Genomic DNA, 57671 nt, shown 5'->3' on the forward strand with positions numbered 1-57671 from the left:
GCTGGCCACGGCCGATCCGGCCGCGCAGCTGGTGCAACTGACTGATCCCGAACCGGTCGGCGTCCATCACCAGCATCACGGTGGCGTTGGGGACGTCGACGCCCACCTCGATGACGGTGGTGCACACCAGCACATCGACATCACCGGCCCGGAAGGCCGCCATGGCGGCGTCCTTCTCCTCGGCGGACAGCCGCCCGTGCATCAGGCCCAGCCGCAGGTTCGCCAACTCCCCGGAGCGCAGCCGGGCGTACAGACCCTCGGCGGTCTCCGGCGCCTTGGCGTTCTGCTCATCGCCCGGATCGTCGCTCTCGTCGATGCGCGGCGCCACCACGTAGGCCTGACGGCCGGCGGCGACCTCCTCGGCTATCCGCTGCCAGGCCCGGCCGAGCCACGCGGGCTTGTCCTTGACGAAGATGACGTTGCTGGTGATCGGCTGGCGCCCACGCGGAAGTTCGCGCAGCGTCGAGGTTTCCAGATCCCCGTACACGGTGAGCGCGACGGTACGCGGTATCGGCGTGGCGGTCATCACCAGCAGGTGCGGCGTCACACCGGGACGGGCCTTGGCGCGCAGCTGATCTCGCTGCTCGACACCGAAGCGGTGTTGCTCGTCGACCACCACCATGCCCAGGTTGTCGAATTCCACCGCGTCCTGCAGCAGGGCGTGGGTGCCCACGACGATGCCGACCTCACCGCCGGCGATCTCGGCGCGGATCTGCTTTTTCTGCGCGGCGGTCATCGAACCGGTCAGCAGCGCCAGCCGGGTGCCGTTATCGGCGCCACCCAGCTGCCCGGCCATCGCCAACGGGCCGAGCACATCGCGGATCGATCGGAGATGTTGCGCGGCAAGCACTTCCGTCGGCGCCAGCAGCGCACACTGATATCCGGCGTCCACCATCTGCAGCATCGCCAGCACCGAGACGATCGTCTTGCCCGAACCCACCTCGCCCTGCAGCAGCCGGTTCAACGGCCGGCTCGCCGCGAGCCCCTCGGACAGCACGCCGAGCACCTCGCGCTGCCCCGCGGTCAACTCGAAGGGCAAGCGCCCCAACAGTTGTGTGACCAAGCCGTCCGGGCGCCGCGGCGCCGGCGGTCCCGACTCCGACAGTTCACCGTGGCGGCGGGCCACCAACGCCCACTGCAGACCGACGGCTTCGTCGAAGGTCAGGCGCTCGCGGGCCCGCTGCCGCCGCGGCTCGCTCTCGGCGAGATGGATGTCGCGCAATGCCTGGTCCTCGGAGATCAGGCCGAATTTCGCGCGCAACTCCTCGGGCAGCGGATCCGGCACCGGGTCGAGCACGTCGAGCACCTGGCGCACGCACGAAAAGATGTCCCAGCTCTGCAATTTCGTGCTGGCGGGATAGATCGGGAAGAAATGGCGTTCGTAGGCGTCCAGCAATTCTTCGCCGCTGGTGGCGCCCGAGGCGTTGGCGATGTTCTTCAGCGACCGCGTCCCGCGGTTGCGTCCGTCCGGCGAGTCGACGATGAGGAACGCCGGGTGCGTCAGCTGCATGACGTTCCGGAAGAACCCGACCTCCCCGGAGAGCATCACCTTGGTGCCCTTGGTCAGGTCCTTCTTCAAGTAGTTCGCGTTGAAGAACGTCGCGGTCACCTTGCTGCGGCCCGAGCCGAGGGTGATGCGGTGGCACAGCTTCTTCGGGTTCTTCTTCATCGGAAACGTCTCGGTTTCGGCGATCGTGTCGATGATGGTGATGTGCTCGCCCATTTCGGGCCGCTCGTCGTCGGAACCCCACCGCGAGGCGCCCTCCGTATAGCTGCGCGGATAGTGGCGCAGCAGGGCGTCGACGGTGCGGATGCCGAAGACCTCGTCGAGCGATTCGGCGGCCTTGGCTCCCACCACGAAGTCCAGCCGGTCGCCCAGCGACACCATCGCTACTCGACCCCGATCAGCAGCGCGTCACCGTGGTGGCCGGTGCGGTAAGTGACCAGTTCGGTCCCGGGGTGGTGGTCGTGCATGTGTTCTTCCAGAATGTCGCCGAGCGCGCCGGCATTGGCATCGGAGCCGTCGATGCCGGCGCCCAGCAGCACCGTCACCAGGTCGCCGCCCGAGGCCAGCAGCAGGTCGAGCAGGCCTATCGCCGCCCCGACCGCATCGGCGGCCACGATCAGCACCTCGTCGCCCGCGATGCCCAGGCCGTCGCCGGGCCGGCAGCGCCCCGCCCAGGTCAGCGCGCTTTCGGTCGCGATGCGCACCGAGCCGTGCCGCGCCGCACCGGCGGCGCGGGCCATGGTGTAGCCGTCGTCCACCGCCTGCCGGTCGGTTTCGTGCACGGCCAGCGCGGCCAGCCCCTGCACCATCGAGCCGGTCGGGATCGGCACCACATCGATGCCCCAGCCGATCGCCGCGGTGCAACCGGCCACCAACTCCTCGGCCGCCACGTAGCCATTGGGTAGCACCATCACCTGTGCGGCGCCGGTGTCCACGATGGCCCGCATCAGTTGGTGCGCGCTGATGTTGGTGACGGGATCGTGCCCGGTCGATTCGCGTTGCAGCACGCTGGCGCCCTCCCCGGCGAACAGCTCGGCGGCGCCGTCCCCGTCGACCACCGCCAGCACGGCGCGCTCCCGCGTCCAGCCGCCGGCGGGCAGGCCCGGGGCGCCCGAGCTCAGCGCCGAGATGACGATGCGGCTCAGCCGCCCGGCCGCCAGGCCCGCTTCCACGGCGGCGCCGGCGTCGTCGGTGTGCACGTGGACCGAGTACGTGCGCTGCGCCGACGACGGCGCCGACGCGATGCCCACCGAATCGCCCAACTCCCCCAACCGATCCCGCAGCCTGTCCGCCGCCGCGGGCTCGCAGTCGTCCAGCCGGTACATCACCTCGAAGTGGGGCGCCGGGCGCTGCGCGGACGACTCCGGTTGCAGTTCCCGCGGCGACAGCTCGTACACCGTGCGGGCGGGAGCCTGCCCGGTGATGGTGCAGCGCAGCGCGTCCAGCAGGACCAGCAGTCCGCGCCCGCCGGCGTCCACGGCGCCGGCGTCGGCGAGCACGTCGAGTTGTTCGGGCGTCTTCTCCAGGGCGACCACCGCCGCGTCACCGGCCGCGATGACCGCCGGCACCAGACCGTCCCCGGCCCGGGCGCACTGCGCGACGGCGTGGGCGGCCGCCCGCAGGACCGAGACGATGGTCCCGGGGATCTCCTCACCGCCCATCGAGCTGATGACCAGCTCCACGCCGCGCTGCAGCGCCGCACCGAGGATCGCGACGTCGATGTGCGACAGCTCACCCCCGGCATCGGCGGCCGCGGTCGCGGTGACGTCGGCGAGGCCCCGCAGGATCTGCGACAGGATCACGCCGGAATTGCCGCGGGCGCCGTTCAGCGCGCCGGCCGACAGCGCCGCCGCGGCCCGCGCCACGCAGCCCGATCCGGCCTCGGCGCCCGCGTTGGCCTCTGCCAGGGCGGAACGCATGGTGAACAGCATGTTGGCGCCGGTGTCGGAGTCGGCGACGGGGAAGACGTTGAGCCGGTTGATTTCGTCGATGTGCGTGATCAGGTCGCTGACGGCGGTGTGCGCCCAGTCGCGCAGGGTGGTCGCGTCCAGGAGACGATCCTGCGACGTATCCGCAGTGCCCAGTGTGACCCACCTCCTCCGCACCAGTCCCCCGGTGGGCGCCAGCGTAGCCGGGCGCCGGAGCCGCTGCGCTCAGTTGCTCTGCGCCCGTTGAGGAAGATCGAACAGTAGCGGACGTATTTGGTCGAGGTAGTCCTCGACGCCACATTTTCCGGCCAAGAAGGTATCGCAGGCGGGTTTAATAGCCCTGCCGGATACCGGGATTGGCCTGGCCCACCAACATGCGCTCATTGCTGCCGTCGCGGCTGACGCCGTAGCGGCTCATCTGATAGTTCATCGACGCGCACGCAGTGGCCACCGGATCCCACGCCGAGTTCGACGTCCCGGGCTGGTGAAAGGCCGCGAAGGTATCCGGCATCATCTGCCACGGGCCCCGCGTGGCGTGCAGCGGGCCGCCGTCGAGCTGGGAAGGCCCATAGGCGTTGCTGTCCGACAGGTTGATCGCACCCGAATGAAATTGCGACTCGTGATCAGCGATGGTCATCATGCCCTCGATCCAGTGACCACGGGCCGCCGCGTCGGTGACCCCGATCCGGGTCAGCGCCTCCTCGAGATAGCCGCGGATCGCCTCGGGTCCGTCGGGCCACACTTCCCGGCCGTCGAAAGCGACCTGCCGCAGCTGGATGCCGCCCTCGCGCACGGCCGCCGCCTCTTGCACCGCAGGACGAGGCGCATCGGGCTGCCACCACCACGTCGCACCGGCCGCTGCCCTGGGGCCCGCCCCGCCCTGCCCGGCGCCGTACTGGCCGCCCACGGCGGTCGGGCAGTTAACCGAGGTGCTTCCGATGGCGACGCTGCCCAGCGCCGCCACCACCAGATAGGCCGTCGCCACCCGGCGCAACCTCGAGACCAACCGTCGTACGCCCACCGGAGAGCCCCGCCGGCTTTCGACGCGGGCTGGACCGGCGGCGTTTTCGGCGCGCGCAACCACCCCGCGCACTCCCCTCAAACCTGCCGATATTTGCTTCCCAGCCTCATCCGCAGCTCCGCGCGGGCCGGCACCGCCGGGAAGAAGACTTCAGCCAAATCGACGCGCCGTCCGCGCCTGACACAGGCAGCGACCGCGCCGACCATCGGCGGCGCTGTCATCCTAGCGACCGGGCACGCCATCCACCCCGGTCAAAGCCCCTACTGTGATCGACTGCATGTCGACCATGCGAGAGGGTTGCAGCGCACAGCAAACCGGCGCGACCGCGCGTAACCGCAGGGTCGGCCCCTGACGACCGTTTTGGTGGTTGCCGGAGGAGTCGGTATCCTCAGGTGTGCCCGGTGCAACCTGGGCTGTCCCGGCCGAATTGCCGGACCCCCGAGATTTGAGGAGCTTGAACAATGGCCGCTGTGTGCGACATCTGCGGGAAAGGCCCCGGCTTCGGTAAGTCGGTGTCACACTCCCACCGCCGCACCAGCCGCCGGTGGGACCCCAACGTTCAGACCGTGCACGTCGTCACCCGCCCGGGCGGCAACAAGCAGCGCCTGAACGTCTGCACCTCCTGCATCAAGGCCGGCAAGGTCGTCCGGGGCTGACGGCAGCCGTTCACATGACGACGTGGCCGGCGTCCACCGGGATCGCCGCGCCGGTGATGTAGCGCGATCGCGGCCCGGCAAGCCAGAGCACCGCTTCGGTGACGTCCTGCGCCTCGACCAGCGGCACGTCGGGTAGCAGCGTCTGCGACAGGGCCGGGTTGGGGTTCTCCAGCATCCGGTTCACCACGAAATCGTTGAGGATCATCGGCGTCGCAACCCCGCTCGGGTGGATCGAATTGACCCGAATCTTGTGCGGCGCATAGGCGTTCGCCGCCGAGCGCATCAAACCCACCACACCGTGTTTGGACGCGGCGTAGGCGAACATCGCCGCGCTGCCGTCGCCACCGCGGCCGGTCAGGCCCTGTGACGAGCTGACCAGCACCACCGAGCCGCCCCGGCCCTTGCGCACGATCGAGGGCACCGCCGCCAGCAGCGTGTGCCACACACCCTTGAGGTTGGTGTCGACGATCGTGTTGAACACCGGTTCGGACTCGGGGTCGGTGACGCCGATGGCCACCACCCCGGCGTTGGCGACCACGATGTCGATGTCGCCGAGCTCGTCGACGCCGGCCTGCACCCCGGCCTGCAGCGCCTGGAGGTCGCGGACGTCCGCGGCGACGGACACCGCCTTGCGACCGGCCGCCTGGACCAGCTGTACGGTCTCGGCGAGCTCGGATTCGGTCCCCAGGGCGTAGGGGATCGCCTCGAGGTCGGCGCAGATGTCGACGGCGATGATGTCGGCGCCCTGCTCGGCCAGCGCCACGGCGTGGCTGCGGCCCTGGCCGCGCGCGGCGCCGGTGATGACGGCCACCGTGTTGTCGAAGTCGCCCATGACTACACCTCCAGTTGTGTGCCGGTCTCGCGTTCGGCGAAGGTCACCAGCCGCGCGGCCGTGTCGTAATCGCAGGCCAGCGGCGTGCGGCCGATCAGCACCGGGCCGCCGCGCAGCCCGAACCTGCCGCTGACCCCGACGTAACTGCCCGGCGGGATCGGCTCGCTGATGCAGTACAGCGTCGGCGCCGCGCCCTCGTCGATGTCGTTGGCCAGCCGGTCGGCCACCACCTTGACCCCTTTGTGGGCCAGCGACATCAGCCGTGAGTCGCCGAGGTTCGACAGGTTGGAGGCCACCCACCCCGGGTGGGTGAGCTGCGTGACGATCGGCGATCCGGCCGCGCGCAGCCTGCGGTCGAGCTCCAGCCCCCACAGCATGACCGCGAGCTTCGACTGCGCGTAGGCGCCCAGCCTCGTCCACTTGTGCCGGCGCAGATGCAGGTCGTCCAGGTGCAGCGTCGCCGACCGGTGTGCGTCGGAGCCGACGTTGATGATCTGCGAACGCACCCTTCCCAGCAGCAGATTGGTCAGTGCGAACGGTCCGAGCAGGTTGGTGCCCAGTGTCATCTCGAAGCCGTCGACCGTCTCGGTGCGCCGGTCGGTCAGGGCACCGGCGTTGTTGATCAGGATGTCGACCGGCCCGTCGATCAGGTCCGCGAAGGCACGCACCGACGACAGGTCGGCGAGGTCGAGCTTGACCACAGCGGTCGACCCACCCATTTCGGTGGCGCGTTGCTTCCCGAGTTCGGTGTTGCGCACCGCCAGGATCACGTGCGCCCCGGCTTTGGCGAGCGCACGCGCCGTGCCGAGCCCGACGCCGTTGGTTGCCCCGGTCACGATCACGCGTTTGCCGGTCAGGTTGCCGAGCCGGCTCGGCGTCCACGGTAGGGTCACGGCGATCAGAGTAATGGTCGGTTCTATGTAAGTTGGACCGGTTCTGCCAACATTGTTGCGGAACAGAGCGGAAGACTCCCGAGGCGGTTCGACAATGAGTGACAGCGCCACCGAGATCACCAACCTCATCTACACCTATGCGCAGCTTCTCGACGGCGGCGACCTGGACGGCGTGGCCCGGTTATTCGAGCACGGCCGCATCTGCGGGATCCAGGACGGCCCGCCCGAGACGGTGTTCGCCGGTTCCGCCCGGGTGCGGGAGATGTATGACATGGCCACCCGGATCTACGAGGACGGCACCCCGAAGACCAAACACAACACGACCAATGTGCAGCTCTACATCGACGAGGCGGCCGGGACCGCGCAGAGCACGTCCTATTACTGCGTCACGCAGGCCACCGATGAGTTGCCGCTGCAGGTCATCGTGACCGGGCATTACAAGGACACGTTCCACCGCGTGGACGGAGCCTGGCGCTTCGACAGCCGCACCATGTTCGTCGACCAGGTCGGCGACGTCAGCCGGCATCTGAAGTTCTGACCCGTGGCATCCGCGAGCGCGTCCGACGGCCCGTTCGACCCGGCCGCCGTGCTGGCCGATGCGCAACGCAAGGAAGAGCTAAGCGATTGGGGCCCAGGCGAATTCGACGGCGCGCTGCGGATGTTGCTGGCCGACTATGCCCGCACCGACCTCAACGGCCTCAATGCCCAGGGCGTGCACATCCTGCGGTCCGGCATCGTGCACAGCCTGCGGATGCGGCTGCGCGCGCAGGAGTGGATCCGCCGGCACCCGGAGATCCTCGACGAGCGGGTGGCCGCGCCGATCGTGGTCGTCGGGATGATGCGCAGCGGCACCACGCTGCTGCAGCGGCTGCTGGCCGCCGACCCGCGCTTCGTCTGCGCCTACGGCTGGGAGGTCGTCGAGGTCGCGCCGCGCCTGGACCATCGGTTCACCGACGCGCCCGATCCGCGCATCGCGATCAGCGAAGCGCGCGAAGCGAAATCCCGCGAACTGGCGCCCGAATTGTTCTCGATTCATCCGATGTATGCCAGGGAGGCCGAGGAGGAGATCGTCTTTTTGGCCGACGCGTTCTTGTCGCACGTTCCCGAGTCGGGGGCGCACCTGCCGCGGTACCGGTCCTGGCTCGACGACCAGGACTTCTCCCCCGCTTACGGCTATCTCCACCGGATGCTGCAGTTCCTGCAGTGGCAGAAACGGCAGCGGGGCGCCCACGGCCGGCGCTGGGTGCTCAAATCCCCTGCGCACCTTGGGTATTTGCATCTGTTGCGTGCCCAGTTCCCCGACCTGCACCTCGTGCACATGCATCGCGACCCGCGCACCACCATCGCGTCGGGGGCCAGCCTGAACGCGACCCTGCACGCGATGCACGCCGATGCCGTCGACGTGCACCGGGTCGGTGCGCAATGGCTGGAGCGGATGGGCTGGACCAATGACCGGGCGATGGCGATCCGCGACGGCTGGACCGATCAGGATGCCGTGGTCACCGACATCGGGTTCGACGAGGCGGTGGCCGACCCGATCGGCCAGGTGGCCCGCGTCTACGACGCCGTCGGCCTGCCGCTGACCGCGCAGGCCGAGGACGCGATGCGGCGCTGGCTGGCCCACCGTCCCCGTGAGGTGCCGCGGCCGCCCTACGGACTGGAGCCCTACGGCCTGCGTCCCGAGCAGGTCGATGAGCGATTCACGTTGTACAACAAGCGTTTCGGACGGCAAATCGGAGGAACAGCGCATGCCTGAACACCCGGTCGCGACGGCGTCCCAGCACGAGCAGGAGCTGGCGGCCCTCGACCTGATCGAGCACCCTACCGTCAAGGCCGCCTACGGCGCGGTCGCCGAGACCTGGCTCGGTCGCGCCAAGGCGTCGGAGGCGATGCGCGAACGGTTCGACGACGCGTTCGCCGAGGTGATGTTCTCGGCGGCGGTGTGGTCGTCCAATCAGGACAAGCTGCGACCGAAGGTCAGTTGCATCACCCGGCTCGCGCACCCGGTGGACGGCCGTCGCATTCCCGGATCCCGGTGGGGCATCGACAATCCCGACAGCGTGTACCGGGTGATCCCGATCTCCGGCGACGAGCGCTACGAGATCCACGGCCGGGTCGGCGAGCACCGGATGACCGAGAACTACTTCACGCTGTGGGACGCGCGCATGGGGACCGTCGCCGTCCTCAACGGCCGCACCATGCAGGTCGACTCCGACGGCAGCTACACCATCACCGTCGACTCCGAGCCGGCCAACGGCCGGCCCAACCACGTGCAGACCTCGCCGGAGGCCCACGAGTTCTACATCCGCGACGTGCTGCTGGACTGGGACCTCGACGACCCGAATCATATTGAGGTGCAACGCCTTGGCGGTCCGCCGGCCGCCCCGGCGCGCACACTCGACGAACAGGCCGAGGCCACCGCGGCGATGATGGATTACTTCGCCAACTTCACCGGCAAGCTGAGCCACGGCGTGTACAAGATGCCCGCCAACCATTTCAATCTCGCCTGGTCGGCCGACAAGGTCGGCGCGATGCGCAATCAGGTCTATGTGATGGGCCGGTTCGACCTCGCCCCGGACGAGGCCTTCGTCGTCGACCTGAATGACGGTGGCGCCGAATACTTCACGGTGCCGCTGAGCAACATCTGGGGCACGACACTGAATCTCGTCGACCGAACCGGCAGCCTCAACAAGGCGCAGTCGGTGGCCAACGAGGACGGTAGCTACACCTACGTGATCTCGCCCGTCGACCCCGGCGTGGCGAACTGGATCGACTCCGACGGCCTGCGGGAGGCCATCTTGACGTTGCGGATGGCGGAGTTCGGTGAGTCCGGCCCGCGCGAAGACCTCGGGGCGCGCGGCCGGGTGGTCAAGCTGGACCGGCTCGACGCCGAGGTGCCGCACCTGCCGCGGGTGAGCGAACAGCAGCGCGCGACCGACCTCGCACACCGGCGCAACGCCTACCTGCGCCGCCTGCCGGAAGGGACGATCTGACGTGTCACGCTGGCTGATCACGGGATGCTCCACGGGCTTCGGGCGCGAAATCGCGCGCGCCGCACTGCAAGCCGGCCACAGCGTCGTGGTGACCGCGCGGCGGGCCGAGGCGGTGGCCGACATCGCCGACGAATTCGGGGACCGGGCCGTGGCCGTCGCCCTCGACGTGACCGATGCCGCCCAGATCGCGGCGGCGGTGTCCGCGGCAGACGAGGCATTTGGCGGGGTCGACGTCCTGGTCAACAACGCCGGCCACGGCTACCTGTCCTCGGTGGAAGAGGGTGAGGACGCCGAGGTCCGAAAGCTGTTCGACGTCAACTACTTCGGGGCCGTCGACATGATCAAGGCGGTGCTGCCCGCCATGCGCGCCCGCGGGTCGGGACACATCATCAACATCTCCTCGATGACCGGCCTGGTGGCCAACCCGCCCAACGCCTACTACTCCTCGACCAAGTTCGCGCTCGAGGCTCTGACCGAGGCGCTGGCCGCCGAGGTGCGCCCGCTGGGCATCAAGGTGACCGCGATCGAGCCCGGCGCGTTTCGCACCGACTGGGCGACGCGGTCGATGAAGGAATCGGGCAGCCCGATCGCCGACTACGCCGACGTGGCGGCGCGCAAGGACCTGATCAAGCAGTTCGCCGATCACCTACCCGGCGACCCGCGCAAGGTCGCCGAAGCGGTGCTGATGGTGACCACGCTCGACGAGCCGCCGCTGCGGCTACTGCTGGGCCGTGACGTGCTGAAGGCCATGCGCGACAAGCTCGCCGCGCTCTCGGCGTCGATCGAAGAGTGGAAGGCCGTCACGAAGGACGTGAATTTCGCGGACTGATGGCGCCACTCAGTCCCGCACGATGAGGACCGTCTTACCGGCGCGGCCCCTGCCGTGGTCGCGGCTTTCGAACGCCTCACGGCCCTGGTCGAGCGCGAATGTCTGGGCGATCGCGACGTGCAACCGGTCGCCGTCGACCAGCGCGGCGAGTTCGTCGAGCTGGCCCCGGTTCGGTGTGACGATGAAAAAGGTTGCGGTGACACCGAATTGCTCGGCCCGGCCCTCTGGAGGCGGTGCGGACAGGGTGACCAGCCGGCCACCGCGGCGCAGCACGCCGAACGACCGCTCCAATGTCGGCCCGCCCACCGTGTCGATGACGACGTCGTAGCCGGCACCGGGTTCGTCGAACGCCTCGGTGCGCACGTCGATCACCCGCTGCGCGCCGCACCCGCGCAGCAGGTTGGCGGTGTCGCTGCGCACGGTCGCGGTCACCCGCGCGCCCAGCAGCGCGGCCAGCTGAACCGTCAGCAGGCCCACTCCCCCGGCACCGCCGTGCACCAGCACGCTCTCGCCGGGTTGCACGGCGGCGTGGTCGACCAGCGCCTGCAGGGCGGTCAGCCCGGCCAGCGGCAGCGCGGCGGCGACGGTGTGCGACACGGTCGACGGCTTGGTCGCCAGGTCGGCGGCGGGCACGGCGACGAAATCGGCCGCCGCGCCGTCACGGTCGAACCCGATCAACCCGTACACCTCGGCGCCCGGCGCGAAATCCGACACGTCGGCGGCGACCGCTTCGACCACGCCGGACACCTCGTGTGAGGGGATCACCGGGAGGCGGCTGGCGCCGTCGCGGGTCCAGGTCTCCTCCCACGTCAGCTCGTCGAAGGTGATCCCGGCCGCGTGTACCGCCACCAACACCTCACCCGCGGCCGGCACCGGTCGCGGGGCCCGTTCGAGCACCAGCTGCTCCGGGCCGCCCCGCCGGTGCGCGCGCAGCGCGGTCATCTCGGTCATGGCAGGCGCCAGTCGATCGCGTCGGCGCCCATGCCGGTCAGCAATTCGTTGGCGCGGCTGAACGGGCGCGAACCGAAGAACCCGCGCGACGCCGACAGCGGGGACGGATGCGGTGACTCGATGGCCACGCAATTGCCCTGGGCGAGAATGGGTTTGAGGGTCGACGCGTCGCGGCCCCACAGGATCGCCACCAGGGGCCGCGACCGCTCGGTCAGCGCCCGGATGGCGCATTCGGTCACCGCCTCCCAGCCCTTGCCGCGGTGCGACGCCGGATTGCTGGGCCGCACCGTGAGCACCCGGTTCAGCAGTAGCACGCCGCGCTGCGCCCAGGGCGTCAGGTCGCCACAGGAGGGCTGCGGATGGCCCAGGTCCGCGGTGTACTCCTGAAAGATGTTGGCCAGACTGCGTGGCAACGGCCGCACGTCGGGCGCCACCGAAAAGCTCAGCCCCACAGCGTGTCCGGGCGTCGGGTACGGGTCCTGCCCGACGATCAGCACCCTGACGTCGTCGAAGGGATAGGTGAAAGCGCGCAACACATTCGGTCCGGCCGGCAGGTACCTGCGCCCGGCCGCGATCTCGGCCCGCAGGAACTGCCCCATCCCGGCCACCTGGTCGGCCACCGGCGCCAGCGCACTCGCCCACCCCGGCTCGACCAGTTCCCCCAGCGGACGCGCGGTCATCATCGGCTCTCCGCGATCGCGTAAACGGTCACCGCGTCACCCTAATACGACTGCCAGCCGGCGTAGCCGTTCCACTCTCGATCGTCGACGAGCACCCGCGCCGGCCCGTCGAGAACCCGCCCGATGATCCGCCAACCGGCCGGCGCGGGGCCGGCGAAACACGCGACCAGGGCGTGGTCCTCGCCGCCGCCGAGCACCCAGTGCCACGGATCGGCGCCCACGGCGGCGGCGGCCGCGGCCAGCGCATCGCGGTCCGCGGCCAGCGCCGCCGTCGACAGATCCATGCCCACCCCCGACGCCTCGGCGACATGGCGCAGGTCGGCGATCAGGCCGTCGGAGATGTCGATCATCGCCTGCGCACCCGCGGCCGCCGCCACCGCGCCCTGGCCGTAGGGCGGCTCCGGCACCAGATGCCGGTGCCGCAGCTCGCCGAATTCCGTGATCTCCTTGCGCCACAGGGAAAGTCCGGCCGCCGAGCGGCCCAGGTCCCCGGCGACGGCAATCATCGCGCCGGGCTGCGCGCCGGATCGCCGCACCGGCGCGCGCCCGTCCGACTCGCCCAGCACCGTCACCGAGATGACCCACTGTGGGCAGTGCACCAGGTCACCGCCGGCGATGCCGGCGCCGACCCGCTGCGCCTCGTCCCACATCCCGTCGACCAGCGCGTCCACCTGCGCCGCCGGCGTATCACCGGGCGCGCCGAAGGCGACCACGAAGGCCGTCGGCCGCCCGCCCATGGCCTCGATGTCCGCGGCGTTCTGGGCGATCGCCTTGCGGCCGATGTCGTGCGGCGTCGACCAGTCCAGCCGGAAGTGCCGGTCCTGCACCAGCATGTCGGTCGACACCAGGGCGCGCCCATCACCGGCCGCCACCAGCGCGGCATCGTCTCCGGGCCCGAGCACGACCGCGGGGGGCTGCCGGCGGCCCCGCACCAGGCGATCGATCACGGCGAACTCACCGAGCTGTTGCAGCGACGGGGACTCGCCCGATTCGTCTGGCACGCCACCCACGATAGGGCTCCCGGCGCCGCGCGGACCGGCCCGAGAATAAATTGGCGTAAGGGTCAACGAAGGCGATAGTGGTGAGCAGAAATGGGAGGTGCGCGGCGGTGGCAACCGAACCGGAAGCCGATGGCGGACCACCGCGTGCGCTGATCATCGCCGCCATCGTGCTGGCCGTCGCGACGATCGGCGTGATCCTGGCCATCGCGGCGACCCGCCAGGCGCCCCCGCGCGCGGTCGCGGTGGCCGCGGTACCGGCGCCGCAGGCCGACGGGTCCGGCTGCCGCGCGTTGCTGGGTGCGCTGCCGCAGCGGCTCGGCGATTACCAGCGCGCGCCCCTCGAGCAGCCGGCGCCCGAGGGCGCCGCCGCCTGGCGCGCCGGCCCGGACAGCGACCCGGTGGTGCTGCGCTGCGGGCTGGACCGCCCGGCCGAGTTCGTGCTCGGCGCCCCCATCCAAGTCGTCGACCGGGTGCAGTGGTTCCAGGTGAGTTCCGAACAGCAGTCCGCCGGCGACGCGGGCAGATCGACCTGGTACGCGGTGGACCGCGGGGCCTACGTGGCGCTCACGCTGCCGACCGGGTCGGGCCCGACACCGATCCAGCAGATTTCCGAGGTGATCGACCGCAGCATGCCGGCGACGCCCATCGACCCCGGCCAGCCCGGTTAGTGCCAGTCAGCGCAGGCCGACGCCGCGGGCCAACGCCGTCTCGACCATCGTCGCCAGCAGCGTCGGATAATCCACGCCGCTGGCCGCCCACATCCTCGGGTACATCGAGATCGTGGTGAATCCCGGCATCGTGTTGATCTCGTTGAGCACCGGCCCGTCCTCGGTGAGGAAGAAGTCCACCCGGGCCAGCCCCTGACAATCGATGGCCTTGAACGCCCGGACCGCCAATTGCCGTATCACGTCGGCGATTTCGTCGTCCACCTTGGCGGGCACATCCAGTTCGGCCGCGTCATCGAGGTATTTGGTCGAGAAGTCGTAGAACGAATCCTCGCGGCCACGCACCCCGGCCACCCGGATCTCGCCCAGCGTGCTGGCTTCGACTGTGCCGCCGGGCATTTCGAGTACGCCGCACTCCAACTCCCGGCCGACGATCGCCGCCTCGACGATGACCTTGGGATCATGTTGGCGCGCGGCCGCGACGGCGGCGTCCAGCTGATCCCAGCTCGACACCCGGCTCACCCCGATCGAGGAGCCGCCCCGCGCGGGTTTGACGAAGACCGGCAGGCCCAGCCGCTCGCACTCCTCGGGGCGCAGCCTGGAACGCGACGGGCGCAGCACCGCGTAGTCACCGACCGGCAATCCCTCGGCGGCGAACAGCTTCTTGGTGAATTCCTTGTCCATGCCGGCCGCGCTGGCGATCACCGACCGGAAACTGCCCGAGGTGACCGCCGCATCGGGCACCGAACTGGCGCTACCCGCCGATCCCCGGCGCAGCGGCCAGTTGGTGTCCCTGGCGCCCGGCGCCACCGAGGTCTTAGCGTCGGTCGACGTGGTCTTTCCGGTGCTGCACGGCCCCTACGGCGAGGACGGCACGATCCAGGGCCTGCTGGAGCTCGCCGGTGTGCCCTACGTGGGGGCCGGTGTGCTGGCCAGCGCGGCCGGATCACCGTCGGTGAGCACCCACGACCCCTCCGGGGTGATGCCGATCGCGACCACGTCGAACCGATCCGGATCCAGGTTGCGCAGAATGCTGCCCGCCGAGACGCACGAGATGGCGTGCTCGTTGCTGCGCCCGCCGAAGACGACGGCGACGCGCACCCGCTCGCTGGCATTCACAATCTCAAGAGGCTACCGGGTGGCACCCGTCCCGGTCGGGTGGCGGCCCTTCGCCTGGCCTTTTCACTCGGGCTTGGTGCTGCGGCCCAGGAGCAGCGCGATCGCCTCGTCGACCGACAGGCCCTTGTGGCAGACCCGGTGCACGGCGTCGGTGAGGGGCATCTCGACGTCGTAACTGGCGGCCAGTGCCAGGACGGACTCGCAGGACGTCACGCCCTCGACGACGTGCCCGTCGCCGCCGTCGGGGGTGCCGCCCAGCACCGCCTGGATGTTCGCTCCCCGGCCGAGCCGCTCGCCCAGCGAACGGTTGCGGGAATGCGGTGAGCTGCAGGTGGCCACCAGATCGCCCACCCCGGCCAGCCCGGCCAGTGTGGCGCCCTTGGCACCCAGCGCGATCCCCAGCCGCATGATTTCGGCCAGGCCGCGGGTGATGATCGCCGCCGTGGTGTTCTCGCCGAGCCCGACACCGACCGCCATCCCGCACGCGAGCGCGATGACGTTCTTGCAGGCCCCGCCGACCTCGGTGCCGACCACATCGCTGTTGGTGTAGGGGCGGAAGTATCCGCTGTTCAGCATGCGCTGCAGGGCGACGGCCCGACCCGAGTCGCTGCACGCGACCACGGTGGCGGCGGGCTGGGATGCGGCGATCTCGCTGGCCAGGTTCGGCCCCGAGATCACCGCGACCTGAGCCGGGTCGACGCCGGTGACCGAGACGATCACCTGACTCATCCGCATCAGCGTGCCCAGTTCGATGCCCTTGGCCAGGCTCACCAGCGTCGCGCCCTGGCGAATCAGCGGCGCCCAGCGCTCGAGGTTGCTGCGCATGGTCTGCGCCGGCACGCCGAGCAGCACCGTGGACGCGTCGCGCAGGGCCTCGGCGGGGTCGGCGGTGGCGCGGATGCCCGGCGGCAGCAACGTGCCGGGCAGGTAGTCGGGGTTGTAGCGGGTGGTGTTGATCTGTTCGGCGATCTCGGGTCTGCGGGCCCACAGCGTGACCGCCGCTTCCGGCCCCCCCGCCTCGACCAGCACCTTGGCCAGCGCCGTGCCCCACGCCCCGGCACCCATGACCGCCACGGCACCCGACGATGTGCTGGTCATGTACCCCCCTGTCCGTGGTCGGTGTAGCTCACGCGGCACTTGCAGCCGCTACACCCTAGATCAGCGACGGACCGGGCGTCACGCCTGCCAGCATGTCCCGGCGGCGGGGCGTCGCTGGCAGGATGGCATCTCATGAGCGGCATACGAGCCGACGGTTCGGCCAACGGCGCGGGCGACGTCGCCCTGATCATCGCCGTCAAGAGGTTGGCCGCGGCCAAGACCCGGTTGGCCCCGGTCTTCTCGGCGCGCACCCGGGAAAGCGTGGTGCTCGCCATGCTGGCGGACACCCTGACCGCCGCCGGGCGCGTCCGAGCGCTGGGCTCGATCACCGTGATCACGCCCGACGACGCGGCGGCCGCCGCCGCCGCCGAGCTGGGCGCGGACGTGCTGGTTGATCCCACACCCGAGGGTCACCCCGATCCGCTGAACAACGCGATCGCCACCGCCGAACGCGCGGTGGGCGGCTCCTTCGCCAATGTGGTTGCGCTGCAAGGTGATTTACCCGCGTTGCAGACTCAGGAGCTGAACGAGGCGATCGCCGCCGCGCGCCAGCACCGGCGCAGCTTCGTCGCCGACCGGCTGGCCACCGGCACGGCGGCGCTGTTCGCGTTCGGAAGCCCGCTCGACCCGCGATTCGGCGCCGATTCCTCGGCGCGGCACCGCAGTTCGGGTGCGATCGAGCTGACCGGCGCCTGGCCGGGCCTGCGGTGTGACGTCGACACCCCCAGCGACCTCGCCGCCGCCCGTCGCCTCGGGGTGGGGGCAGCGACCGCCCGCGCCATCGCGACGCACTGATTCCGATCGCTGCGCGTATATCTGTCCGACGGGTGAACGTCGTCCCAACGGCGAATGGATGTCCCGGGAGCGCTAGCAGCACCCACGCGTGATGAGCAATGATCGCAGGGTGACTGAAATCGAAGCTGAGGCGCGACCCGACGAGAACTTGTGGCATTCGGGCGACTCGGCCGTGGCAGCACCACCGGCTGCGACCCAGGCCGCGCTGACCGATCTGCCGGACGACCGTTACCTCAACCGGGAACTGAGCTGGCTGGATTTCAACGCCCGCGTGCTGGCGCTGGCCGCCGACAACTCGTTGCCGTTGCTGGAACGCGCCAAGTTCCTGGCGATCTTCGCCTCCAACCTCGACGAGTTCTATATGGTGCGCGTCGCCGGCCTCAAACGCCGTGACGAGATGGGCTTGTCGGTCCGCTCGGCCGACGGTTTGACGCCGCGCAAGCAACTCGCCCTCATCGGAGAACAGACTCAGCGGATCGCGACCCGGCACGCGCGAGTGTTCCTGGATTCGGTGCGCCCGGCGCTTGCCGAGGAAGGCATCCACATCGTCACGTGGGCCGACCTCGATCAGGCCGAGCGCGACGAATTGTCGACTTATTTCACCGAACAGGTCTTCCCCGTCCTGACGCCGCTGGCCGTCGACCCGGCGCACCCGTTCCCGTTCGTCAGCGGGCTGAGCCTGAACCTGGCGGTGATGGTGCGTCAGCCCGAGGACGGCGGCCAGCACTTCGCCCGAGTCAAGGTGCCCAACAACGTCGATCGCTTCGTCGAATTGGCCGCCATCGACAATGCCGACGGCTCCGGACGGGCCATCGTCCGGTACCTGCCGACCGAAGAACTGATCGCGGCCTTCCTTCCTCTTCTGTTCCCGGGCATGGAAATCGTGGAGCATCACGCCTTCCGCATCACCCGCAACGCCGACATGGAAGTCGAGGAGGACCGCGACGAGGATCTGCTGCAGGCGCTGGAACGGGAATTGGCGCGCCGGCGGTTCGGGCCGCCGGTGCGGCTCGAGATCGCCGACGACATGACCGAGGGCATGCTGGAGCTGTTGTTGCGCGAACTCGACGTGCACCCCGGTGACGTCATCGAAGTGCCCGGGCTGCTGGATCTTTCGTCGCTGTGGCAGATCTACGGACTGGACCGGCCGGCGCTCAAGGACCCCGCGTTCGTCCCGGACACCCACCCCGCCTTCGCCGATCGCGAATCCCCCAAGAGCATCTTCGCGACGCTGCGCGAGGGCGACGTCCTGGTGCACCACCCCTACGACTCCTTCTCCACCAGCGTGCAGCGCTTCATTCAGCAGGCCGCCGCGGACCCCAATGTGCTGGCGATCAAACAAACGCTGTACCGCACCTCCGGTGACTCACCGATCGTGCGGGCGCTGATCGAAGCGGCCGAGGCCGGAAAGCAGGCCGTGGCGCTCGTCGAAATCAAGGCGCGCTTCGACGAACAGGCCAACATCCGTTGGGCGCGCGCACTCGAGCAGGCGGGCGTGCACGTGGTCTACGGCCTCGTCGGGCTCAAGACGCACTGCAAGACGTGCCTGGTGGTGCGCCGCGAAGGATCGGCGATCCGGCGGTACTGCCATATCGGAACCGGCAACTACAACAGCAAGACCGCCCGCCTCTATGAGGATGTCGGCCTGCTGACGGCGAGCCCGGATATCGGTGCGGACCTCACCGATTTGTTCAATTCGCTTACCGGCTATTCGCGTAAGGTCGGCTACCGCAACCTGCTGGTGGCGCCGCACGGAATTCGCACCGGCATCATCGAACGCGTCGAACGCGAGATCGCCGCGCACCGCGAACGAGGTGACGGGCGAATTCGTCTGAAGATGAACGCGTTGGTGGACGAGCAGGTGATCGATGCGCTCTACCGGGCATCGCAGGCCGGAGTGCGGGTCGAGGTCGTGGTGCGCGGCATCTGCGCGTTGCGCCCGGGCGCCGAGGGCTTCTCCGAAAACATCGTCGTGCGCTCCATTCTCGGCCGCTTCCTGGAGCATTCGCGGATCATCCATTTCCGCAACATCAACGAATTCTGGATCGGCAGCGCCGACATGATGCACCGCAACCTCGATCGGCGCGTGGAGGTGCTGGTGCAGGTGAAGGATCCCAAGCTCACCGGGCAGCTGGACGAATTGTTCGAATCCGCACTGGATCCGTCCACCCGGTGCTGGGAACTGGGACCCGACGGGCAGTGGACCCCGGCGCCACAAGAAGGCCATACCGTGCGCGACCACCAAGTATCGTTGATGGAGCGCCATCGCAGTCCCTAGCTCTGTGCGGTGATTTCCGAGTTGTTCTTTCGGGCCGCACCTCGTTGCGTGCGGCCCTGAGGTGAATTGATCTGCAGGAGTTGAGGTGCCGACCCATAACTCGTCCACCGATCGGCGCTCGGGAAGCCGAGTGGTCTATGCCGCCGGCGCGGTGCTGTGGCGACCCGGCGATGCCGACGCCGCCGACCACGACATCGAGATCGCCGTCATCCACCGGCCGCGGTATGACGACTGGTCACTGCCCAAGGGCAAGGTGGACCCCGGCGAGACGGCCCCGGTGGCCGCCGTGCGCGAGGTGCAGGAGGAGACGGGCCAGCACGCGATCCTCGGCCGGCGGCTGAACCTGGTCAGCTATCCGATCGAGGCGGGCGTCAAAAAGGTCTTCTATTGGGCCGCGCGCGCCACCGGCGGCGAGTTCGTGCCCGGCCACGAGGTGGACGGGTTGGTGTGGCTGCCCATCGCCGAGGCGATGCAGAAGCTCGACTATGCGCAGGATCGAAAAGTGTTGCGCCACTTCAACAAAAAGCCCGCGGACACCCATACCTTATTGGTGGTCCGGCATGGCACGGCCGGGCGCAAATCGCGCTTCTCCGGCGATGACGCCAAGCGGCCGCTGGACAAACGCGGACGCGCGCAGGCCGAGGCGCTGGTTCCGCAGCTGCTCGCCTTCGGGGCGTCGCAGGTGTATGCGGCCGACCGCGTGCGCTGCCACCAGACCGTGGAACCGCTTGCCGAAGAGTTGGGCGTGCCCGTACACAACGAGCCCACCCTCACCGAAGAGGCCTACGCCAAGAATGCGAAACGCGGCCGCCACCGAATGCTCGATATCGCCGAGCAGCACGGCACGGCGGTTGTCTGCACTCAGGGCAAGGTGATTCCGGACCTGATCGCGTGGTGGTGTGAGCGCGACGGCGTGCGGCCCGACAAATCGCGCAACCACAAGGGCAGCACCTGGGTGCTGTCACTGTCTGGCGGGAAGTTGGTGGCCGCCGACCACATCGGTGGCGCGCTGGCCGCCAACGTCCGGGCCTAGCGTGATGGCGGCGGCCCGCCGCAGCGTGATGGCGGCGGCCCGCCGCACCCGGCTTCGCCGCGCTTGCGACCGCCGCAGCGTGATGGCGGCGGCCCGCCGCTAAGCGCACGAATACCCTTCGGGGGCACCGCTGCCGCCCGAAGGGTACTCGTGTCTAGAACTTGACTCCGCTTACTTGCGACCGCGGCGCGCGGTCGTCTTCTTGGCCGCGGCCTTCTTGGCCGGAGCCTTGCTCGCCGCCTTCTTGGCCGGAGCCTTGCTCGCCGCCTTCTTGGCCGGAGCCTTGGTCGCGGCCTTCTTGGCCGGAGCCTTGGTCGCGGCCTTCTTGGCCGGGGCCTTGGTCGCGGCCTTCTTGGCCGGAGCCTTGGTTGCGGCCTTGCGGGCCGGAGCCTTCTTGGCCGCGGTCTTCTTGGCCGGAGCCTTCTTGGCCGCAGCCTTCTTGGCCGGAGCCTTCTTCGCGGCGGTCTTCTTGGCCGCGCCACCACCGGCTACCACACCGCGCTTGACGGCCGGGCCGTCCGACGGGAGGCGCTGTGCGCCAGACACAACCGCTTTGAATTGGGCACCGGGGCGGAACGCCGGGACGGACGTCGGCTTAACCTTCACCGTCTCACCGGTCCGCGGGTTGCGGGCAACCCGCGCTGCGCGGCGCCGCTGTTCGAAAACGCCGAACCCGGTGATGGTGACGCTGTCGCCCTTGTGTACCGCACGCACAATGGTGTCGACAACGTTCTCGACCGCGGCGGTCGCCTGTCGACGGTCCGTGTTCAATTTAGTTGTGAGCACATCAATGAGCTCTGCCTTGTTCATCAATCCCTCCGACACTAGTGGTCCTCGATTTGAACCGACTAGTGGACACGGTAAACCCTCACCCAGCAAATTTCCAAGAGCCACGCGCAATTTCACGGCAAGGCGTCCGCCGTTTTCGCAATCCGGTTGCCGCCCTTGACCGGTGGCGGCCGTAAAAATCGGCTCGGTTTAGTTAGCCGATCAAGCAGAAAATCGGCCGCGGCCGACCGTTCAGGAGGTGGGCACAGTGCGCGGTTTCCACTCCGGGTAAGCCTTCTCGAATGACTCGATATCGTCGAGTTTCCGCAGCGTAAGGGCTATATCGTCGAGCCCCTCGAGCAATCGCCAAGCGGTGTGGTCGTCAATCTTGAACGGCAGCACCGTCGTTCCCGCGGTGATATTTCGATCTTGAAGATTGACAGTGATTTCCAAGCCCGGGCTTCCCTCGATGAGCTTCCAGAGCAGCTCCACCCCGTCCTGGGAAACTTCGGCCGCCAGCAGCCCGGCCTTGCCGGCGTTGCCCCGGAAAATGTCACCGAATCGAGACGAGATGACCACCCGGAACCCGTAGTCCATCAGCGCCCACACCGCATGCTCGCGTGAGGACCCCGTCCCGAAATCGGGTCCGGCCACTAGCACTGACCCCCGGTCAAAGGGGCTGAGGTTTAGCACGAATGACGGATCCGACCGCCAGCTGGCGAACAAGCCGTCCTCGAAACCGGTTCGGGTGACGCGCTTCAAATACACCGCCGGAATGATCTGATCCGTGTCGACATTGGAGCGCCGCAGCGGCACACCGATACCGGTGTGGGTGTGAAAAGCTTCCATGCTCAATCCCTTCGCAGTCGGATACGTCAGCTCAAATCGGCTGGAGCGGACAATGTGCCGCGAACCGCCGTCGCGGCAGCAACGGCCGGCGACACCAAATGCGTGCGGCCGCCTTTACCCTGGCGCCCTTCGAAGTTGCGGTTGGACGTCGCCGCGCACCGCTCCCCCGGCGCAAGCTGGTCGGGATTCATCCCCAGGCACATCGAGCAGCCCGCTTGGCGCCATTCGGCGCCCGCGGCGGTGAAAACCTCGCCCAGCCCTTCGGCTTCGGCCTGGGCCCGCACCCGCATCGAGCCCGGCACGACGAGCATCCGCACCCCGGGCGCGACCTTGCGACCGCGCAGCACGTCGGCGACGACGCGCAAGTCTTCGATACGACCGTTGGTACAAGAGCCCACGAACACCGTGTCGACGGCGATGTCACGCATCGGCGTGCCGGGCCGAAGGTCCATGTATGCCAACGCTTTCTCGGCCGCCTGGCGCTGCCCGTCGTCGGTCATCAGCTCGGGATCCGGCACCGCATCGGCCAGCGGCACGCCCTGGCCGGGGTTCGTCCCCCACGTCACGAACGGGCTCAGCGACGCGGCGTCGAGGTAGACCTCGGTGTCGAATTCCGCGCCGGGGTCGGTGTGCAGCTGCTCCCAATAGCGCATCGCCGCATCCCATTGCGCACCTTGCGGCGCGTGCGGACGGTCACGCAGGAAATCGAATGTGGTGTTGTCCGGAGCCACCATTCCCGCCCGGGCACCGGCTTCGATGCTCATATTGCAGACGGTCATCCGGCCCTCCATCGACAGCGATTCGATGGCGCTGCCGCGATATTCGATGACGTGCCCCTGTCCACCGCCGGTACCGATCTTGGCGATCAGGGCCAGAATGATGTCCTTGGCCGTTACGCCGGCGGGCAGCTGCCCATCGACATTGACCGCCATCGTCTTGAACGGCCGCAGCGGCAACGTCTGGGTGGCCAGCACATGCTCGACCTCCGAGGTGCCAATTCCCATGGCCAGTGCGCCGAATGCGCCGTGGGTCGACGTGTGACTGTCCCCACAGACGATCGTCATTCCCGGCTGGGTGAGGCCCAGCTGCGGCCCGACCACATGCACGATGCCCTGCTCGACATTGCCCATGGGATATAGCCGCACACCGAATTCGGCACAATTTCGCCGCAATGTCTCGACCTGGGTGCGCGACACCGGGTCGGCAATCGGCTTGTCGATATCGATGGTCGGGACGTTGTGATCCTCGGTCGCCAGCGTCAAATCGGGACGGCGGACCGGCCGGCCGGCCAGGCGCAGGCCGTCGAAGGCCTGCGGGCTGGTGACTTCGTGCACCAGGTGCAGATCGATGTAGATCAAGTCGGGCTCGCTGGAACCACCGGACACCACAACGTGGTCTTCCCAGACTTTTTCGGCCAGAGTGCGCGGTTTGGTGGCGGCCGCCGCCGCCCCTTGATCGGTTCCCATATCGGACTCGCCTCAATTCGCCTCGAGTAGCGGCCTCGCCGATCATCCGGGCTGGGATCTCAGAATGCGAGACGCTAGTATCTTCTTATGAGACAGCATAGCGGTATCGGCGTCCTGGACAAAGCCGTGGGTCTGCTGCACACGGTCTCTCAATCACCCTGTGGGTTGGCCGAACTGTGTGAGCGCACCTCGTTGCCCCGCGCCACGGCATACCGGCTGGCGGCCGCCCTTGAAGTCCACCGCCTGCTGGCGCGCGACGACGAAGGACGCTGGCTGCTCGGCCCGGCCGTCACCGAACTCGCGGCCCATGTCAACGATCCGCTGCTGGCCGCCAGCAACGCGGTGCTGCCGCTGTTGCGCGAGACCACGGGCGAAAGCGTGCAGCTGTACCGCCGCGAGGGCACCGACCGGGTGTGCGTGGCCGCGCTGGAACCCGCTGCCGGCCTTCGCGATACGGTCCCGATCGGGGCGCGACTGCCGATGACGGCCGGGTCGGGGGCGAAAGTCCTACTGGCCCATAGCGACGCGGCCACCCAGAAAGCGGTGCTCGCGACGGCGAAATTCACCGAACGCACGCTGGCCGAAGTGCGCCGGCGCGGCTGGGCCCAGAGCGTGGCCGAGCGCGAGCCGGGGGTGGCGAGTGTGTCGGCGCCAGTGCGTGACAGCCGCGGTGCCGTCGTCGCGGCCATCTCGGTGTCGGGGCCCATCGACCGGATCGGCCGGCGCCCGGGGGCCCGCTGGGCGGCCGATCTGCTGTCCGCCGCCGAGGCGCTCACCCGTCGCCTCTGAGCCACCAGCGCACAGCGGATGGCGCCCGGCCTGACAGACTGACCGCCATGGGAACCAATCAGCGCGCGAGCATCGTCATGTCCGAAGACGAGATCGCCGATTTCGTCGTCAACAGCCGCACCGGCACCCTGGCCACCATCGGCGCCGACGGCCAGCCCCACCTGACCGCCATGTGGTACGCCGTCGTCGACGGCGAGATCTGGCTGGAGACCAAGGTCAAGTCGCAAAAGGCCGTCAACCTCAAGCGCGACCCGCGGGTGAGCTTTCTGATCGAGGACGGCCACACCTACGACACACTGCGCGGGGTGTCCTTCGAGGGCGTCGCCGAAATCGTCGACGATCCCGACGTCTCACACCGTGTGGGCGTCAGCGTCTGGGAGCGCTACACCGGTCCCTACACCGACGACATGAAGCCGTTCGTGGAGCAGATGATGAACAAGCGGGTCTGCGTTCGCATCGTGGCCCGGCGGGCACGCTCGTGGGATCACCGCAAACTCGGATTGCCGGCCATGCCGGTAGGTGGATCGACAGCACCGGCGGTCTTGGGGACCGACCAGTAGCTGCGATATTTGTAGCCCCGATGGGATTCGAACCCACGCTACCGCCGTGAGAGGGCGGCGTCCTAGGCCGCTAGACGACGGGGCCAGAAACGATCCGAGCAGTCAGCATAGCTCACGCCGCTAAGCCCACCTAATCGCTTGAGGCGGAGTGAGTTTTGCTGGGGTACCAGGACTCGAACCTAGAATGGCTGAACCAGAATCAGCTGTGTTGCCAATTACACCATACCCCATTGGCCGCCTAAAACCGCTGGTCAGCGTCGATTGCGGACGTTCATGAGCTCTGTGTAGTCCGCCGCCGCCAGCCGTCGTCGGCTTTCGTAAACCGCAGTGCAGACTACCAAAGTCTGGCCGGGCACTGCGCACGCGCGGTCGTCCTCGCTCAGCCGGGGTCCCGCCCGGCCGTCTCACGCGCCGCCCGCAGCCGCGCCAGGCTGCGGTCGCGGCCAAGCAGCTCCAGTGACTCGAACAACGGCGGGCTGATCGTCGTCCCGGTGGCCCCCACCCGGATCGGACCAAACGCCTTGCGCGGTTTGAGCCCCAGTCCGTCGATGAGGGCTGCCTTGAGCGCGGCTTCGAGCTCCGGCGCCGTCCAGTCCGCCACGCCGTCCAGGGCGGCCAGCGCCGCGTCCAGCACCGCGGCGCCGTCGGGTCCGAGTTCTTTGGCGGCCGCCTTGGGGTCGATCGCGTACTCGTCGTCGTTCAGGAACCTCAGCAGGTCCCAGGCGTCGCCGAGCACCACGATCCGGGTCTGCACCAACTCGGCGGCGGTGGCGAAGGCGGCGTCGTCCAGTCCGAGGCGATGACCGTGAGTGTCGAGATAGGCGCGCAGCCTGGCGGTGAAGTCGTCGACCGTGAGCAGCCGAATGTGCTCGGCGTTGAGCGCGTCGGCCTTCTTCTGGTCGAAGCGGGCGGGATTGGAGTTGACGTTGACCACATCGAAGGCGGCGACCATCTCCTCGAGGCTGAACACGTCGTGGTCGTCGGCGATGGCCCAGCCGAGCAAGGCGAGATAGTTGAGCAGGCCTTCGGGGATGAAGCCCCGGTCGCGGTGGGCGAACAGGTTGGACTGCGGGTCGCGCTTGGAGAGTTTTTTCGTTCCCTCCCCCAATACCGTTGGCAGGTGGGCGAACTGCGGTGTGCGCTCGGCCACACCGATCCGGATCAGCGCCTGATACAGCGCCAGCTGCCGCGGGGTCGACGGCAGCAGATCCTCACCGCGCAGCACGTGGGTGATCTTCATCAGCGCGTCGTCGACCGGGTTCACCAAGGTGTACAACGGTTCTCCGTTGGCGCGGGTCAACGCGAAGTCGGGCAGGGTGCCGGCCGCAAAGGTGGTGGTCCCGCGCACCAGGTCGTCCCAGCTGAAATCCTGATCGGGCATCCGCAACCGGACCACCGGCTTGCGGCCCTCCGCCAGGAACGCGGCGCGCTGGGAATCGGTCAGCTGGCGGTCGAAATTGTCGTAGCCCAGCTTGGGATTACGGCCCGCGGCGACATGGCGCGCCTCGACCTCCTCCGGCGTGGAAAAGGCGTAGTAGGCTTCGCCCGTTTCGAGCAACTTGGCCACCACATCGTGATAGATCTCACGGCGCAGCGATTGTCGGTAAGGGCCGTAGGGTCCGCCCACCTCGGGCCCCTCGTCCCAATCCAGGCCCAGCCAGCGCAGCGCGTCGAGCAGCGCCAGATAGCTTTCCTCGCTGTCGCGCTGCGCGTCGGTGTCCTCGATGCGAAAGACGAAGGTGCCCCCGGTGTGTCGGGCGTAGGCCCAGTTGAACAGCGCCGTGCGGACCATGCCGACGTGCGGGGTGCCGGTGGGCGAGGGACAGAATCGGACCCGGACCGGATGCGCTTGTGCGGGTGCAGTCACGATTTTCCTTTGCGGACCACGGGATTGGTGAGGGTGCCGATACCCTCGATGGTGATCGAGACGGTGTCGCCGTCCTCGATGGGGCCGACACCGGCCGGCGTCCCGGTGAGGATGATGTCCCCGGGCAGCAGGGTCATCACGGCCGAGATCCACTCGACGATGGAGCCGATGTCGTGGATCAGCAGCGAGGTACGGCTGTGCTGCTTGACCTCGCCGTTGACCTCGGTACGCAATTCCAGATCGCCCGGGTCGAGCGGTTTGAGGTCGGTGACGATCCAGGGGCCGACCGGGCAGAAGGTGTCATGCCCCTTGGCCCGGGTCCACTGGCCGTCGGATTTTTGTTGATCGCGCGCCGACACGTCGTTGCCGATGGTGTAGCCGAGGATGTTCTCCGCGGCCTGGGCGGCCGAGACGTCCTTGCAGGGTCGGCCGATCACCACCGCCAGCTCGCCCTCGAAGTGCACCGGTGAAGCGTTGGCGGGCAACCGAATCGGCACGTTGGGCCCGATGATCGCGGTGTTGGGCTTGAGGAAGATCACCGGGTCCACCGGGGCGGGGCCGGTCATCTCCTTCATCTCGGCGATGTGATCGGTGTAGTTCTTTCCGATGCACACCACCTTGCTGGCCAGTATCGGGGCGAGCAGCCGCACGTCGGCCAGCGGCCATGACCGGCCGGTGAAGTTGGGCGTGCCGAATGGATGTTCGGCGATCTCCCGCGCGATCATCTCGGCGGGGTCGTTGAGATCGCCTTCGATACTGACGAAGGCGACACCGTCCGGGCTGGCGATTCGACCAAGGCGCATTCGGTTGAGCCTAGTGAGGGTCGCGAGCGCGGCGAAGCCGGGCGTGGCGGGCCCGCACCATCCGGCCCAGTGAGGGTCGCGAGCGCGGCGAAGCCGGGCGTGGCGGGCCGTCACGATCGAGCCCAATCTGGCGACGATGCGGGCCGGGACGGCCCGAGGAGGAGCGTCACCATCGGGCCCGCAACTTGGCCACCAATGGCGAGCAACGGCACAAGTCCTACCCCTAAAATTCCCGCCGGTATGCAAGCATGGGGAATGCAGACCGAGCCCGCCGCGACGCCCGAAATCGGCACGGCCGCGCGCTGGTCGATCATGATCGTTTCGCTGCTGGCGACGGCGAGTTCGTTCCTCTTCATCAACGGCGTCGCGTTCCTCATCCCGTCGCTGCAAGGCGCGCGCGGGATCCGGCTCGACGAGGCGGGCCTGCTGGCCTCGATGCCCAGCTGGGGCATGGTGGTCACGCTGGTGCTCTGGGGGTACGTGCTGGACCGGGTCGGCGAACGGGTGGTGATGGCCACCGGCTCGGCCCTTACCGCGATAGCGGCCTACGCCGCCGCGTCGGCGCATTCGATGGTGCTGATCGCCGTCTATCTGTTTCTCGGCGGCATGGCCGCGGCCAGCTGCAACACGGCCGGCGGGCGGCTGGTGTCCGCGTGGTTCCCGCCACATCAGCGCGGGCTGGCCATGGGCATCCGCCAGACCGCCCAACCCCTGGGAATCGCCTTGGGCGCGATGATAATTCCCGAGCTCGCCGAACACGGGCCGCAGGCCGGCCTGCGGTTCACCGCGCTGGCGTGTGCGCTCGGGGCGATCGTGAGCGTGGTCGGCATCGTCGACCCGCCGCGCAAGCCCCGCGCCAGCGCGAGCGATCAGGAACTGGCCAGCCCATACCGAGGATCGTTGACGCTGTGGCGAATTCACGCGGTGGCCGGGCTGATGATGATGCCGCAGACGGTCACCGTGACGTTCATGCTGGTGTGGCTGATCCGAAATCTGCACTGGTCGGTCGCGGCCGCCGGCGCGTTGGTCACCCTGTCGCAGCTGCTCGGCGCGGCCGGCCGGGTGGCCGTGGGCCGCTGGTCGGATCGGCTGGGCTCGCGCATGCGGCCGGTGCGCTACATCGCGGCCGCCGCCGTGCTGACCCTGCTGCTGCTGGCGTGGGCCGATTACATGAACACCCGGTGGCAGTCGGTGCTGATGGTCGCCATCTCGGTGATCGCGGTGCTCGACAACGGGCTGGAAGCCACCGCCATCACCGAATTCGCCGGGCCGTACTGGAGCGGTCGGGCCCTGGGCATCCAGAACACCACCCAGCGGATGATGGCGGCCGCCGGTCCCCCGCTGTTCGGTGCCTTGATCTCGGCCGCGAAGTATCCGCCGGCATGGGTGCTGTGCGCGCTGTTCCCCCTGGCGGCAATGCCTTTGGTGCCCACGCGATTGCTGCCGCCCGGGTTGGAGACTAGAGCCCGGCGGCAATCCGTTCGCCGACTTCGGTGGTGGCGCGCCGTTCGTTCCCACGCGTTGCCAGATATTGCTCGACGGCCCGGTCCACCCGCTTAGCCGCGGCGTCCTCGCCGAGGTGGGCCAGCAGCAGCGCCACCGACATGATGGCGGCGGTCGGATCGGCGATGCCCTGGCCGGCGATGTCCGGCGCGCTGCCATGGACGGGCTCGAACATCGACGGGTTGGTTCGGGTGCCGTCGATATTTCCACTGGCGGCCAAGCCAATTCCGCCGCACACCGCTGCCGACAGGTCGGTGATGATGTCGCCGAACAGGTTGTCGGTGACGATCACGTCGAAGCGACCGGGGTCGGTGACCATGAAGATGGTCGCGGCGTCGATGTGTTGGTAGGCCACTTCGACGTCGGGATAGTCCTGGCCCACCTCGGCCACGATGCGCGACCACAGCTTGCCGGCGAAGGTCAGCACGTTGGTTTTGTGCACCAGCGTCAAATGCTTTCGGCGCCGCTGCGCCCGTTCGAACGCATCGGCCACCACGCGGCGCACACCGAATGCCGTGTTCTGGCTTACCTCGGTGGCGACTTCGTTGGGCGTTCCGACGCGGATGGCGCCGCCGGTGCCGGTGTAGGGCCCTTCGGTTCCCTCGCGCACCACCACGAAGTCGATCTCGGGGTTGCCGGCCAACGGGCTGTTCACGCCCGGATAGAGCCGGCCCGGGCGCAGGTTGATGTGATGGTCGAGCTCGAAACGCAGGCGCAGCAACAAGCCTCGCTCCAGCACGCCGCTGGGCACCGATGGGTCACCGATGGCCCCGAGCAGGATGGCGTCATGCCCGCGCAGCTCGTCGACGACGGAGTCCGGCAGTAGCTCGCCGGTGGCGTGGTATCGGCGCGCGCCCAGGTCGTAGCTCGTCTTGTCCACCCCGGGCAGCACCGCGTCGAGGACCTTGACGGCCTCGCCCACTACCTCCGGGCCGATGCCGTCACCTTCGATGATGGCAAGCTTCATCGGCGCCGCTCCTCATCGCTAAACTCTGCATCGTCGCTGGCGCGCTTCACGAAAGATCAACCACCTCAAGCTTGTTGGCGCCCACGGCCGCGCCGATTTCGGCCCGCACGTCGCCCGGCACGTCACGGTCCAGACGCAGCAGGATCGTCGCACTCGGGCCCTCGGCGTCCTCGGAGAGTTGCGCGGCCTCGATGTTCACCCCGGCCGAACCGAGCAGGGTGCCGATCTTGCCCAGCGCGCCGGGCTGGTCGACATAGTTGATCACCAGGTTGATACCGCGGGCACGCAGATCGAAGTTGCGGCCGTTGATCTGCACGATCTTCTCCACCAGCTGCGGGCCCGACAGGGTGCCCGCAACGTTAACGGCGGTGCCGTCGGGCGCGACCGCGCGCACGTCGACCACGCTGCGGTGGTTCGGGCTCTCCGAGGCCGTGCCGATCTCGGCGGTGATGCCGCGTTCTTCGGCCAGCGCCGGTGCGTTGACGAACGTCACCGGCCCCTCGACGACGGCCGAGAACAACCCGCGTAGGGCCGAAAGCTTAAGCACCTCAACGTCTTCGGAGGCGAGCTCGCCGCGCACCTGCACCGACAAGGAGACCGGCGGGCCGTCGGAAAGCGTGGCGGCCAGCAACCCGAGCTTGCGCACCAGGTCCAGCCAGGGCGCCACCTCCTCATTGACCACCCCGCCGCCGACGTTGACCGCGTCGGGGACGAATTCCCCGGCCAGAGCGAGCTTCACGCTCGCCGCGACGTCGGTGCCGGCCCGGTCCTGCGCCTCTTCGGTCGATGCCCCCAGATGCGGCGTGACCACCACCTGCGGCAGCTCGAACAGCGGGCTGTCGGTGCAGGGTTCCTTGGAGAAGACGTCGATGCCGGCCGCGCGGACGTGGCCGCTGCGCACCGCGTCGGCCAGCGCCGCCTCGTCGACCAGACCACCGCGAGCCGCGTTGACGATGATGACGCCCGGCTTGGTCTTGGCCAGCGCGTCCTTGTCGATCAGGCCCGCGGTCTCGGGTGTCTTCGGCAGGTGCACCGAGATGAAGTCGGCGCGGCCCAGCAGCTCGTCCAGCGTCAACAGTTCGATGCCCAGCTGCGCGGCCCGGGCCGGCGACACGTAGGGGTCGTAGGCGATCAGGTGAGTCCCGAAGGCGCTGAGCCGCTGGGCGACCAACTGCCCGATCCGGCCCAGGCCCACCACGCCGACCGTCTTGCCGAAGATCTCGGTGCCCGAGAACGACGACCGCTTCCAGGCGTGCTCGCGCAGTGAGGCGTCGGCGGCCGGCACCTGGCGGGCCGCCGACAGCAACAGCGCCAGCGCGTGCTCGGCGGCGCTGTGGATGTTCGACGTCGGCGCGTTCACCACCAGCACACCGCGCTCGGTGGCGGCGTCGACGTCGACGTTGTCCAGACCCACCCCGGCGCGGGCGACGATCTTCAGCTTGGGCGCCGCCGCCAGCACCTCGGCGTCGACCGTGGTGGCCGAACGCACCAGGAGCGCATCGGCCTCCGGCACGGCCGCCAGCAGCTTCTCCCGGTCGGGGCCGTCTACCCAGCGCACCTCGACCTGGTCACCGAGGGCGGCGACGGTTGATTCGGCGAGTTTGTCGGCAATGAGTACAACAGGCAGATTCACCCGGCCAGCCTATCGGCTGTAATTGACGCGTGGACGTCACCATCGTCGGCAGCGGACCCAATGGGCTGACCGCTGCCGTAATCTGCGCCCGGGCCGGTCTGAAAGTGCAGGTCGTCGAAGCTCAGCCGACGTTTGGCGGGGGCGCGCGCACCGCACCCGACCCAGATTCTGCGGGAGTCTTGCACGACATCTGCTCGGCGGTGCACCCCCTGGCGTTGGCGTCGCCGTTCTTCGCCGAATTCGATTTGCGCGCGCGCGGCGTGCGTCTGACGGTGCCGGACATCTCCTACGCCAACCCGCTGCCCGGGCGTCCGGCGGCCATCGCCTACCGCGACCTGGACCGCACCTGCGCCGAGCTCGAGCACGGTGCGTCCTTCAGGCGCCTGCTGGGTCCGCTGGTCGAGCGTTCCGACGACGTGGTGGCCCTGCTGCTGGGCGACAAACGGTCCATCCCAAACTCGCTGCCCTCGGCGCTGCGGCTGGGCCTGCGGATGCTGGCCCAGGGGACCCCGGCGTGGGGGACGTTGGCCGGCGAGGACGCCCGCGCACTGTTCACCGGCGTTGCCGCCCATATCATTTCGCGGATGCCGTCGCTGACCGCGGCCGGCGCCGGGATGATGCTGGCCACCCTGGCGCATTCGGTCGGCTGGCCGATCCCGGTGGGCGGCAGTCAGGCGATCACCGACGCCCTGATCGCCGACCTGCGCGCACACGGTGGCGAGCTGACGGCGGGCACGGAGGTCACCGAACCGCCTGACGGGGTCGTGGCCTTCGACACCGCGCCGACCGCGCTGCTGCGGATCTACGGTGACGCCCTGCCCGCCCGCTACGCGAAAGCGTTGCGGCGCTACACGTTTGGCCCCGGCGTCGCGAAGGTGGATTTCGTGCTGAGCGACGAGATCCCGTGGTCGGACGAGCGGCTGCGGCAGGCCCCGACGCTGCACCTCGGCGGCAGCCGAGCCCAGATGGCGCGCGCCGAGGCCGACATCGCCGCCGGCCGGCACGCGCAGTGGCCCATGGTGCTGGCGGCGTCGCCGCACGTCGCCGACCCCGGCCGCATCGACGCCGCCGGCCGCCGCCCGTTTTGGACTTATGCCCACGTGCCGTCGGGGTCCACCGTCGACGCGATCGAAGCGGTGACCGCGGTGGTCGAGCGCTTCGCCCCCGGCTTCCGTGACGTGGTGGTGGCCGCGCGCGCGGTGCCGGCCGCGCGGTTGTGCGAGCACAACGCGAACTACGTCGGCGGCGACATCGGGGTGGGCGGCAACTCGGCCTGGCGGGCGATCGCCGGGCCGACGCCGCGGTTAAACCCGTGGCGCACACCGGTTCCCAAGGTCTATCTGTGTTCCGCGGCCACTCCGCCCGGCGGCGGTGTGCACGGCATGGCCGGCTACTACGCGGCGCGCACGTTGTTGCACCGGGAATTCGGGATCGACACGATGCCGGATCTGCGGCCTACGATGACGCCGTGACGAAACTCGCGATCATCTACTACTCGGCCACCGGCCATGGCACCACGATGGCGCAGCGCGTTGCCGCCGCGGCCGAGAAGGCGGGGGCCGAGGTCCGCCTGAGACACATCGCCGAAACGCAGGATCCCGAATCCTTCGCCCACAACCCGGCCTGGACGGCCAATTACGAGGCCACCAAAGACCTTCCGGCCGCCACTGGCGACGACATCGTCTGGGCCGACGCGGTGATCTTCGGTTCACCGACCCGCTTCGGCTCTCCGGCAGCGCAATTGCGCGCGTTCCTCGACTCGCTGGGCGGGCTGTGGGCGCAGGGCAAACTCGCCGACAAGGTGTACGCGGGCTTCACGTCATCGAACACCGTGCACGGCGGTCAGGAATCCACCCTGCTCTCGCTGTACATCACGCTGATGCATTTCGGCGGCATCATCGTGCCCCCGGGCTACACCGACCCGTCGAAGTTCGTCGACGGCAATCCCTACGGGGCGAGCCTGGTCACCACCCACGACAACATCGAGGACATCGGTGAGGTCACCGACACGGCCCTCGAGCATCTGGCCATTCGGGTGGTGACGATCGCCGACCGGCTCCGCGACACTTAAACCACGCACACGACACGCCGTAAACGGTCGCCGTAGTTTAAGTTTCGCGGGCGGCGGTCCCAGGTAGCGCGAAAGCGCTAGGCGGTCTCGGTGATCGGCCGGTCGACCCAGCTCATCAGGTCGCGCAGCTTCTTGCCGGTGACCTCGATGGGGTGCTCGGCATTCTCCTTGCGCAACTGCTCGAGCTGCTTGTTGCCACCCTCGACGTTGGCGACCAACTTCTTGGTGAACTCGCCGCTTTGGATGTCGCGCAGGATCTCGCGCATCCGCTCCTTGGTGCCGGCGTCGATCACGCGCGGACCGGACAGGTAGCCGCCGAACTCCGCGGTGTCGGACACCGAGTAGTTCATCCGCGCGATGCCGCCCTCGTACATCAGGTCGACGATCAGCTTGAGCTCGTGCAGCACCTCGAAGTAGGCCATCTCCGGCGGGTAGCCCGCCTCGACCATCACGTCGAAACCGGTCTTCACCAATTCCTCTGTGCCACCGCACAACACGGCCTGCTCACCGAACAGGTCCGTCTCGGTCTCGTCCTTGAAGGTGGTCTTGATGACGCCGGCGCGGGTGCCGCCGATGGCCTTGGCATAGGACAGGGCCAGCGCCTCGCCGTCGCCGTTCGGGTCCTGGTCGACGGCGATCAGCGCGGGCACACCCTTGCCGTCGACGAACTGGCGGCGCACCAGGTGCCCCGGGCCCTTCGGTGCCACCATGGCGATGGTGACGTTGGCCGGCGGCTTGATCAGGTCGAAGTGGATGTTGAGGCCGTGGCCGAAGAACAACGCGTCCCCATCCTTGAGGTTGGGTTCGATGTCGTTCTTGAAGATGTCGGCCTGCGCGGTGTCGGGCGCCAGCAGCATGATCACGTCGGCCCACTTGGCGACCTCGGCGGGGGTGTCCACGTCCAGGCCCTGCTCTTCGACCTTGGCCCGCGACTTCGACCCCTCCTTCAGGCCCACCTTCACCTGCACGCCGGAGTCGCGCAGGCTCAGCGAGTGCGCGTGTCCTTGGCTGCCGTATCCGATGACACCGACCTTGCGACCCTGGATGATCGTCAGGTCCGCATCGTCGTCGTAGAACATTTCTAGTGCCACTGTTGAATATCTCCTTGTCTGTTACTTGGCCGTGCCGATTCCGCGTGGACCGCGAGACAGCGCCACCACTCCCGATTGGACGATTTCACGGATCCCGAAAGGTTCCAGGATCCGCAGCAGCGCCTCGATCTTGCCGCGGTCGCCCGTCGCCTCGATCGTCAACGCCTCGGTGGAAACGTCGATCACCTTGGCGCGGAACAGGTTCACCGCCTCGATGACCTGACTGCGGGTGCCCGCGTCGGCGCGGACCTTGATCAACGCCAATTCCCGCGACACCGAGTTGTCGTCATCGAGCTCGACGATCTTGATGACGTTGATCAGCTTGTTGAGCTGCTTGGTGATCTGCTCGAGCGGGGTCTCCTCGGCGGAGACCACGATCGTCATCCGCGACATGTCCTTTTGCTCGGTGGCACCGACCGCCAGCGATTCGATGTTGAAGCCGCGCCGACTGAACAGCGCCGCCACGCGGGCGAGCACACCGGGTTTGTCCTCGACCAGCACCGAGAGGGTATGCGTTTGCATCAGGCGTGCCCTTCGCTCTCGTCGTCGAACAGCGGACGGATGCCGCGGGCCGCCTGGATCTCGTCGTTGCTGGTACCGGCGGCCACCATCGGCCACACCTGCGCGTCGGCGCCGACGATGAAGTCGATCACCACCGGGCGGTCGTTGATCGCACGCGCCTGGTTAATCACGTCTTCCACGTCTTCCTCACGCTCGCAACGCAATCCGACGCAACCCAGCGCCTCGGCCAGCTTCACGAAGTCCGGGATCCGATGCGAATGCGTCGCCAGATCGGTCTGCGAGTAGCGCTCCTCGTAGAACAGCGTCTGCCACTGGCGCACCATGCCCAGGTTGCCGTTGTTGATCAGCGCCACCTTGATCGGCACGCCTTCGATCGCGCAGGTGGCCAGCTCCTGGTTGGTCATCTGGAAACAGCCGTCGCCGTCGATGGCCCACACCTCGGCCTCGGGGCGCGCCATCTTGGCTCCCATGGCCGCCGGGATGGCGAAACCCATGGTGCCCAACCCGCCCGAGTTCAGCCAGGTGCGCGGCTTCTCGTAGGAGATGAACTGGGCCGCCCACATCTGGTGCTGGCCCACACCGGCGACGTACAGGGCGTCGGGACCGGCGATCTGGCCGAGCTTTTCGATGACGTATTCCGGGCCGAGGCTGCCGTCACTCTGCGGCCCGTAGCTCAGCGGATAGGTGGACTGGACCTCGTTGAGGTAGGCCCACCACTCGGTCATGTCGAGCTTGCCGGGGATCCCGTCGTGGCGCAGCAACTCGAGCAGCTCGATGATGACGGCCTTGACGTCGCCCACGATCGGCACGTCGGCGTGGCGGTTCTTGCCGATCTCGGCGGGGTCGATGTCGGCGTGAATGACCTTGGCTTCCGGGGCGAAGGTGTCCAGCTTCCCGGTCACCCGGTCATCAAAGCGGGTCCCCAGCGCGATCAGCAGGTCGCTGCGCTGCAGGGCGGCCACCGCGGCGACGGTGCCGTGCATGCCGGGCATGCCCATGTGCTGCTTGTGGCTGTCGGGGAACGCGCCGCGCGCCATCAGCGTGGTCACCACGGGGATGCCGGTCAGCTCGGCCAGCTCGCGCAGCTGCTCGGTCGCGTCACCGCGGATGACCCCGCCGCCGACGTAGAGCACCGGCTTGCGGGAGGCCGCGATCAGTTTGGCGGCCTCCCGGATCTGCCGGCTGTGCGGTTTGGTGTTCGGCTTGTAGCCGGGCAAGTCCAGGCGGGGCGGCCAGCTGAACGTGCACTGGCCCTGCAGCACGTCCTTGGGGATGTCGACCAGCACCGCTCCGGGACGCCCCGAGGAGGCGATGTGGAACGCCTCGGCCAGCACCTGCGGGATCTCGTTACCCGAGCGGACCAGGAAGTTGTGCTTGGTGATCGGCATCGTGATGCCCGAGATGTCGGCTTCCTGGAAGGCGTCGGTGCCGATCAGCGAGCGTCCGACCTGGCCGGTCACGGCCACCACGGGAATCGAGTCCATCTGGGCGTCGGCCAGCGGGGTCACCAGGTTGGTCGCGCCGGGGCCCGAGGTCGCCATGCAGACACCGACCTTGCCGGTGGCGTGGGCGTAGCCGCTGGCGGCGTGGCCGGCGCCCTGCTCGTGACGGACCAGCACGTGGCGCAGCTTCTGCGAGTCGAACAGCGGGTCATAGACGGGCAGCACCGCGCCGCCGGGAATGCCGAAGATGACCTCTACGCCGAGTTCCTCCAGCGAACGAATCACCGATTGGGCGCCGGTAAGTTGTTCGGGCCCAATGCGTTTCGGCTTACCGGCCGCAGACTTCGCGGCGGGCTTGGCCGCGTCCGTGGCGATGTCGGCAGCGTCCGGTGTCGCGGCGGGGTGCTGCCTGATGGGAGCGCTCACTGTCGTTTTCGTCCTTATTCATTTCCGGGAATCTCGCTGGGGCAACAAAAAACCCCCGACAGCTCATCTGCTGCACGAGGGTTGCGCGTTGGTGCTGGATTGCTTCACATGCTCAAACGCAAGTCAGCCGCCAACGCGCCGACTAATTACTACGAGCATCCCGGGCTTTCCGGCGGTATCCATAGCGTCCGACGGTAGCCTTCGCACAGCTCAGCAGTCAAATCCGTGCCCGCTCACCAGGCGGGTTGACCGCCGTTACGCCGGGTGAGTGCGGCCGGAACCGGTCCCGCGCGCGGGGTGAAATGATGGTGGGGTGGCTAGCGGCTCGTCTCCCCAAACCCCGTCCCAGGCGCCCGTCGTGATCAAGGTGTCGCCGATCGCGCATCTGGCCGTCGGGTTCTTGACGCTGGGGTTGCTGATACCGGTGATGCTCTGGGCGCCGTCGTTGCCGCTGCTGATCCTGCCGATACTGCTGTCGGCGTTGATCATCCGGCTACGCACCGTCGCCGACGACCGGGGCGTGACCGTCCGGACGCTGCTGGGCAGCCGGCAGGTGCCCTGGGAGGAGATCGACGGGCTGCGTTTCCACCGCGGTTCGTGGGGTCGCGCGCGCCTCAAGAGCGGCGAAGAGCTGCGGTTGCCCGCGGTCACGTTCTCCACGCTGCCGCAGCTGACGCAGGCCAGCGCCGGGCGGGTCCCCAACCCCTACCAGTGACAGTGGCTGGTCAGCCGATCGGATTCACGCCGTTGAGCGCCACCCACACCCCGACACCGGCGGCGATGCCGGCCAGCAGCGCGACAAAGGAGCCGATGAAGGGCCGATGCGCCCAACCGCGGCGCGCGTCCAGGCCATACCGGCCGGGTCCGCACAGCACGACCGCGACGGCCAGCACGATCAGGGTGATCTGGTATTCGTGGCCCTCGGGCAGGAAGAACGAGAAGTTGCGGGTATGCGGCCGCACCGAGACGCTGGCCAGCAGGCCGTTGATCAAGAACGCCAACGCGCCCGCCGCGGCGACCGGCGTGAACAAGCCCAGTACCAGCAGCACACCCGCCACGACCTCACCGCCGGCGCTCACGTAGGCGAGGATGTCCGCGTGCTGGTAGCCGACATCGGACAGTGAGTTCTTGAAGCCCGTCACGCCCGAGCCACCCCACCAGCCGAACAGCTTCTGCAGCCCGTGGGCGCCGAGCACCACGCCCAGCCCGACGCGCAGCAGCAGCAAACCGAGGTGCTGCGTTCCGCGCCGGCCGACATCGTGCAGCCGGTCGTGGTGTTCGTCGTCGGCGAGGTCGGCCTCGGGAGCCGCGTTCCGGGCCGCCGAATGCGGCTGCACGTAGGGCAGGGGCTCCTGCTGTTCCAGCAGGTTGTAGCCCCCGGCCCCGGAGCCGGCGACCGCGGCCGCGGCGCCATACGGGATGACGGTGGTGGTCCCGGTGGACGGGTTGAAGTCGCCGGGATAGCCGACCGGCGTCAGGTCATCTTCGGGATCGACCAGCCGCGCCGAGGCGGGGCGTCCCGGGGTCGGCTCCGGGGATTCGCCGGGGCGTTGCCAATGTGCGTCATTCGGTTGACTGGTCACGGGTGTCAGGGTAAGGGCATTCCGTCCTGAATTGGGGATTTGAGCGGCGCTTTCGCCTGGCAATCGGTGGTTTGCCCGTCAAACCGGGCCGGATCGACCCGAAATCGCCTTCCGGGCCCGTTTCGGCGGTCCGTGACGCGAGATCGCGCATGGTCGACGGTGGCGCGCGGCCGGCCTCCGATCGGGCCTTCGGCGGCGGGCACGAGGGACGTGTGTGGCGGCGCCGCCGACAGTGTCCGTAGCCTGACGGTCATGCGACTAGGGCGAGCGGGGCGGTCGGTTCGGCGCGGGTTCGCCGCGCTGTGCGCCCTCGTGCTGGTGACAAGCGGGTGCGCGCGCTTCAACGACGCCCAATCGCAGCCGTTCACCACCGCGCCCGAGCTCAAGCCGCAACCCAGCTCGACGCCTCCCCCGCCGCCGCCGCTGCCGCCCACGCCGTTCCCCAAGGCGTGCCCCGCACCCGGCGTGATGCAGGGCTGCCTGGAGAGCACCAGTGGCCTGATCATGGGCCCGGACAGCAAAACCGCGCTGGTCGCCGAGCGCACCACCGGCGCGGTCAAGGAGATCTCGGTCAACGCCGAACCGAAGGTGAAGACGGTGATCCCGGTCGACTCGTCCGGCGACGGCGGCTTGATGGACATCGTGATGTCGCCCACCTACACCCAGGACCGCCTGATGTACGCCTACATCAGCACGCCCACCGACAACCGGGTGATCCGCGTGGCCGACGGCGACATCCCCAAGGACATCCTGACCGGGATCCCCAAGGGCGCCACCGGAAACACCGGCGCGTTGATCTTCACCAGCCCCACCACGCTGGTCGTGATGACCGGCGACGCGGGCAATCCGGCGCTGGCCGCCGACCCCAAGTCGCTGGCCGGCAAGGTGTTGCGGATCGAGCAGCCGACCACCGTGGGCCAGGCGCCGCCGACGACGGCGCTGTCCGGCGTGGGTGCCGGCGGCGGCCTGTGCACCGACCCGGTCGACGGCTCGCTGTACGTCGCCGACCGCACCCCGACGGCAGATCGGTTGCAGCGCATCACCAAAACGTCCGATGTGTCCACGGTGTGGACCTGGCCGGACAAACCCGGCGTGGCAGGCTGCGCCGCGATGGACGGGACCGTGCTGGTCAACTTGATCAACACCAAGCTGACGGTCGCGGTCCGGCTGGCGCCGGCCACCGGCGCGGTCACCGGTGAACCCGACGTCGTCCGCAAGGACACCCACGCCCACGCCTGGGCGCTGCGCATGTCGCCGGATGGAAACGTCTGGGGCGCAACGGTCAACAAGACGGCCGGAGATGCCGAGAAGCTGGACGACGTGGTGTTCCCGCTCTTCCCGCAGGGCGGCGGTTTCCCGCGCAACAGCGACGACAAGAGCTAGGCCGGTTCTCGATCCGCCGAGTGTGCAGTGTACGACGGCGTATCGGCGTGTCGCGCCGTGGATCACACGCTCGACGCGCAGCTAGGCCGGGTCAGCCCTGGCCGCAGGCGGCCAACACCAATTCGCGTACCCGCGCGGCGTCGGCCTGGCCGCGGGTGGCCTTCATCACCGCGCCGACGATCGCGCCGGCCGCGGCCACCTTGCCGCCGCGAATCTTTTCTGCCACATCGGGATTGGCGGCCAACGCCTCGTCGACGGCGGCCTGGGTCACCGAGTCGTCACGCACCAGGGCCAGACCGCGCGCGGTCATCACCTCGTCGGGCTCGCCCTCCCCGGCCAGCACGCCCTCGACGACCTGACGGGCCAGCTTGGTGGACAGCTTGCCCTCGTCCACCAGCGCCACGACGGCGGCGACCTGGGCCGGCGTGATGGCCAGCTCGTCCAGCGCCACGTTGGCCTCGTTGGCCTTCTGCATCAAGAAGTTTCCCCACCAGGCGCGGGCCTGTTCGCTGGAGGCGCCGTGCGCGATGGTCGCGGTGACCAATTCGATCGCCCCGGCGTTGACCAGGTCGCGCATCACCTCGTCGGAGATGCCCCACTCGTCCTGAATGCGCTTGCGGCTCAACCACGGCAGCTCGGGGATGGACGCGCGCAGCCGCTCGACCAGTTCGCGGCTGGGCGCGACGGGCTCGAGGTCCGGCTCGGGGAAATACCGGTAGTCCTCGGCCGTTTCTTTGGTGCGGCCCGGGCTCGTGTAGCCACCGGTCTCGTGAAAGTGCCGGGTTTCCTGGATGATTCGACCACCCGAGGCCAGAACCGCGGCCTGGCGCTGCATTTCGTAGCGCACCGCCACCTCGACGCTCTTGAGCGAGTTGACGTTCTTGGTCTCGGTCCGGGTGCCGAACTCGGTCGCGCCGGTGGGTTTGAGCGACACATTGGAGTCACATCGCATGGAGCCCTGGTCCATGCGGACGTCGGATACGCCTAAGGCGCGCAACAGGTCTCGCAACGCCGTCACATAGGCGCGGGCGATCTGCGGCGCCCGGGCTCCGGCGCCCTCGATGGGCTTGGTGACGATCTCGATCAGCGGCACGCCGGCGCGGTTGTAGTCGATCAGCGACGTGGTCGCGCCGTGGATGCGACCCGTCTCACTGCCGATGTGGGTGAGCTTGCCGGTGTCTTCCTCCATGTGCGCGCGCTCGATCTCGACCCGCCAGGTGGTGCCGTCCTCCAGCGGCGCCTCCAGGTAGCCGTTGATGGCGATCGGCTCGTCGTATTGCGAAATCTGGTAGTTCTTGGGCTGGTCCGGGTAGAAGTAGTTCTTCCGGGCGAAGCGGCACCACGGGACGATCTCGCAGTTCAGCGCCAGCCCGATGCGAATGGCCGACTCGACCGCGGCCTGGTTGAGCACGGGCAGCGAGCCGGGCAGGCCCAGGCACACCGGGCACACCTGGGTGTTGGGTTCGGCGCCGAACGCGGTGGTGCATCCGCAGAACATCTTGGTGACGGTGGACAGCTCCACGTGCACCTCGAGGCCGAGTACCGGATCGAAACGCGCGATGACGTCGTCGAAGTCCATCAGATCGGCGCTGGCGGCAACACTCATGCGCTCGATCCTAATGGTGATCGCGAGCGCGGCGGAGCCGGGCGAAGCGGGTCACCACCGACCAACCTAGTGGTGATCGCGAGCGCGGCGGAGCCGGGCGAAGCGGGTCACCACCGACCAACCAAGTGGTGATCGCGAGCGCGGCGGAGCCGGGCGAAGCGGGTCACCCCCGACCAACCTAATGGTGATCGCGAGCGCGCTCCCCTCCCCTGCCGGGGAACATCTCGGCCAGCGCGGCCGCCAACTCGAGATAGCTGCGCCGGCTCTCCTTGCTCAATCGGTCCAGCGCGATCTTTCGTCCCTCGTGGACGTGCCGATCGAACGGCAGCGCCACCGTGGCCCCGACGCGGGCGGACAGCCGGTCGAGTTCGGTGACGGCCACGGCGTCGACCTTGGCCGGCTCGACATGGTTGACGGCCAGCACCGTCCACTGGATCAGGGATTGATAGCCGTTGTGGCACAACCAATCCAGCGTCGCCCGAGTTTTGCGTATCGCATCGATGGCGGGACTGGTCACCACCACCAGGGCACGCGATTCCGGCAGAACAGCGTCCATCACAGCGGAATTGAGTGTTTTCACACAGTCGACCAACACCACCGAATACTGGTTTCGCAGCATCGAGAAAGCCCGCAGCATGTCGTGCCGTTCCAGACGCCAGTCGCTGTCCGGCAGCCCGAGCACTTCCAGGCCGAAGCCGTTCATGTACGTCAGCGCGCGGATGTCCTCGTAGTGCGGCGCCGGGTTGCCGTGCAACAGGTCGGCCAGGCTGTGCGGGTTGCGGCGGCCGTGGCGTTCCGACAGGTCGCCGGCGTCGATGTCGAGGGCGAGCACCCGGTCGTCGCGTACCGCCGCGAACGTCGACCCCAGCGCCTCCACCACCGTGGTCTTACCGACCCCGCCCTTGAGGTTGAGCACGGCGATCGGGAAGGCACCGCCGACGGTTGCGCGGATGCGCCGCCGCAGCTCGTTCTCGTACGCCGTGTTCTTGCCCGGGCCAAGCTCGATGCCGGTCACGCGGTGCAGCAGCTGCCGCCAGTCGAACCGATTGGCGGCGGTGTCTTGCGTGTCGAAGCGGTCCAGCGCCGTCGCCCCCAGCATCGGCTCGGGGCGCGCCGCCGCCGGCCGCGCCGGCCGCCGCGGTGGTGGCGGCGGTGGCGGTCCGCCCGGGTGTCGATGCGGTCCGCGGGCCTGCGGCACGGTGGCCGCCGGGGGGTCGGCGCCGGCGCGGCGCCTGGGCGGGCCCGGCTTATGGTTCGGCGGAACCGGTGGTCCCCCCGCTGCCGCGGATTGCTGAACGACTCCGCGAATCGCACCGCGGTGGCTCATATCCCCGGTATAACCCCTGAGGACCGTTCCGGAAACCACCAAAAGGTGGCGATCGCAAACCACCTGGATCGTTAGCGGGCTAATTCAGGCCGCGGTTCTCTGCGGTCCACCGAATGTTCGCCCTATGGGCGCGTCTAACCGAAGAACGCGGCGGCGTCGTCGTAGCGGCTGTCGGGGACCAGCTTGAGCTGACGCACCGCGTCGGCCAACGGAACGCGGCCGATATCCTGCCCGCGCAGCGACACCATTTGGCCGTATTCCCCGGCGTGCGCGGCGTCGGCCGCGTTCACCCCGAACCGGGTGGCCAACACCCGGTCGTAGGCGGTCGGGGTACCGCCCCGCTGGACGTGACCGAGCACGGTCACCCGGACGTCCTTGTTGATCCGCTTCTCCACCTCGGCGCCGAGCTGGGCGGCCACGCCGGTGAACTTCTCGTGGCCGAATTCGTCAATCCCGCCTTCTCGCAACGCAATCGAACCGGGAATGGGCTTGGCGCCCTCGGCGACCACGCAGATGAAGTGCGAATCTCCGCGCTGGAAGCGCCTTTTCACCAGCCGGCAGACCTCTTCGACGTCGAAGGGCTGCTCGGGGATCAGGGTCATGTGTGCGCCCGACGCCAGACCGGCGTTCAGCGCGATCCAGCCGGCGTGGCGGCCCATCACCTCGACCAGCATGACCCGCTGGTGCGATTCGGCGGTGCTGTGCAGCCGGTCGATGGCGTCGGTGGCCACGGTCAGCGCGGTGTCATGGCCGAAAGTCACGTCGGTGCAATCGATGTCGTTGTCGATGGTCTTGGGGACACCGACCACGGGAACATTCTCCTCCGAGAGCCAGTGCGCGGCCGTCAGCGTGCCCTCCCCGCCGATGGGGATCAGGACGTCGATTCCGTTGTCGTCCAGGGTCTGCTTGATCTGGTTCAGCCCGGCCCGCAGTTTGTCGGGATGCACGCGGGCGGTGCCCAGCATGGTTCCGCCCTTGGCCAGCAGACGGTCGTTGCGATCGTCGTTCTGCAGCTGGACGCGGCGGTTCTCCAGCAATCCGCGCCAGCCGTCCTGGAATCCGACCACCGACGAGCCGTACCGCGCGTCGCAGGTTCGCACCACCGCCCGGATGACCGCGTTGAGTCCGGGGCAGTCGCCGCCTCCGGTGAGCACTCCGATCCGCATGGTTTCATCTTGCCTGGGACGGCGGGGTTATGGCGCGATTAGCCGCGACGGCTCACTAGACGGTGGGCGCCGAGGGCAGCGGCCCGCGGGCCGCCTCGTAGGCGGCGCCGACCCGGTAGAGCCGGTCGTCAGCCAGCGCCGGCGCCATGATCTGCAGCCCGACGGGCAGGTCGTCGTCCGGCGACAGACCGGCCGGCACCGACATGCCGCAGTGCCCCGCCAGATTCAGCGGCAGCGTGCACAGGTCGAACAGATACATCGCCAGCGGATCGTCGACCTTCTCCCCCAGCCGAAACGCCGTGGTCGGGGTCGCGGGCGACACCACCACGTCCACCGAGCGATAGGCCTCGTCCAGGTCGCGGGCGATCAGCGTGCGCACCTTCTGCGCCTGGTTGTAATACGCGTCGTAGTAGCCGGCCGACAACGCATACGTGCCGATCATGATGCGCCGCTTGACCTCCGGCCCGAAACCGGCAGCCCGCGTCAACGCCATCACCTCCTCGGCGCTGTGGCTGCCGTCGTCGCCGACCCGCAGCCCGTAGCGCATCGCGTCGAAGCGGGCCAGGTTGCTCGACACCTCCGACGGCAGGATCAGGTAGTAGGCGGCCAGCGCGTACTCGAAGTGGGGGCAGTCGACCTCGCTCACGTCGGCGCCCAGGGCGGTCAGCTGCTCGACGGCGGCCTCGAACGCGCTCAACACCCCGGGCTGATAACCCTCGCCGCGTAGCTGCTTGACCACTCCGACGCGCACGCCCTTGAGGTCACCGTCCGCGCCGGCCCGGGCGGCGCCCACGACGTCGGGCACCGCCGCGTCCACCGACGTGGAGTCGCGGGGGTCATGCCCGGCGATCACCTGGTGCAGCAGTGCGGTGTCGAGCACCGTGCGCGCGCACGGGCCGCCCTGATCCAGCGACGACGCGCACGCCACCAGGCCGTAGCGCGACACCGTGCCGTAGGTCGGCTTGACTCCCACCGTTGCGGTGAGCGCGGCGGGCTGCCGGATGGAGCCGCCGGTGTCGGATCCGATCGCCAGCGGGGCCTGGTACGCGGCCAACGCCGCCGCGCTGCCGCCGCCGGAGCCACCGGGCACCCGGTCGACGTCCCACGGGTTGCGGGTGGGCCCATAGGCGGAGTTCTCGGTCGAGCTGCCCATCGCGAACTCGTCCATGTTGGTCTTGCCCAGGATCGGGATGCCCGCGGCGCGCAGCCGCGAGGTGAGAGTGGCGTCGTACGGGGAACGCCAGCCCTCGAGGATCTTGGACCCGCAGGTGGTGGGCATGTCGACGGTGGTGAAGACGTCCTTGAGCGCCAGCGGGACCCCCGCCAGCGGGGACGGCAGCCGCTCCCCGGCGGCCACCGCCTCGTCGACGACGGCCGCCGCCGCCAGCGCCTCGTCGGCCGCCACGTGCAGGAAGGCGTGGTAGCGGTCGTCGGTCGCGGCGATCTGGTCCAGGCATGCCTGGGTGACCTCGACCGAGGACACCTCTTTGGCGGCGATCCGGGCGGCCAGGGTGGCGGCGTCGGACCGGACGATCTCGTTCACTCGGCGTCCCCCAGGATCTGCGGGACGCCGAAGCGGCCGTCGACGGCCTCGGGCGCCTCGGCCAGCGCCTCGGCCTGCGTGAGGCAGGGTGCCGGCTGGTCGGGGCGGGTGACGTTGACGTCCTTGAGCGGGTTGTCGGTCGCCTCGACGCCGGTGACGTCCACCGCCTGAACCTGGCTGACGTGGGTCAAGATGGCGTCGAGCTGGCCGGCGAAGCTGTCGAGCTCGCTGTCGGTCAGCGCCAGCCGGGACAGCCGGGCCAGGTGCGCTACCTCGTCGCGGGAGATCTGGGACACGATCCGAAAGCCTAGCCCGCCGCGTCCATGGCGCTGGCGTGACGTTGGGCGACCACCGTCACACCGCCGTGACGCTCGGCGGGCAGAAGCCACATGCCTGTGCAACAGTGTTGGCCGTGCCCTCCTATCTGTTGCGCATCGAGCTCGTCGACCGGCCAGGCAGCCTGGGGTCGCTGGCGGTGGCGCTCGGTTCGGTGGGCGCCGACATCCTGTCGCTCGATGTGGTGGAGCGCAGCTCGGGCTACGCGACCGACGACCTGGTGATCGAACTGCCGCCCGGCGCCATGCCGGACACGCTGATCACGGCCGCCGAGTCCCTGTCTGGTGTCCGGGTGGACAGCGTGCGCCCGCACACCGGCCTGCTGGAGGCGCACCGCGAACTCGAGCTGCTCGACCACATCGCCGCGGCCGACGGCAAGGCCGCACGACTGCAGGTTCTCGCCAACGAGGCGCCCAAGGTGCTGCGCGTCAGTTGGTGCACGGTGTTGCGCAGCGCGGACGGCGAGCTCCAGCGCCTGGCCGGCAGCCCCGGCGCCCCGGAGACCAAGGCGGACTCGGCGCCCTGGCTGCCGATCGAACGGGCCGTCACGCTGGACAGCAGCGGCGACTGGGTGCCCCAAGCGTGGCGCGACATGGACATGACGATGGTCGCGGCCCCGCTGGGCGATCCGCACACCGCCGTGGTGCTCGGCCGTCCCGGCCCCGAATTCCGGCCCTCGGAGGTCGCCCGGCTGGGTTACCTCGCCGGGATCGTGGCGACCATGCTGCGCTGACGGGCAGCAATTCCATCGATACCGTCGGCCGGAGACCGCGCAGAACCTAGCTAGTTGGTTGTCGGTGGTGGGTGGGGTTGGAAGGGTGTGTACCACCACCAGTCGGCGCGTTCGCCGATCGGTCCCGGACACGGCGCCACGGTGGGCGGGGGACGAGTGGGTGAACGCGCCAGCGATCCCGGGCTCAGCACTTGGCCTTCGTCGTCGCGGACCACGAGTGCGTGTGCGGGCCCGGTGATGGTGATGACACCGCGATGGTGCAACCGGTGATGGTAGGGACATAGCAGGACCAGGTTGGCCAACTCGGTGGGGCCGCCGTCTTCCCAGTGCCGCAGGTGGTGGGCGTGCAGGCCGCGGGTGGCACCACAACCCGGGACCGCGCAGGTGCGGTCGCGGTACTCGAGCGCGCGGCGCAGCCGCCGGTTGATCACCCGCGTCGCCCTTCCGGCACCGATGACCTCGCCGTGGCGTTCGAACCACACTTCGCACGTGGCATCACAGGTCAGGTATTGGCGGTCGGCATCGGAGAGCAATGGACCCAGATGCAGCGCCGCGGTGGGTTTTTCCATGTCGAGGTGCACCACCACGGTGGTGTGCTGCCCGTGCGGGCGCCGCGCCGCCTCGACATCCCACCCGGCCTGCACCAGGCGCATGAACGCCTCGACCGTGCCCGGCAACGGGGGCCGCTGATCACCCGCGCCGGTGGCCTGATCGTGCTTCCACTCGGCGATCACCGCATCACGATGCGACGCCACCGCGGCGTCGAACTTCGCCGCATCGGGGGGCGGAAGCGTGATCCGGTAGCAACTGCCCGTCTCGGTGGCGGTCGCGGTGAACGAGCGCTCAAGCTCGGGCCGGGGCTCGGGGTCGGGCCGCGGTTCGAGCTTGATCGCGGTACGCAACTGGTTCACCGTGGCCACCGCGGCGAGCTCGGCGTAGTGGTCATCAGACCCTGTACCGGCCCGCGCCGCGATCACCCCAACCTGGTCCAGCGACAGCCGGCCTTCTCGCATGCCGGCGGCGCAGCGTGGGAACTCCTCAAGCCGGCTCGCGATGGTGGCGATCGTGCGCGCATTCCCCGACGAACACCCCGTCTTCCAAGCCACCAACGCCGGCACCGACCGCGCCCCGGTCATCCCGCACAACTCGTCGCGATCGATCTCGGCCACAATCTCCACGACGCGCCCATCAATCGCATTACGCTGACCGGTCAACTCCGCCAGTTCGTCGAAGAGCTCCTCGAGACGTTCCTTCGGGGACGCTTCGACGCCGGCTGCAGTCACGGTCGCGGACATGACGCCATCATCGCAGCCACCACCGACAAATCCGGGCCGCCGGATGCCCGCTGAAGAGTTCGGTGCACGCATCCCCCAGCCCATGCCCGACAGGCACAGCCTCGGCCCACTGCACACACCGCGAATCCCGATCCGTGAGCCGAAATCAGGTCGCGCTAGGGCGCCTGCGCTTTCGATCCGGCCATCGATGCGGACCCTGATCCCGACATCGCGACAGGGTCGTCGTCCTCCCACAGCAGCAGCTGTCGAACCGCCGGGCGTGGGCCGTAGGGCCGCAGCATGGTGCTGGCCGGGCGTGGCCGCACCCGTTGTGGCCACCAGAACCAGCGCCCGAGAAGCCTTGCGACAGAAGGCGTCATGAATGACCGCACGATAAGCGTGTCGAACAACAGGCCGAGCCCGATCGTCGTCCCGATCTGACCGAGCACCTGAAAACCGCTGAACACGAACGCACACATGGTGACGGCGAAGACGATGCCCGCCGAGGTGACCACCGAGCCGGAGCCGGCCATGGCCCGGATGATGCCGGTATTCAGGCCCGCATGGATCTCTTCCTTGAACCGCGAGATCAACAGCAGGTTGTAGTCCGATCCCACCGCCAGCAGCAGGATCACCGCCAGCGCCAGCACGACCCAATACAGCTCGATGCCGAAGATGTACTGCCACACCAAGACCGAGAGTCCGAAGGACGCCCCCAGCGATAGCGCGACGGTGCCCACGATCACCAGCGCGGCGATCAGGCTGCGCGTGATGATCATCATGATGAGCAGGATGAGGCTCAGCGCGGCGAACGCCACGATCATCAGGTCGTATTTGGCGCCGTCCTGGATGTCCTTATAGGTCGAGGAGGTGCCACCGAGATAGACGTGCGCGTCGGCCATCGGCGTGCCCTTCAGGGCCTCATGGGCCGCCTTGGCCATCGGGTCGATGTGCGAAATGCCTTCCGGCGTAGCCGGATCGCCCTCGTGGGTGACGATCATCCGGACGGCCTTGCCGTCCGGGGACAGGAACAGTTTCAGCCCACGCTTGAAGTCGGGGTTGTTGAACACCTCGGGCGGCAGGTAGAAGGTGTCGTCGTTCTTGGCCGCGTCGAAGGCGCGCCCGAGCGCGGTCGCGTTGTCGATCGCGGCCGCGGTCTGCGCGTAAATGCCGGACAGCGTAGCGTAATTCGCAAGAGTCAGATCGCGGTTGGTCTGCTGGCTCGCGATCTGCGGCGGTATCAGCGCCGTCAGTTTCGGTTGCAGCGCGTCGAGCTTGTCGAGGGAGGCCGTGAGGTTTTCGAACTTTTCGGTGAGCTGGTCAATGCCGTCGAGCGCGTCGAACAGCGACCGGAACGCGAAGCAGACGGGAATGTCGTAACAATGCTTCTCCCAATAGAAGTAGCTGCGCACCGGGCGGAAGAAGTCGTCGAAGTTCGCGATCTTGTCGCGCAGGTCCCGGATGGTGACGAGCGTGTCGCGGAAACTTTCGGTCTCCTCGTGGGTGGTGCCGGCAAGTTGTTGTTGCAAGGCGTACTGCTGCTTGAGGATGTCGATGGTCTTGCTCAGCTCGTTGGCCTGCTTGAGGGCGTCGTTGGCCCGATCCTGTTGATAGGTCAGGTTTTGCTGTTGCGCCGCACTGGAATTGCTGACCACGAAGGCGAGTGAGCTGTGGACGAGCGGGGTCCCCAGCGGCCGGGTGATGGTCTGCACCTGCGCCACACCCGGAACGTGGAACACCGCCTTGGCCACCTTGTCCAGCACGAGCATGCTCTCCGGGTTGCGCATGTCGTGATCGGTTTCGACCATCAACAATTCGGGCTCCAGACGGGCCCGCGAGAAGTGCTTCTCGGCGGCCGTGTACCCGATGTTGGCCGGCGCGCTGGCCGGCATGTATGGGCGGGTGTCGTAACTGGTCTTGTAGCCGGGCAGGGCGAGCAGGCCCACCAGGGCCAGCGCGCACGCCGCCGCGAGCACCGCTCCGGGCCAGCGGACGATGGCGGTGCCGATCCGCCGCCAGCCGCGGGTTCGGATCGCCCGTTTGGGGTCGAAGATGCCGACCATGGCGCCCAGGGTGAGGATCGCCGGCCCCAGGGTGAGCGCGGCGAACAGCGCGACGAGAATGCCCAATGCGGCTGGGATACCCAGGCTTTGGAAGTAGGGCAACCGGGTGAAGCTCAGACAGGCTACCGCGCCCGCGACGGTGAGCCCCGAACCCAACACGATGTGTGTCGTGCCGTGATACATGGTGTAGAAGGCTTTTTCGCGATCCTCGCCGGCGCCGCGCGCCTCCTGGTAGCGGCCGACGAAAAATATCGCGTAGTCGGTGCCGGCCGCGATCACCAGCAGCGTGAGCAGATTCGTGGCATACGTCGACAGCCCGATCACGCCGGCATTACCCAGGAACGCGACAAGGCCTCGGGCGGCGGACATTTCGATGAGCACGGTGGCGAGCACCAGCAGCGTGGTGAGCACCGAGCGGTAGACGAAGAACAGCATCAGCGCGATCACCCCGATGGTGATCCCGGTGACCTTCGCGGTGCCCTTGCTGCCGACGTCGAACTGATCGGAGATCAGCGGCGCCGCACCGGTCACATAGGTCTTGACGCCCGGCGGCGGTTTCATGCGCTCGATGATGTCGCGCAGCGCCCCGACACCCTCGTTGGCCAAGGCCGAGCCCTGATTGCCGGCGAGGTTCACCTGAACATAGGCGGCCTTGCCGTCGCTGCTCTGCGATCCGGCCGCCGTCAACGTGTCGCCCCAGTAATCCTGGACGTGCTGGACGTGTTTGCGGTCCTGCTCGATCCTGCGGACCATCTCGTCGTAGAACCGGTGGGCTTCGGCGCCCAGCGGTTTGTCGCCTTCCAGCACGATCATCGCCGAGCTGTCGGTGTTGAACTCTCCGAACTTCTCGCCGATGCGCTTGATCGCCTTGAGCGACGGGGCATCTGGGGAGTTCAGCGCCACGTTGTGAGTCTTGCCCACGTCTTCTAGCTGCGGGACGGCGATGTTGGTGATGGCGGCCAGCGCCACCCAGAACAACAGGATCGGCAGCGCGAGCCGGCGGATGGTGCGCGGCACGAAGGGCCGCGACTGCTCATGGTTTGTCATCCAGATTTATCCAGACAGAAGGTGTAGGCGTCGACTTTGTGGACGGTGCGTTGGTCTTTCACTTCACCGTTGACGATGATGCGGCAGCCCAGGGTGTCGCCGTTGCCCTGCGCGACGACGTTGCCGATCACCGCGGGCTCGGTGCTGGTGATGGTGAATGACCACGGCAAGGGCGCGTCCTTGACTTGCTGGGGCTGGGCGTTGACGTCAAGGTAGTTGATGGTGGCGGTCGCCCCCGGGTCGCCGAACACCTCGAGCACGACCCGCTTGGGGTTGAACGGGACGATCTCGGCCGCCAGCCCGCTGTTGGCCGCCGTGTTGTCGTGCGAGCCGAAGATGCCGTGCAGGCGATAGATCCCGAATCCCGCGAGCGCCACGACCAGCACCGCGACGAGCACCATCCATCCCCGCCTCACCAGGGACGCAATCGAAAAGCCTTTCACCCGTTAGCCTTTCGAAGATCGGGCCACAAGATCACGCTCAAGCCAACTGCGGCTGCCAACCTCGTGAGCGTGATCGACAGCTATGACAGTACGGTACGGGACCGTACTGTACAAGAGACGCGCGCGTACATATTTCCCACGGGCGGGCGCGGGCATGCGGCGCCGTTACCCGGCGGGCTTGGTCAGGCCGGGGATGAGAAACCCGTCGACAAACGCCTGCACGGTGTCACGGGTGGGCGGGCGACCGGGAATGATCGACCGGAAGATGAGGTAGCCGGGCAACAGGTCCCAGAGTTCGTCGGTGATGACGTCCTCGGTGATCTCGCCCCGGGCGACGGCCTGACGCAGCACGTGCTGGATCGTTGCCTTGCGTTGGTCGAGGAATTGATGCTGCAGGGCGTCATTGAGCGCGGGGTGTCGCGACACCTCGACCATCACCGCGCGGATGGTGCCGGCGTGCTGTCCGCACTCCAGGCTGATCGTCTCCCCCAGGCTCAGCAGATCACCGCGCAGCGAGCCGGTATTCGGCGGGACGGCCACCTTGCGGACGCCTTCGATGAAGGCCGCCAGCACCAGCTCGGCCTTGGACGGCCAGCGCCGATAGACCGTGGCCTTGCTGGCCCGCGCGGCGTTGGCCACCGCGTCCACCGTCAGCTGGTCATAGCCGTGTTCCTGCAGTAGCGCCAGGGTCACGGCCAGGATTTCGGCCTCGCGCGGCGACCACGGCGATGCGTGCTCGCACCGATCGGCCGTCTGGGTCATAGAGCCCACGATAGAGCCGCTCGGGCGATGCGGACCAATTTCCGCCAGTCCGGCCCGACGGATGTCGCGTCAGCGCGAGGGCAGCAGCGCGCGTTCGATGTCGGTGAGCAGGTCGTCGGTGTCCTCGATACCCAGTGAGATGCGCGCGAATCCGTCGGGGACCGGGTCACCCCAGCGCGCCCTGCGGTCCACCGAGGTGTGCAGGCCACCGAAACTGGTGGAGGCGACCAGCAGTTCGCTGCGGTCCACCAGCGCGTGCACCGCGGCCGCATCGGCCAATTCGACCGAGACCAGCGCCCCGAATCGGCGCATCTGGGCCATGGCCACTTGGTGCGCCGGGTCGTCGACCAAGCCCGGATAGCGCACCGTCCGCACGGCCGGGTGACGGGCCAGCATGGTCGCCACCGCCCGGGCGTTCTGGCATTGCCGTTCGAAGCGCAATCCCGCAGTTCCCATGCTGCGCAACAGAAGCCACGCCTCGAACCCGCCCAGGATCGCACCGGCGGACTGCCGGTGGCGCCGCACCGCGGCGAGCAGCTCGGGCTGATCGGTGGCGACGTATCCGGCCAACAGGTCGCTGTGACCCGACAGGGCCTTGGTGGCGCTGGCCACCACCGCGTCGGCGCCCAGCGACAGCGGCTGCTGCCCCAGGGGCGTGGCGACGGTGTTGTCGACGATTAACCGGGCGCCGCGCCCCCGGCAGATGGTGGCCAGCCGGTGCAGATCAACGACGTCCAACGCCGGATTGGTGGGGGTCTCGGCCAGCACCACGTCGGCCCCCACGGCGGCGTCATAGATCTGCGCACTCGACGCCTCGATGACGCTCACGCCCGCCGGCGCCAGGTCCTCGCGGGCATAGCGGCGAACTTCGTAGTAACCGTCGGCGGGTATCACCACCGTCGATCCGGGGGTCGCCAGGGTCCGCAGCACCGCGGCGATGGCCGCCATGCCCGAGCCGAACACCAGCGCACCGGCCGCCCCCTCCAGCTCGGCAAGTGCGGATTCCAGTTGCCGCCAAGTCGGATTGGAGTCGCGGCCGTAGTTGTCCACGGCACCGGACTCGTCGCCGGACAGGTGGTAGGTGGAAGCCAGCACCGGCTGCGGGGCCACCGGCTGACCCGGAATTGCTTGAGAATCAACGGCTTTGAGGCTGCGCGTGGAATCACCGTACCGATTGCTCATCGGCTCAGTCCGCGGGGGTCTCGGTCGGACCCTCGGCGAGCAGTGTCCGGAAGCCGTCCTCGTCGAGGACGGGCACTCCCAGCTCGATCGCCTTGTCGTACTTGGAACCCGGCGAATCACCGGCCACGACGTAGTCGGTCTTCTTCGACACGGAGCCGGCGGCCTTTCCGCCGCGCGCCAGGATCGCCTCCTTGGCGTCGTCGCGGGAGAAGCCGGCCAGGGACCCGGTGACCACCACCGTCAGCCCCTCCAGCGTGCGCGGCACGCTGGTGTCGCGCTCGTCGGCCATCCGCACGCCTGCGGCGCGCCACTTCTCGACGATCGCGCGGTGCCAATCGACGGTGAACCACTCGGTGAGCGCCGCCGCGATCGTCGGGCCGACGCCCTCCACCGCGGCCAGCCGCTCCGTCGATGCCGACATGATCGCGTCCAGGTCGCCGAACTCGGTCGCCAGGGCGCGCGCGGCCGTCGGGCCGACATGCCGGATCGACAACGCCACCAGCACCCGCCACAGCGCCACCTGCTTGGCCTTGTCCAGGTTGTCCAGCAGCCGCCTGCCGTTCGCGGACAGGGAACCGGCCTTGGTCCGGAACAGCTCCGTGCGCAGCAGGTCGTCCTCGCTGAGCGTGAACAGGTCGCCCTCGTCGGCGATCACGCCGGCTTTCAGCAACGCGATGGCGGCCTCGTAACCGAGCCCCTCGATGTCGAATGCACCGCGGCCGGCGACGTGAAAGACCCGCTCGCGCAACTGCGCCGGACAGGACCGGGCGTTGGGGCAACGGATGTCGGCATCGCCCTCCTTGGCCGGCGCCAGCGGGGTGCCGCACTCGGGACACGCGGTGGGCATCTCGAATTCGCGTTCGGAGCCGTCGCGCAGATCCACGACGGGGCCGAGCACCTCCGGGATCACGTCACCGGCCTTGCGGATCATCACCGTGTCGCCGATCAGCACGCCCTTGCGCTTGACCTCGGCGGCGTTGTGCAGGGTGGCCAGCCCCACCGTCGACCCGGCCACCTTCACCGGCGTCATGAATGCGAACGGCGTGACGCGTCCGGTGCGCCCGACGTTGACGCGGATGTCGAGCAGCTTGGTCTGCGCCTCCTGCGGCGGGTACTTGTAGGCGACGGCCCACCGCGGCGCGCGCGAGGTGGTTCCCAGGCGGCGCTGCAGGGCGACGTCGTCGACTTTGACGACCACGCCGTCGATTTCGTGCTCGAGGTCGTAGCGGTGTTCACCCCAGTAGGCGATCCGCTCCTCGACGGCGGCCAGGCCGCGCACCCGCGCGGTCTGTGCGGCCACCGGCAGCCCCCAGGCGCTCAGCGCGGCGTAGGCCTCGTGCTGGCTCTTGGGCGCGAACCCCTCGGTGCGGCCGATGCCGTGGCAGATCATCCGCAGCTTGCGCCGGGCGGTGACGGCCGGGTTCTTCTGGCGCAGCGACCCGGCCGCGCTGTTGCGCGGGTTGGCGAACGGCGCCTTGCCGTCCTCGACCAGGCTGGCGTTGAGCGCCTCGAAATCGGCGAGCAGAAAGAACACCTCGCCGCGCACCTCGAGCAGGGCGGGGACCGGGAAGTCCGCGCCGGCCGACAGCCGCTCCGGGACGTCGTCGATGGTGCGCGCGTTGAGCGTCACGTCCTCGCCGACCCGGCCGTCGCCCCGGGTGGCGGCGCGCTCCAACCGGCCGTCGCGATACACCAGCGACAAGGCCACCCCGTCGATCTTGAGTTCGCACAGGTAATGCGGTTGTTTGCCGACCTCGTTCTCGACGCGGTTGCTCCAGGCCACCAGCTCGTCGCGATCGAAGACGTCGTCGAGGCTCAGCATCCGCTCCAGGTGCGCCGCCTCGGCGAACTCGGTGGCGAACCCCGCGCCGCCGACCAGCTGGGTCGGCGAATCGGCCACCCGAAGCTCGGGATGCCGCTCCTCCAGCGCCAAAAGTTCGTTGAACATCGCGTCGAAGTCCGCGTCCGAGATGATCGGGGCGTCCTTGATGTAGTAGCGGAACTGGTGTTCGCGGACCGTTTCGGCCAGGTCCTGCCACTGCCGGCGCACCTCGGGCGATACCGAATCAGCTTCTGCTGAGCTCACCTTGGCAGGCTATCCGAGGACACCGACGCAAAACCCGGCGCGCTCAGTCCTGGACGTAAGAGCGCAACCGATCCACGGCGGCATCCCACCGGCGGGACAGCTGGCTCAGGTAGTCGCTGGCCGACGCCAGCGGCTCGGTCCGCACCGTCCACACCCGCTCGCGGCCCCGCCGGCTGCTGGTCACCAGCCCGACGGACTCCAGCAGCTGCAGGTGCTTGCTGGCCGCCTGCCGGGTGACCGGTATGACGCTGGTGACCTGTGATGTCGAGCTCGGGCCGTGATCGCAGAGCCGCACGATGATGCGCAGCCGGTTGGGGTCACCGAGCGCGTCGAAGAGCGGCGCGTCGACGGCGACTTTCATACCCGGACGCCCTCGACGTACCGGCGCACCAGCGTGGTCTGGATCGCCCAGCCTTCGCCGTTGGCCTCCAAGGACGGGCCGCGACGTGCCGGTGGGATCGCCTCGAACCCGGACTCGGTGATGGTCAGCAGCACGCCGTCGGGCCGCTCAGCCAGGGTGAACTCGACGAGCGTGGTCGGCTCCTGGTCGTAGTCGATGTCGGGGTCGACGGCGAACGGATGCCAGCGGTAGGCGAACCGGCGCGGCGGCTCGACGGCGACGATCTGCCAGGTGCTGCGGACTCCGGTGTGCGGCTCCTGACGCCTGGCCACCTCGCCGTCGACGGTGGTGGGGGTGATCGCGGCGGTCACCGACGTTCCGGCCACGAACGGCCCGTCGAACCGCACCCCGAACCAGCGTCCGAACTCCTCGGCGTCGCTGATGGCCCGCCACACCCGGTCGAGCGGCGCGCGCAGCACGACCTGCTTCTCGATCTTCATGTGCAACCTCCTGGTTGCCTATGAGTGCACCACATCGCGGCCCAAAACGCAACCAATTGGTTGCCTATCCGATGGCGTCGGGGTCCTCGGCGAACATCTCGGCCGCCTTGCGGGCGAGCCCGATCGCGGCGCGGGCCCACTGCGGCGTGGCACCGGCCAGCCCGCAGGCGGGGGTGACGCCGATGCGGTCGCGCAGCGCCGGGCGGGCGAAGCCGAGGCGGTCGGTGACGGCGACCACCGCGGCGGCAACCTCCTCCGCCGCCGGGCGGCGTGGCGGGGGCTCGGCGCCGAGCACCCCCAACACGACGGTGCGGCCCGGCTCCACGAACTCGGCGATGCCGTCCAGGTCCGCGGCGGTCAGCGCACCCGCGTCCACCGACACGGCACGAAATGCGCTGCGTTGCAACAGTTCCCATGGGATACCCGGGGCGCAGCAGTGCAGCAGCACCTCGCCCCCGACCGTGTGGGCGCAGCTGTCGAGCAGGCCGGCGGCCAATTCCTCCTCGACGGGCGCCACCGGGCTCAGCGAGGTGACCCCACTCAGCCCCCCGCCCAGCGCTTTGGGCAGCGACGGCTCGTCGAACTGGACCACCACCTCCGCCTCGAGCCGGCGGGCCATCCCGGCCCGATGCGCGGCCACCCCCTCGGCCAGCGACGCGGCCAGGTCGCGCAGCGCCCCGGGGTCGGTGATCGCCCGGTGGCCGTTGGCCAGCTCGATTTCGGCGGCCAGCGTGATCGGGCCCGGCGCCTGCACCTTCACCACCCGGCCGTCGTTGCGCAGGCCGGCGGCCTCCCAGGCCTCCTCCAGCGCGTCCATGTCCTCGTCGAGCAGGCTGATCGCGCGGCGGGTGACCGCGCCGGGCCGGGCGGCAAGCCGGTAGCCGCGCGGCACCGTGTCGATGGCCACGTCGACCAGCAGCGCGCCGGCCCGGCCGAGCATGTCGGCACCGACGCCGCGGGCGGGCAACTCGACGATGTGCGCCAGCGCGCCCGCCAGTTCGCCCACCACGACTGCGGCGGCTTCCCGCGCGGCGCGGCCGGGCCACGATCCGACACCGCTGGCGGTGGCGAAGGGATGGGCGAAAACACTCACCCGGCAACCGTATTCGACGTCGCAGCACCCCCCGGTCGGCAGGGGTCTGTGTGCGCGCTGGCCGCGCGGGTAGGTTCAACGCAAAAGGGGTGCGTAAAGGTGTCGCAGAAGGCGAAATCAGCGTGGCTGCCGCTGTTGTGCGCGGCGGTGGCGCTGGTGGCGTCGTGC

52 protein-coding genes, 2 tRNA genes and 3 pseudogenes (1 of these 57 running past the window's edge) are annotated in these 57671 nt (G+C 68.7%); 19 read left to right on the forward strand and 38 right to left on the reverse strand.

Annotated elements, in window-relative coordinates; all coding sequences use genetic code 11:
* From recG to A5624_RS04175, 3 genes are all read right to left on the reverse strand, one after another.
* The coding region (recG, locus tag A5624_RS04165) for an ATP-dependent DNA helicase RecG (RefSeq protein WP_066861991.1) at positions 1–1888 on the reverse strand (1888 nt) is incomplete at its 3' end.
* 2 nt (positions 1889–1890) lie between these two features.
* Positions 1891–3591 carry a DAK2 domain-containing protein gene (locus A5624_RS04170; protein ID WP_066862256.1) on the reverse strand — a complete coding sequence of 567 codons (1701 nt, stop codon included), beginning with the start codon at positions 3589–3591 and terminating at the stop codon, positions 1891–1893.
* A gap of 175 nt (positions 3592–3766) precedes the next feature.
* Complete coding sequence (locus A5624_RS04175) at positions 3767–4420, reverse strand: transglycosylase (RefSeq protein WP_369827435.1); 654 nt, start codon at positions 4418–4420, stop codon at positions 3767–3769.
* Between the two features lie 497 nt (positions 4421–4917).
* On the opposite strand from A5624_RS04175, the gene rpmB reads away from it, so the two are divergent.
* The gene (gene rpmB, locus A5624_RS04180; RefSeq protein WP_046185726.1) at positions 4918–5112 is read left to right on the forward strand and encodes a 50S ribosomal protein L28; all 195 of its coding nucleotides are present in this window, start codon (positions 4918–4920) and stop codon (positions 5110–5112) included.
* A 10-nt stretch (positions 5113–5122) separates the two neighbouring features.
* Here the strand turns inward: rpmB and A5624_RS04185 are convergent, their stop codons facing one another.
* Both A5624_RS04185 and A5624_RS04190 read right to left on the reverse strand, forming a co-directional pair.
* The gene (locus tag A5624_RS04185; protein WP_066861993.1) at positions 5123–5944 is read right to left on the reverse strand and encodes a mycofactocin-coupled SDR family oxidoreductase; all 822 of its coding nucleotides are present in this window, start codon (positions 5942–5944) and stop codon (positions 5123–5125) included.
* 2 nt (positions 5945–5946) lie between these two features.
* Positions 5947–6837 (reverse strand): SDR family NAD(P)-dependent oxidoreductase, encoded by an 891-nt coding sequence (locus A5624_RS04190; RefSeq protein ID WP_066861996.1) that lies wholly within the window; start codon positions 6835–6837, stop codon positions 5947–5949.
* 94 nt (positions 6838–6931) lie between these two features.
* Here A5624_RS04190 and A5624_RS04195 point away from each other — a divergent pair, with 94 nt between their 5' ends.
* Genes A5624_RS04195 through A5624_RS04210 form a run of 4 tightly spaced genes read left to right on the forward strand, consistent with a single transcriptional unit; the run spans position 6932 to position 10659 of the window.
* Positions 6932–7375 carry a nuclear transport factor 2 family protein gene (locus A5624_RS04195; protein WP_066861998.1) on the forward strand — a complete coding sequence of 148 codons (444 nt, stop codon included), beginning with the start codon at positions 6932–6934 and terminating at the stop codon, positions 7373–7375.
* Positions 7376–7378: 3 nt separating this feature from the next.
* On the forward strand, positions 7379–8593 hold the full coding sequence (locus A5624_RS04200; protein ID WP_066862001.1) for a sulfotransferase: 1215 nt from the start codon (positions 7379–7381) through the stop codon (positions 8591–8593).
* Positions 8586–9830 carry a DUF1214 domain-containing protein gene (locus tag A5624_RS04205; RefSeq protein ID WP_066862003.1) on the forward strand — a complete coding sequence of 415 codons (1245 nt, stop codon included), beginning with the start codon at positions 8586–8588 and terminating at the stop codon, positions 9828–9830. Before A5624_RS04200 ends, A5624_RS04205 begins: the two co-directional genes overlap by 8 nt.
* Before the next feature lies 1 nt (position 9831).
* Positions 9832–10659: an oxidoreductase gene (locus A5624_RS04210; protein WP_066862005.1), complete on the forward strand. Its 828-nt coding sequence runs from the start codon at positions 9832–9834 to the stop codon at positions 10657–10659.
* Positions 10660–10668: 9 nt separating this feature from the next.
* Here A5624_RS04210 and A5624_RS04215 read toward each other — a convergent pair whose 3' ends face one another.
* The 3 genes from A5624_RS04215 to A5624_RS04225 are packed head-to-tail and all read right to left on the reverse strand — an operon-like array spanning position 10669 to position 13300.
* Positions 10669–11601: an NADP-dependent oxidoreductase gene (locus tag A5624_RS04215; protein ID WP_066862265.1), complete on the reverse strand. Its 933-nt coding sequence runs from the start codon at positions 11599–11601 to the stop codon at positions 10669–10671.
* A 5-nt stretch (positions 11602–11606) separates the two neighbouring features.
* Positions 11607–12290 (reverse strand): uracil-DNA glycosylase, encoded by a 684-nt coding sequence (locus A5624_RS04220; RefSeq protein ID WP_066862262.1) that lies wholly within the window; start codon positions 12288–12290, stop codon positions 11607–11609.
* Between the two features lie 41 nt (positions 12291–12331).
* Complete coding sequence (locus tag A5624_RS04225; protein ID WP_066862007.1) at positions 12332–13300, reverse strand: thiamine-phosphate kinase; 969 nt, start codon at positions 13298–13300, stop codon at positions 12332–12334.
* 98 nt (positions 13301–13398) lie between these two features.
* On the opposite strand from A5624_RS04225, the gene A5624_RS04230 reads away from it, so the two are divergent.
* Entirely contained in the window at positions 13399–13959 is a 561-nt protein-coding gene (locus tag A5624_RS04230; protein WP_066862009.1) for a DUF3515 domain-containing protein, read from the forward strand.
* A gap of 6 nt (positions 13960–13965) precedes the next feature.
* Here the strand turns inward: A5624_RS04230 and A5624_RS04235 are convergent.
* A pseudogene (locus tag A5624_RS04235) lies at positions 13966–14661 on the reverse strand (D-alanine--D-alanine ligase family protein); the annotation flags it as partial.
* Positions 14662–14782: 121 nt separating this feature from the next.
* On the opposite strand from A5624_RS04235, the pseudogene A5624_RS29420 reads away from it, so the two are divergent.
* Positions 14783–14896, forward strand: a pseudogene (locus tag A5624_RS29420) (D-alanine--D-alanine ligase A); the annotation flags it as partial.
* On the opposite strand, the pseudogene A5624_RS28885 reads toward A5624_RS29420, so the two are convergent.
* Positions 14881–15075: pseudogene (locus tag A5624_RS28885) on the reverse strand (D-alanine--D-alanine ligase A); the annotation flags it as partial. The pseudogenes A5624_RS29420 and A5624_RS28885 sit on opposite strands and share 16 nt — an antisense overlap.
* A gap of 63 nt (positions 15076–15138) precedes the next feature.
* Positions 15139–16173: an NAD(P)H-dependent glycerol-3-phosphate dehydrogenase gene (locus A5624_RS04240; protein WP_066862011.1), complete on the reverse strand. Its 1035-nt coding sequence runs from the start codon at positions 16171–16173 to the stop codon at positions 15139–15141.
* Between the two features lie 132 nt (positions 16174–16305).
* Here A5624_RS04240 and cofC point away from each other — a divergent pair, with 132 nt between their 5' ends.
* From cofC to A5624_RS04255, 3 genes are all read left to right on the forward strand, one after another.
* The gene (gene cofC / locus A5624_RS04245; protein WP_066862014.1) at positions 16306–16968 is read left to right on the forward strand and encodes a 2-phospho-L-lactate guanylyltransferase; all 663 of its coding nucleotides are present in this window, start codon (positions 16306–16308) and stop codon (positions 16966–16968) included.
* 88 nt (positions 16969–17056) lie between these two features.
* On the forward strand, positions 17057–19246 hold the full coding sequence (locus A5624_RS04250; protein ID WP_066862017.1) for an RNA degradosome polyphosphate kinase: 2190 nt from the start codon (positions 17057–17059) through the stop codon (positions 19244–19246).
* An 85-nt stretch (positions 19247–19331) separates the two neighbouring features.
* The gene (locus A5624_RS04255; protein ID WP_066862020.1) at positions 19332–20279 is read left to right on the forward strand and encodes an NUDIX hydrolase; all 948 of its coding nucleotides are present in this window, start codon (positions 19332–19334) and stop codon (positions 20277–20279) included.
* 171 nt (positions 20280–20450) lie between these two features.
* Here the strand turns inward: A5624_RS04255 and A5624_RS04260 are convergent, their stop codons facing one another.
* The 3 genes from A5624_RS04260 to leuC form a co-directional block, all read right to left on the reverse strand.
* Positions 20451–21089, reverse strand: coding sequence for an HU family DNA-binding protein (locus A5624_RS04260; RefSeq protein ID WP_066862023.1), 639 nt, complete (start codon positions 21087–21089; stop codon positions 20451–20453).
* A gap of 210 nt (positions 21090–21299) precedes the next feature.
* Entirely contained in the window at positions 21300–21896 is a 597-nt protein-coding gene (gene leuD, locus A5624_RS04265; protein WP_066862033.1) for a 3-isopropylmalate dehydratase small subunit, read from the reverse strand.
* A 26-nt stretch (positions 21897–21922) separates the two neighbouring features.
* A complete protein-coding gene (gene leuC / locus A5624_RS04270) occupies positions 21923–23362 on the reverse strand; it encodes a 3-isopropylmalate dehydratase large subunit (protein WP_066862036.1) in 1440 nt (479 codons plus the stop codon).
* A gap of 87 nt (positions 23363–23449) precedes the next feature.
* Here leuC and A5624_RS04275 point away from each other — a divergent pair, with 87 nt between their 5' ends.
* Positions 23450–24151: an IclR family transcriptional regulator gene (locus A5624_RS04275; RefSeq protein ID WP_066862039.1), complete on the forward strand. Its 702-nt coding sequence runs from the start codon at positions 23450–23452 to the stop codon at positions 24149–24151.
* Between the two features lie 47 nt (positions 24152–24198).
* Positions 24199–24711 carry a pyridoxamine 5'-phosphate oxidase family protein gene (locus A5624_RS04280; protein WP_066862042.1) on the forward strand — a complete coding sequence of 171 codons (513 nt, stop codon included), beginning with the start codon at positions 24199–24201 and terminating at the stop codon, positions 24709–24711.
* 12 nt (positions 24712–24723) lie between these two features.
* On the opposite strand, the gene A5624_RS04285 is transcribed toward A5624_RS04280, so the two are convergent.
* The 4 genes from A5624_RS04285 to A5624_RS04300 form a co-directional block, all read right to left on the reverse strand.
* Positions 24724–24796 (reverse strand) — tRNA-Glu (locus tag A5624_RS04285).
* A gap of 73 nt (positions 24797–24869) precedes the next feature.
* Positions 24870–24941, reverse strand: a tRNA-Gln gene (locus tag A5624_RS04290).
* 149 nt (positions 24942–25090) lie between these two features.
* Complete coding sequence (gene gltX, locus A5624_RS04295) at positions 25091–26578, reverse strand: glutamate--tRNA ligase (RefSeq protein ID WP_082972197.1); 1488 nt, start codon at positions 26576–26578, stop codon at positions 25091–25093.
* Positions 26575–27381: a fumarylacetoacetate hydrolase family protein gene (locus A5624_RS04300; protein WP_066862046.1), complete on the reverse strand. Its 807-nt coding sequence runs from the start codon at positions 27379–27381 to the stop codon at positions 26575–26577. The genes gltX and A5624_RS04300 overlap by 4 nt, the downstream gene beginning before the upstream one ends.
* 255 nt (positions 27382–27636) lie before the next feature.
* Here A5624_RS04300 and A5624_RS04305 point away from each other — a divergent pair, with 255 nt between their 5' ends.
* The gene (locus A5624_RS04305; RefSeq protein ID WP_066862048.1) at positions 27637–28941 is read left to right on the forward strand and encodes an MFS transporter; all 1305 of its coding nucleotides are present in this window, start codon (positions 27637–27639) and stop codon (positions 28939–28941) included.
* Here the strand turns inward: A5624_RS04305 and A5624_RS04310 are convergent.
* Both A5624_RS04310 and serA read right to left on the reverse strand, forming a co-directional pair.
* Complete coding sequence (locus A5624_RS04310) at positions 28841–29851, reverse strand: 3-isopropylmalate dehydrogenase (RefSeq protein ID WP_066862051.1); 1011 nt, start codon at positions 29849–29851, stop codon at positions 28841–28843. The genes A5624_RS04305 and A5624_RS04310 overlap by 101 nt on opposite strands.
* 46 nt (positions 29852–29897) lie before the next feature.
* Positions 29898–31484 (reverse strand): phosphoglycerate dehydrogenase, encoded by a 1587-nt coding sequence (serA, locus tag A5624_RS04315; RefSeq protein WP_066862054.1) that lies wholly within the window; start codon positions 31482–31484, stop codon positions 29898–29900.
* Positions 31485–31513: 29 nt separating this feature from the next.
* On the opposite strand from serA, the gene A5624_RS04320 reads away from it, so the two are divergent.
* Entirely contained in the window at positions 31514–32956 is a 1443-nt protein-coding gene (locus A5624_RS04320) for an NAD(P)/FAD-dependent oxidoreductase (protein WP_066862057.1), read from the forward strand.
* A complete protein-coding gene (gene wrbA / locus A5624_RS04325) occupies positions 32953–33555 on the forward strand; it encodes an NAD(P)H:quinone oxidoreductase (protein ID WP_066862060.1) in 603 nt (200 codons plus the stop codon). Before A5624_RS04320 ends, wrbA begins: the two co-directional genes overlap by 4 nt.
* A 77-nt stretch (positions 33556–33632) precedes the next feature.
* Here the strand turns inward: wrbA and ilvC are convergent, their stop codons facing one another.
* The 3 genes from ilvC to A5624_RS04340 are packed head-to-tail and all read right to left on the reverse strand — an operon-like array spanning position 33633 to position 37036.
* Complete coding sequence (gene ilvC, locus A5624_RS04330) at positions 33633–34634, reverse strand: ketol-acid reductoisomerase (RefSeq protein WP_112709537.1); 1002 nt, start codon at positions 34632–34634, stop codon at positions 33633–33635.
* Between the two features lie 33 nt (positions 34635–34667).
* On the reverse strand, positions 34668–35168 hold the full coding sequence (gene ilvN, locus A5624_RS04335) for an acetolactate synthase small subunit (protein WP_066862065.1): 501 nt from the start codon (positions 35166–35168) through the stop codon (positions 34668–34670).
* A complete protein-coding gene (locus A5624_RS04340; RefSeq protein ID WP_066862068.1) occupies positions 35168–37036 on the reverse strand; it encodes an acetolactate synthase large subunit in 1869 nt (622 codons plus the stop codon). The genes ilvN and A5624_RS04340 overlap by 1 nt, the downstream gene beginning before the upstream one ends.
* 358 nt (positions 37037–37394) lie before the next feature.
* Here A5624_RS04340 and A5624_RS04345 point away from each other — a divergent pair, with 358 nt between their 5' ends.
* Entirely contained in the window at positions 37395–37751 is a 357-nt protein-coding gene (locus tag A5624_RS04345) for a PH domain-containing protein (protein WP_066862071.1), read from the forward strand.
* A 10-nt stretch (positions 37752–37761) separates the two neighbouring features.
* Here A5624_RS04345 and A5624_RS04350 read toward each other — a convergent pair whose 3' ends face one another.
* Positions 37762–38619 carry a DoxX family protein gene (locus A5624_RS04350; RefSeq protein WP_066862074.1) on the reverse strand — a complete coding sequence of 286 codons (858 nt, stop codon included), beginning with the start codon at positions 38617–38619 and terminating at the stop codon, positions 37762–37764.
* Positions 38620–38871: 252 nt separating this feature from the next.
* Here A5624_RS04350 and A5624_RS04355 point away from each other — a divergent pair, with 252 nt between their 5' ends.
* The gene (locus A5624_RS04355) at positions 38872–40002 is read left to right on the forward strand and encodes a sorbosone dehydrogenase family protein (protein WP_066862268.1); all 1131 of its coding nucleotides are present in this window, start codon (positions 38872–38874) and stop codon (positions 40000–40002) included.
* Between the two features lie 91 nt (positions 40003–40093).
* On the opposite strand, the gene gatB is transcribed toward A5624_RS04355, so the two are convergent.
* The 5 genes from gatB to gatC form a co-directional block, all read right to left on the reverse strand.
* Entirely contained in the window at positions 40094–41608 is a 1515-nt protein-coding gene (gene gatB, locus A5624_RS04360) for an Asp-tRNA(Asn)/Glu-tRNA(Gln) amidotransferase subunit GatB (RefSeq protein WP_066862077.1), read from the reverse strand.
* 178 nt (positions 41609–41786) lie between these two features.
* Positions 41787–42707, reverse strand: a complete 921-nt coding sequence (locus A5624_RS04365) for a MinD/ParA family protein (RefSeq protein ID WP_066862080.1) — start codon at positions 42705–42707, stop codon at positions 41787–41789.
* Between the two features lie 362 nt (positions 42708–43069).
* Positions 43070–44101 (reverse strand): ATP-dependent 6-phosphofructokinase, encoded by a 1032-nt coding sequence (locus tag A5624_RS04370; RefSeq protein WP_066862084.1) that lies wholly within the window; start codon positions 44099–44101, stop codon positions 43070–43072.
* Positions 44102–44156: 55 nt separating this feature from the next.
* Positions 44157–45644: an Asp-tRNA(Asn)/Glu-tRNA(Gln) amidotransferase subunit GatA gene (gene gatA, locus A5624_RS04375; protein ID WP_066862087.1), complete on the reverse strand. Its 1488-nt coding sequence runs from the start codon at positions 45642–45644 to the stop codon at positions 44157–44159.
* Positions 45641–45940 (reverse strand): Asp-tRNA(Asn)/Glu-tRNA(Gln) amidotransferase subunit GatC, encoded by a 300-nt coding sequence (gene gatC / locus A5624_RS04380; protein ID WP_066862090.1) that lies wholly within the window; start codon positions 45938–45940, stop codon positions 45641–45643. Before gatC ends, gatA begins: the two co-directional genes overlap by 4 nt.
* A gap of 116 nt (positions 45941–46056) precedes the next feature.
* Between gatC and A5624_RS04385 the strand changes: the two genes are divergently transcribed.
* Entirely contained in the window at positions 46057–46713 is a 657-nt protein-coding gene (locus tag A5624_RS04385; protein WP_156748800.1) for an amino acid-binding protein, read from the forward strand.
* A 50-nt stretch (positions 46714–46763) separates the two neighbouring features.
* On the opposite strand, the gene A5624_RS04390 is transcribed toward A5624_RS04385, so the two are convergent.
* The 9 genes from A5624_RS04390 to A5624_RS04430 form a co-directional block, all read right to left on the reverse strand.
* Complete coding sequence (locus A5624_RS04390) at positions 46764–48008, reverse strand: HNH endonuclease signature motif containing protein (RefSeq protein ID WP_066862093.1); 1245 nt, start codon at positions 48006–48008, stop codon at positions 46764–46766.
* A 155-nt stretch (positions 48009–48163) separates the two neighbouring features.
* The gene (locus tag A5624_RS04395) at positions 48164–51097 is read right to left on the reverse strand and encodes an RND family transporter (protein WP_066862096.1); all 2934 of its coding nucleotides are present in this window, start codon (positions 51095–51097) and stop codon (positions 48164–48166) included.
* Positions 51094–51540, reverse strand: coding sequence for an MmpS family transport accessory protein (locus tag A5624_RS04400; protein ID WP_197518915.1), 447 nt, complete (start codon positions 51538–51540; stop codon positions 51094–51096). Before A5624_RS04400 ends, A5624_RS04395 begins: the two co-directional genes overlap by 4 nt.
* Positions 51541–51705: 165 nt before the next feature.
* Entirely contained in the window at positions 51706–52314 is a 609-nt protein-coding gene (locus A5624_RS04405) for a TetR/AcrR family transcriptional regulator (protein WP_156748802.1), read from the reverse strand.
* A gap of 57 nt (positions 52315–52371) precedes the next feature.
* Positions 52372–53484, reverse strand: coding sequence for a cystathionine gamma-lyase (locus tag A5624_RS04410; protein ID WP_066862107.1), 1113 nt, complete (start codon positions 53482–53484; stop codon positions 52372–52374).
* A 4-nt stretch (positions 53485–53488) separates the two neighbouring features.
* Positions 53489–55570, reverse strand: a complete 2082-nt coding sequence (gene ligA, locus A5624_RS04415; protein WP_066862110.1) for an NAD-dependent DNA ligase LigA — start codon at positions 55568–55570, stop codon at positions 53489–53491.
* A 43-nt stretch (positions 55571–55613) separates the two neighbouring features.
* Positions 55614–55931 (reverse strand): helix-turn-helix transcriptional regulator, encoded by a 318-nt coding sequence (locus A5624_RS04420; protein ID WP_066862114.1) that lies wholly within the window; start codon positions 55929–55931, stop codon positions 55614–55616.
* Positions 55928–56410, reverse strand: a complete 483-nt coding sequence (locus A5624_RS04425) for an SRPBCC family protein (RefSeq protein WP_066862118.1) — start codon at positions 56408–56410, stop codon at positions 55928–55930. Before A5624_RS04425 ends, A5624_RS04420 begins: the two co-directional genes overlap by 4 nt.
* A gap of 64 nt (positions 56411–56474) precedes the next feature.
* Positions 56475–57503 carry a methionine synthase gene (locus tag A5624_RS04430; protein ID WP_066862121.1) on the reverse strand — a complete coding sequence of 343 codons (1029 nt, stop codon included), beginning with the start codon at positions 57501–57503 and terminating at the stop codon, positions 56475–56477.
* 99 nt (positions 57504–57602) lie between these two features.
* On the opposite strand from A5624_RS04430, the gene A5624_RS04435 reads away from it, so the two are divergent.
* Positions 57603–57671, forward strand: partial view of a sensor domain-containing protein gene (locus A5624_RS04435; RefSeq protein WP_197518916.1) — the 5' portion only. 576 nt of this gene lie beyond the right edge of the window; 69 of the gene's 645 nt are visible here — the first part of the coding sequence; its start codon is at positions 57603–57605; the stop codon falls past the right edge of the window.

It is taken from the genome of Mycobacterium sp. 1482292.6, from assembly GCF_001672995.1.
Lineage (GTDB): Bacteria > Actinomycetota > Actinomycetes > Mycobacteriales > Mycobacteriaceae > Mycobacterium > Mycobacterium europaeum_A.

Bases quoted from the DNA above. Each gene is read 5' to 3' on its own strand.
- A5624_RS04260 (WP_066862023.1), bottom strand. From the start codon at position 21,089: ATGAACAAGGCAGAGCTCATTGATGTGCTCACAACTAAATTGAACACG.
- A5624_RS04300 (WP_066862046.1), bottom strand. From the start codon at position 27,381: ATGCGCCTTGGTCGAATCGCCAGCCCGGACGGTGTCGCCTTCGTCAGT.
- ilvC (WP_112709537.1), bottom strand. From the start codon at position 34,634: ATGTTCTACGACGACGATGCGGACCTGACGATCATCCAGGGTCGCAAG.
- A5624_RS04195 (WP_066861998.1), top strand. From the start codon at position 6,932: ATGAGTGACAGCGCCACCGAGATCACCAACCTCATCTACACCTATGCG.
- A5624_RS04420 (WP_066862114.1), bottom strand. From the start codon at position 55,931: ATGAAAGTCGCCGTCGACGCGCCGCTCTTCGACGCGCTCGGTGACCCC.
- A5624_RS04275 (WP_066862039.1), top strand. From the start codon at position 23,450: ATGAGACAGCATAGCGGTATCGGCGTCCTGGACAAAGCCGTGGGTCTG.
- cofC (WP_066862014.1), top strand. From the start codon at position 16,306: ATGAGCGGCATACGAGCCGACGGTTCGGCCAACGGCGCGGGCGACGTC.
- A5624_RS04370 (WP_066862084.1), bottom strand. From the start codon at position 44,101: ATGCGGATCGGAGTGCTCACCGGAGGCGGCGACTGCCCCGGACTCAAC.
- A5624_RS04395 (WP_066862096.1), bottom strand. From the start codon at position 51,097: ATGACAAACCATGAGCAGTCGCGGCCCTTCGTGCCGCGCACCATCCGC.
- A5624_RS04390 (WP_066862093.1), bottom strand. From the start codon at position 48,008: ATGTCCGCGACCGTGACTGCAGCCGGCGTCGAAGCGTCCCCGAAGGAA.
- A5624_RS04185 (WP_066861993.1), bottom strand. From the start codon at position 5,944: ATGGGCGACTTCGACAACACGGTGGCCGTCATCACCGGCGCCGCGCGC.
- A5624_RS04305 (WP_066862048.1), top strand. From the start codon at position 27,637: ATGCAGACCGAGCCCGCCGCGACGCCCGAAATCGGCACGGCCGCGCGC.
- A5624_RS04365 (WP_066862080.1), bottom strand. From the start codon at position 42,707: ATGCTGGGGGCGACGGCGCTGGACCGCTTCGACACGCAAGACACCGCC.
- A5624_RS04220 (WP_066862262.1), bottom strand. From the start codon at position 12,290: ATGACCGCGCGTCCGCTGGGGGAACTGGTCGAGCCGGGGTGGGCGAGT.
- A5624_RS04205 (WP_066862003.1), top strand. From the start codon at position 8,586: ATGCCTGAACACCCGGTCGCGACGGCGTCCCAGCACGAGCAGGAGCTG.
- A5624_RS04410 (WP_066862107.1), bottom strand. From the start codon at position 53,484: ATGAGCAATCGGTACGGTGATTCCACGCGCAGCCTCAAAGCCGTTGAT.
- ilvN (WP_066862065.1), bottom strand. From the start codon at position 35,168: ATGCAAACGCATACCCTCTCGGTGCTGGTCGAGGACAAACCCGGTGTG.
- A5624_RS04240 (WP_066862011.1), bottom strand. From the start codon at position 16,173: ATGACCAGCACATCGTCGGGTGCCGTGGCGGTCATGGGTGCCGGGGCG.
- A5624_RS04355 (WP_066862268.1), top strand. From the start codon at position 38,872: ATGCGACTAGGGCGAGCGGGGCGGTCGGTTCGGCGCGGGTTCGCCGCG.
- leuD (WP_066862033.1), bottom strand. From the start codon at position 21,896: ATGGAAGCTTTTCACACCCACACCGGTATCGGTGTGCCGCTGCGGCGC.
- A5624_RS04215 (WP_066862265.1), bottom strand. From the start codon at position 11,601: ATGACCGCGCTGCGCGCGCACCGGCGGGGCGGCCCGGAGCAGCTGGTG.
- A5624_RS04425 (WP_066862118.1), bottom strand. From the start codon at position 56,410: ATGAAGATCGAGAAGCAGGTCGTGCTGCGCGCGCCGCTCGACCGGGTG.
- rpmB (WP_046185726.1), top strand. From the start codon at position 4,918: ATGGCCGCTGTGTGCGACATCTGCGGGAAAGGCCCCGGCTTCGGTAAG.
- leuC (WP_066862036.1), bottom strand. From the start codon at position 23,362: ATGGGAACCGATCAAGGGGCGGCGGCGGCCGCCACCAAACCGCGCACT.
- A5624_RS04310 (WP_066862051.1), bottom strand. From the start codon at position 29,851: ATGAAGCTTGCCATCATCGAAGGTGACGGCATCGGCCCGGAGGTAGTG.
- A5624_RS04280 (WP_066862042.1), top strand. From the start codon at position 24,199: ATGGGAACCAATCAGCGCGCGAGCATCGTCATGTCCGAAGACGAGATC.
- gatB (WP_066862077.1), bottom strand. From the start codon at position 41,608: ATGAGTGTTGCCGCCAGCGCCGATCTGATGGACTTCGACGACGTCATC.